Consider the following 55,426-nt stretch of genomic DNA (forward strand, 5'->3'; position numbering starts at 1 on the left):
ATCTGACGTTCCTCCTTTTCAGAACCCGACCGCGGTCGCCGTGTCGCCCTGGGGCGGCCAAAGCGGCTGCGGCACTTCGACACCGAACGGCGTGTCCCAGCCGTTACGGGATGAAACCTCTTGCACGGGATGGCGATTGGCCGCGACACCCCATGTGCCCCGCGGGTAGCCGAGGGCCAGCATGGCCGACATCGTCCAGCCCTCCTCGACGGGCACGCCCAACAACTCGTCGACCCTGTCCTCGAAGTTGCGGAGCACCATCGTCATGACGCCGCCGACACCCTCGGCGCGGGCGGCGAGCAGCACACTCCAGATCGCCGGGAAGATGTTGGCGCCGCCGAGGTCGTCGATCGCGAAGACGAAGAGCAACAAGGGAATTTCTTCGAAATGGTCGGCGAGGTAGTCCCCCGAACCTTTGATCCGGCGCATCGTTTCGGCGTGTGCGGCCGCGTCGGCGCCGGGCGCGGGCGCCACCATCGGCCCCGTCCCCGCCCCGAACTTCTCGTATTCGAGGGCGCGGGCCTGCCGGAACAGCTGAGCGAACTCGCGGATGAGCGCCGGATCGTCAACGGCCACAAAGTGCCAGCGTTGGGTGTTGGCCCCGTTGGGGGCGCGAACGGCCGCGTCGAGGATCCGGGCGTGCGTGTCCAGCGGAACCGGATCGGGCCGCAGGCGCCGCATCATCCTGGTCGTGTACAGCGCTTCGTAGATGTCCATCTGTCTACTCCCGTCCGGGCTATTCCGGCCAGCCGTTGTTGAGGATCTTGTCGACGAAATCGACGCGCTCGAACGCCGGATCGAAGTGCGCCAGGACGTCGGCGTTCATGGTGCCGGCCGTGGTGTGCGGGCGGTGCTTCATGCCGTCGTTGAACGCCGCCAGGATGCGCTGCTTGAACTGCGGGCGCGGGTGGGCGGCGATCACCGCGGCGAGCGCTTCGGGGGCCAGCTGCTCGCGCCCGACGCCGACCACGTCGACTTCCACACCGGCCTGCAGCAGCGCGACTTCGGGCGCCAGGAACTCCGGCACGCCGGGGGTGGTGTGCAGGGCGATGCCGAGCCACACCGTGTCGGCGTCGGCCTTGTCGACGCCGGCGTCCATCAGGAAGTCCCGCGCCGCGTTGGCGCCGTCGACCTCGAAGCGGACGGTCGAGTTGCGGTAGTGCTCCGTCAGGCCGAGGTCGTGGAACATGGCCGCGACGTAGAGCAACTCCAGGTTGGGTTGCACCCCGCGGCGCATGCCCTGCAGCGCGCCGAAGAAGAACACCCGCCGGGAGTGGTTGAACAGCAACTCGTCTGCGCTGTCGCGAATGAAGTCGGTGACCTCGCGCACCAGCGCGGTGTCGGGCACGTGGATGCCGGCGATGGTGTCGATCGAACTGGTGGTCATCTTGTCGTCTCCTTCTCCGGTGACCGTCGTGCTCAGTGTGCGACGGTCCGGACGATCCGACGCCGGTCGTTTCAGCCGTCAACTCCCCAGAAAGCGACACAATGGCTCACGTGGCTACAGGTGGAGCGCGTTCCCGGGTGGTGGTCATCGTCGTCTTCGACGGGGTGACGCTGCTGGACGTCGCCGGGGCGGGCGAAGTCTTCGTCGAGGCCAACCGGTTCGGCGCCGATTACCGGCTCACCGTCGCGTCGGTGGACGGCGGCGACGTGACAACGTCGATCGGGACCCGATTGGGGGTCACCCACTCGATCTCGGCCATCGATTCCGCCGACACCGTCCTGGTCGCCGGCAGCGACCACCTGCCGGGGCGACCGATCAACCCCGCGCTCGTCGAAGCCATCGGGTCCGTCTCGGAGCGAACCCGGCGGATGGCGTCCATCTGCACCGGGTCGTTCATCCTCGCGCAGGCCGGGGTGCTGCACGGTCGGCGCGCCACCACGCACTGGCACGACACCCGGCGGCTGGCCCGGGCCTTCCCCGACATTACCGTCGAGCCCGACGCGATCTTCGTCCGCGACGGCGACGTCTTCACCTCCGCCGGGATTTCCTCGGGCATCGACCTGGCGCTGGCGCTGGTCGAAATGGACTACGGCACCGAACTGGTCCGCGACGTCGCCCGGTGGCTGGTCGTCTACCTGAAACGCGCCGGCGGACAATCACAATTCTCGGTGCTGGTCGAGGCCGATCCCCCGCCGCAGTCGCCGCTGCGCGCGGTCACCGAAGCGATCGCGGCCGACCCCTCCGCCGACCACAGCGTGAAAAGGCTTGCGGCACTGGCCTCGTTGAGCACACGCCAGCTGACCCGGCTGTTTGCATCCGAGCTCGGGATGACCCCGGCGCGCTACGTCGAATTGGTTCGAATCGGCTTCGCCCGCAACGCGCTCGAAGCCGGACGATCGGTCACCGAGACCGCGGGCATGGCCGGCTTCGGCAGCATCGAAACGCTGCGACGCGCGTTCGTCAACCACCTGGGCATCAGCCCGAAGGCTTATCGGGACAGGTTCCGGACGGCCTACGCCTGAAAGCTATTTGGTGTTGTTGTACTTGGTGATCGCGTCGTCCAGGCGCTGCAACGCGGCACCATAGCCAGCGAAGTCGCCCTTCTTCTGCGCGGCTTTGGCCGCGCCGAGTGCAGCCTGAATCTCTTGCAGCGCAGCGGCTTTGGCGGGTGACAGCGCCACGGACCCGTCAGGCACCGGCGGTGCGGCCGCGGGCGGTGGCGATCCCGGTGTCGCCGCGGGGGCCGGCGCGCTCGCCGCGGGCGTCCCCGACTCGGTGGGCTGAATGCCCGTCGCCGCCGCGCCCGCGCCGGGACCGAACAGCCCGGTGAGCGCGTCACGCACGGTGGGGCCGTAGCCGATCTTGTCGTTGTACATCATCGCCACCCGGATCAGCCGCGGGTAGGACGACGCCGCGTCGCTGGCCCCCGGGGAGGCGTACACGGGTTCGACGTAGAGCAACCCGCCCTGACCCACCGGCAAGGTGAGCAGGTTGCCCCACCGGATCCGGTTCTGGTTGTCGCGCCCGATCACCCCGAGGTCCTGGGACACCGCCGGGTCGGTGGTGATCGCGTTGTTGGCCAGCTTCGGCCCGTTGACCTGACCCGGGATGGTCAGCACGGTGATCCGGCCGTACGTCGCAGGGTCGGAGCTCGCGCTGATGTAGGCGGCGAGGTAGTCGCGCTTGAACCTGTTCATCGCGCTCGTCAACTGATAGGACGACGAATTGTCGTTCTTCGCAATGTTTTTCGCGACGATGTAGTAGGGCGGCTGGTAGCTGCTGGCCGTGGGGTTCGGGTCCAGCGGCACGTCCCAGAAGTCCGACGTCGAGAAGAACGTCACCGGATCGTTGACGTGATACTTCGCCAGCAGCATCCGCTGCACCTTGAACAGGTCTTCGGGATAGCGCAGGTGCTCGGCCAACTCGGGGCTGATGTCGCTCTTGGGCTTGACGGTGCCCGGGAACACCCGCATCCACGCCTTGAGCACCGGATCCTGTTCGTCTTGCTGATACAGGCTGACGGTGCCGTCATAGGCGTCCACGGTCGCCTTCACCGAGTTGCGGATGTAGGAGACCCGCTTGTCGGGTGCGAGCCGGTTGAACGCCACCTCGTTGGAGTCCGCGGTCGCCGACTCCAGCGACGTGAGTTCGGAGTACGGGTAGTTGTCCAACGTGGTGTAGCCGTCGATGATCCACACCAGTCTCTTGTTGACGATCGCCGGGTACACGGAGCTGTCGGTGGTCAGCCACGGCGCCACCGCCTCCACGCGGCGCGCCGGGTCGCGGTTGAACAGGATCTTGCTGTTCGAGCCGATCACATTGGAAAACAGGAAATTCCGCTCGGCGAACTTGGCGGCGAACACGCTGCGCGACAGCCAGTCGCCGAGGGCGACGCCGCCGAGCCCGGTGTAGGTGTAGTTCTTGGTTTCGTTGCTGGTCTCGTAGTCGTATTCGCGATCCGCGCCGTTGCGCCCGACGATCGCGTAGTCCGCCGCGGTGTTGGAGATGACGGGCCCGTAGTAGACGCGCGGCTGGTCGAGCGGCGCGGGACCGTCGGACACCACGTTGCCGTTGGCGCCGACGACGTTGACCAGAAATTCGGGATAGCCACCGTTTTGGTTGGGGTCGTTGGCGATTCCGCGCACCGTGTTGGCCGGCGACGCGATGAACCCGTTGCCGTGGGTGTAGACCGAGTGCCGGTTGATCCAGTCACGCTGGTTGTCGATCAGCCGGTCGGGGTTGAGTTCGCGCGCCGCCACGACGTAGTCCCGCAACGACCCGTTGCGGTCGAGGTACCGGTCGATGGAGAGTTGGTCGGGGAAGTAGTAGAAGTTCTTGCCCTGCTGGAACTGGGTGAACGCCGGGCTGACGATGGTCGGGTCGAGCAGCCGGATGTTGGAGGTGGTCGCGCGGTCGTCGGCGACCTGCTGGGCGGTGGCCTGCGCGTCGCCGGTGTAGTTGCGGTAGGTGACCACGTCCGCGGTCAGACCGTAGGCCTGCCGCGTCGCGGCGATGCTGCGGCTGATGTATTCGCTTTCCTTTTGCGCGGCATTGGGTTTGACGCTGATCTGTTCGACGATCAACGGCCAGCCCGCGCCCACGATCAGCGACGACAGCAACAGCAGGACCAGGCCGATCGCGGGAATCCTCAAGTCCCGCAGGACGACCGCGGAGAACACCGCGCCCGCGCAGATCAGCGCGATCGCCATGAGGATCAGCTTCGCCGGCAGCACGGCGTTGATGTCGGTGTATCCGGCTCCGGTGAAGGGCTTGCCGCCGCGGGTGTGCGACAACAGCTCGTAGCGGTCCAGCCAATAGGCGACCGCCTTGAGCAGCACCAACAGCCCGACCAGGGTGACCAGCTGGATCCGCGCCGAACGGCTCAGCGCACCGGTGCGTCCGGACAGCCGAATGCCGCCAAAGACGTAGTGGGACAACACGTTGGCCACGAACGCCAGGAACACCGCCACGAACAGGTAGCTGAGCAGCAGCCGGTAGAACGGCAACTCGAACGCGTAGAAGCCGAGGTCCTTGCCGAACTGCGGGTCCTTGATGCCGAAGTCTCCGCCGTGCAGGAACAGTTGGATCCGCACCCAATAGCTTTGCGCGATGATGCCGGCCAGCAAGCCGATCGCCACCGGTACGCCGACACTGACCAGGCGCAGCCGGGAAAGGACCACGGCGCGGTACCGCGCCACCGGGTCGTTGTCGTTGCTCGGCACGAACACCGGGCGGGTGCGGTAGGCCACCGCGAGCCCGGCGAACACGATGCCGCCCACCAGCAGGCCGGCGATGAGAAAGACCACGAACCGGGTGACGAGCACGGTGGAAAACACCGAGCGGTAGCCGAGCTCGCCGAACCACAGCCAGTCGACGTAGGCGTCGATCAGCCGCGGACCCGCGAGCAGCAAAGCGATCACACCCAGTGCGATCAGGATCAGAATCCGGCTACGCCGAGTCAGCTTCGGCATTCTTGCGGTGGGCCGCATCCCCACTGGCTACGCTCCCTGATCGATTGCTAGACGGTGACAACTCTACGCATTGCGACAACCGGCGATCCCGCGCTTGCCTAGCAACTCGGCGGCTGCCCACCGGACGTGATCGCGTGCAGCGCATCTACTGCCTGGCCGAGCGTCTCGACCTTGACCAACCGCAGTCCGGACGGATTGTCCGAACTGGCCTCGTAACAGTTCTTCGCCGGCACCAGAAACACCGTCGCCCCGGCCGCGTGCGCGGCGACCATCTTGTGCGTGATGCCGCCGATCTGGCCGACCTTGCCGTCGGCGGTGATGGTGCCGGTACCCGCGATGAAGTTCGACCCGGCCAGGCCCCCGGTGGTCAACTTGTCGACCACCGCCAGGCTGAACATCAGCCCGGCGGACGGGCCGCCGATGTTGGCGAGGTTGAAGTCCACGACGAACGGCGCCCACGGCGCGTCGAGCACCGCGACGCCGACGTAGCCGTAGTCGCGGTCCTTGTTGGCGCCCAGCGTGATCTGCGCCACACCGGCGGGTTCGTTCTTGCGGCGGTAGTCGATCGTCACGGTCTGACCGGGTTTGGTGCTCTTCAGCAGCCCGGTGAAAGCGTCGACGGTGGCCACCGGCGTGCCGTTGACCGCGTCGATGGCGTCGCCGGCCTTCAGCTTGCCCGCCGAGGGACCGGGTTCGGGGACCTTCGCCACGGTGACCGCTGAGGGGTACTTCAAATAGCCCAGTGCCGCGTATTCGGCGCTGTCCTCGGACTGCTTGAAGTCCGCGTTGTTGGCCTTGTCCACTTCCTCCCGGGACTTGCCGGGCGGGTAGATGAGGTCGCGCGGCACCAGCTGTTCGGTGTCCGAAAGCCAAAGCGTCAGCGCCTCGCCCAGCGTCAGATCGTCGCGCTGGGACACCGTGGTCATGTTCAGGTGACCGGTGGTCGGATGCGTCAGGGTGCCCTGGATCGCCACCACCTGCTTGCCGTCGACCTCGCCGAGCGTGTCGAAGGTGGGGCCGGGACCCAGCGACACGAACGGCACCGTCACCACCGCCAGCAAGACGCCGAACACCACGATCGGCACCAGCGCGACCATCAAGGTCAGGATGCGCCTGTTCACGCCGAACACACTAGACGGGCCACGTCGCCGGTCATTCGGCTGCAAGGGTCCGGTTACGTGGTTCAGCTACAAGCTGACCCGCCGTCGCGCGCCTTCCGATCCCACGGTGAGTACCGTTGGGGTCATGGCTGACCTGCCGTTCGGCTTCTCCCACGGGGAGGACCCCGACAAACCCGGGAAAAAAGATCCCGATTCGGGCTCGAACCCTTCCGACCCGTTCGCCGCGTTCGGCATGAGCGGCGATTTCGGCATGGGTGACCTGGGGCAGATCTTCACCCAGCTGGGTCAGATGTTCAGCAGCGCGGGCACCGTCGGACCCGGCGGAACGGCCTCGGGGCCGGTCAATTACGAACTGGCGCGTCGCGTCGCGTCGAATTCGATCGGCTTCGTGGCGCCGGTGCCGGCCACGACGAACTCGGCGATCGCCGACGCGGTGCACCTGGCCGAAACCTGGCTGGACGGGGCGACGGCACTGCCCGCGGGCACCGCCAAGGCGGTGGGTTGGACGCCCGCCGACTGGGTCGACAACACGTTGGAGACGTGGAAGCGGCTGTGTGACCCGATGGCCCAACAGATCTCGACGGTGTGGGCGGCGTCGCTGCCCGAGGAAGCCAAGAGCATGGCCGGCCCGCTGCTGCAGATGATGTCGCAGATGGGTGGCATGGCGTTCGGCTCGCAGCTCGGGCAGGCGCTGGGCCGGTTGTCCCGCGAGGTGCTGACCTCGACCGACATCGGTTTGCCGTTGGGCCCCAAGGGAATTGCGGCGATCTTGCCCGACGCCGTCGAATCGTTCACCACCGGACTCGAGCGGCCGCGCAGCGAGATCCTGACCTTCCTGGCCGCGCGCGAGGCCGCCCACCACCGGCTGTTCAGCCACGTCCCCTGGCTGTCGAGCCAACTACTGGGCGCGGTCGAGGCCTACGCGATGGGCATGCAGATCGATATGTCGGGAATCGAGGAGCTCGCCCGCGACTTCAATCCGGCGTCGCTGTCGGATCCGGCGGCGATCGAAAACCTGTTGGGGCAGGGCGTTTTCGAGCCCAAGGCCACTCCCGCGCAGACGCAGGCGCTGGAGCGCCTGGAGACGCTGCTCGCCCTGATCGAAGGGTGGGTGCAGGTGGTGGTGGCCGCCGCCCTGGGCGACCGGATTCCGGGCGCGGGCGCGCTCGGTGAGACGCTGCGCCGGCGCCGCGCCAGCGGCGGCCCGGCCGAGCAGACCTTCGCGACGCTGGTCGGGTTGGAGCTGCGGCCGCGCAAGATGCGTGAAGCCGCCGCGTTCTGGGAGCGCCTGACGCAGGCCGCCGGGGTCGACACCCGCGACGGCATTTGGCAACACCCCGACCTGCTGCCCGACGCCGAGGACCTCGACGAGCCGGCCGGATTCATCGACCGGGTCATCGGCGGCGACACCAGCGGCATCGACGAGGCGATCGCCAAACTCGAGCGCGAGGGCCAGGATCCGGAGGGGCCGGGCCCCGGCACCGGTTCTGTGGATAACTGAGCGGAGCCATTGCCTCCTGCGTGACACAGTTGCGCGGTGACTCAGCAGTGCCAGGCGGTGCTGTCCACCTATGCGCTGGACCCGGCGATGCCGGTGCTGCTGCGGCCCGATGGCGCCGTCCAGGTCGGCTGGGATCCCCGCCGCGCGGTGCTGGTGCGCCCCCCGAGCGGCTTGGCCGCCGCCGAACTGGCCACGCTGTTGCGGTCCATGTCGTCCCCGACCCCCCTGCCGGAGCTGCAGCGGCGGGCGCTCGACCGTGGCCTGACCGACGCCGACGGCCTGAGAAGCCTGGTGGCCCAACTCGTCGACGCCGGGGTGGCGACCGAATGCGGGCGACCGCGCGGCCGGGCCCCGTCGGTGCGCGTGCACGGCCGCGGGCCGCTCTCGGAGCTGCTGATGGAGTCGTTGCGCTGCTCGGGCGCCCGGATCGCGCACAGCAGCCAACCGCACGCCGCGGTGTCGGCCGGCGACGTCGACCTGGTCGTGTTCTCGGACTACCTGGTCGCCGACCCGCGCATGGTGCGCGATCTGCACGATCAGGGCGTCGCGCACCTGGTGGTGCGGGTGCGCGACGGCATCGGGCTGGTGGGTCCGCTGGTGATCCCCGGCGTGACGAGCTGCCTGGCCTGCGCGGACCTGCACCGCCGGGACCGCGACGCGGCGTGGCCGGCGATTTGTGCGCAGCTGCGGGAGACCGTCGGCGTCGCCGACCGCGCCACCGTGCTGGCGACCGCGGCGCTGGCGCTGTCTCAGGTGAACCGGGTGATCGCGGCCGTGCGCGGGCAAGAGGCGACCTCCGATGCGAAGCCACCCCAGACGCTCAACGCGACGCTGGAATTCGATCTGCACGCCGGCGCGATCGTCGCGCGGCAATGGGAGAAACACCCGTTGTGCGCCTGCTGATGCGGGCGCACCCGCTGACCTGGGCCTACGGATTGTGACAACGAGCGTTGTCGTCTTCTCTCCACATCGCGCAGGTCATCATGGATGATGGTTACGTGGCAGACATCAAACGGGGCCGGGCTGCGCGTAACGCCAAGCTGGCCAGCATTCCGGTCGGATTCGCCGGTCGGGCAGCGCTCGGATTCGGTAAACGGCTGACGGGTAAGTCCAGGGACGAGGTCCAGGCCGAGCTTCTCGAGAAGGCCGCCCACCAATTGTTTACCGTCTTGGGTGAGCTCAAGGGCGGCGCGATGAAGGTGGGCCAGGCGCTGTCGGTGCTCGAGGCCGCGATCCCCGAGGAGTTCGGCGAGCCCTACCGCGAGGCGTTGACCAAGCTGCAGAAGGACGCCCCGCCGCTGCCCGCGGCCAAGGTGCACCGGGTGCTCGACGCCCAACTGGGCACCAAGTGGCGCGAGCGGTTCAGTTCGTTCGACGACACCCCGGTGGCCTCGGCCAGCATCGGCCAGGTGCACAAGGGGGTGTGGTCCGACGGCCGCGAGGTGGCGGTCAAGATCCAGTACCCCGGAGCCGACGAGGCGCTGCGGGCTGACCTCAAGACCATGCAGCGGCTGGTCGGGGTGTTCAAGCAACTCGCGCCGGGCGCCGACATCCAAGGCGTGGTCGACGAGCTGATCGAGCGCACCGAGATGGAGCTGGACTACCGGCTCGAGGCCGAGAACCAGCGCGCCTTCGCCAAGGCGTATCACGACCACCCGCACTTCGCGGTGCCGCGCATCGTCGCCAGCGCGCCGAAGGTGGTGATCCAGGAGTGGATGCAGGGCACCCCCATGGCGGAGATCATCCGGCACGGCACCGTCGAGCAGCGCGACCTGATCGGCGCCCGCCTGCTCGAGCTCACGTTCGACGCGCCGCGCCGGCTGGAGATGCTGCACGGCGACGCCCACCCGGGCAACTTCATGCTGCTCGACGACGGCCGCATGGGCGTGATCGACTTCGGCGCCGTCGCGCCGCTACCCGGCGGCTTGCCGATCGAGCTCGGCATGAGCATCCGGCTCGCCCGCGACAAGAACTACGACCTGCTGTTGCCGACGATGGAAAAGGCCGGCTTCATCCAGAAGGGCCAGCAGGTGTCGGTGCGCGACATCGACGACATGCTGCGCCAGTACGTCGAACCGGTCGAGGTCGACGTCTTCCACTACACCCGCAAGTGGCTACAGAAGATGTCGGCAATCGAGATCGACCGGTCCGTGTCGCAGATCCGCACCGCCCGGCAGATGGACCTGCCGCCCAAGCTGGTGATCCCGATGCGGGTGATCATGTCGGTGGCCGCGATCCTGTGTCAGCTGGACGCCCACGTGCCGATCAAGGCGCTCTCCGAAGAGCTGGTGCCCGGGTTCGCCGAACCGGACAGCGCGGTCGTCTAGTCCGCGCGGTCGTGAAGTTCACGAAAGTGCAACTACCGACGCCGACACTCGCTTGATTTCAAGGGATGGATGCAACACATCTTCTGAGTGAGGAGTGTTGCGATGGCCAATGGGACGTTGCGGTCGCGGGTTCCGGTGTTTTGGGAATGTGTTCGGCGGGGCCTTGATCCGGGCTCGGCGGGCGTGGCCGTCGGCGTGTCGCAAGGCACGGGTCGGCAGTGGTTCCGTGAGGCTGGCGGGGTGAAACCCCGTTTCAGGACACCGAATATCTGCGGTCCCCGGCCGCGGTTGAGCTTGCAGGAACGCATCGAGATCCAGGCCGGTGTGCATGCCCAGGAATCTTTGCGCTCGATCGGGCGCCGGTTGGGCCGGCCAGCATCGACGATTAAGCGTGAGATCGACAGCAACTGCGAGTTGCGTAACCGCCATACGGGCTGCAAATCGGGGTATCGGCGCAAAGAGGCGTTCGGGGCCCGCCAAAGCGGCAAGACCGCGAGCGTGCGCTATCTGGCCGTGTCGGCGCATGACCGTGCCGCTGATCGGGCGCGGCGCCCCAAGACCCGCAAGCTCGCGATCAATGACAGGCTGCACGCCGAAGTGCAGACTCGGTTAAAACAGTTGCATAGCCCAACTCAGATAGCCGCGCGGCTGCGCCGCGACTTCCCTGATGATCCGGAGATGCGGGTGTCCCACGAGGCCATTTACCAGGCCATTTACGTTCAGGGCCGCGGCTCGTTGCGCCGCGAGCTGCATCGGTGCCTGCGGACCAAACGCGCGGTGCGCCGATCCCAGCACCAGCCCGGGGCCCGCCGCCACGGACGTATCCCCGACATGGTCAATATCAGCCAACGCCCACCCGAGGTCGCCGACCGTGCCGTCCCCGGTCACTGGGAAGGCGACCTGATCCTGGGCAGCACCAAATCGGGGTCCGCGATTGGCACTCTGGTTGAGCGCACCACCCGTTTTGTCATGCTCTTGCACCTGCCCGATGACCACGGCGCCCTGGCGGTGCAAAACGCCATCGTGGCCAAAATGGCCGAGTTGCCCGACCATCTACGCCGCTCGTTGACCTGGGACCAGGGCAAGGAGTTGACCAACCACCTCGCCATCGCTGACGCCACTGACTTGGATATCTACTTCTGCGATCCACACTCGCCGTGGCAACGCGGTAGCAACGAGAACACCAATGGGCTTTTGCGCCAATACTTTCCGAAAGGCACCGACCTATCGGTCTATGGCGCCGGCTACCTGGACTACGTCGCCGCCGAACTCAACGGACGACCACGCCAAACCCTGGACTGGAATACACCCGCCGAAGCCCTCAACGAACTATTGTCCAAACCACCCACCGTTGCATCCACCGCGTGAAACCACCTCGGGAAACGTGTCGGCAGTTGCACTTTCGCGCCCTAGGCGGCCGCCTTGCGGGGGCGTCCCCGTGGTCGTTTGAAGCTCAGGACCGAACCACGGTCGAAGATCTCGCCGCCCCACACGCCCCAGGGTTCGGCCCGTTCCAACGCGGCCGCCAGGCATTGGCGGCGCACCGGGCAGTCGACGCACAGCGACTTGGCGCGCTCGAGATCGGCCGGGGCTTCGGCGAACCAGAGATCGGGATCGCCGGCGTGACACGGCAAGTCCGGCCTGGGGGCTGTCGGTGCCGACATGTCCTACCACCTACTTCCTGGTCTGGGTTGCTGTCCTTGGCGGTGATCCGGACCAGGTCGAAAAGTGTCTACCCGACAACTATGGCCACGGATCCTTGACTTCGGGGTCCGTGGCCATCTGGGTGAAAACCGGGGCTGGTGCTTACCTTGCCTGCGGTGGGCCCCCGACTCCTACGGACGCGTCGGTCGCGGCGGCGGCGCGATGCTTACGCGCGGCCGCCGACACGGCGGCGTGTGCGGCATGGGCGATACCCGCGGACAGGTCGGGGGCCGCCACGCCTACACCGAACGCGTCGCTGATCATCGTGGCCACCCTCCTTCCGCCGTGCCGATTCCGTAGTGCGCAGTTGCGGTATCGAGGGTAAACGGTCACCGTCGCCGTCACAACCGATTTTGTACCTGCGGGTTTACCGGTCAGCGACCGCGAACCAGCTCCAGCACGTCGGGACCGTACTGTTCGAGCTTGCGCGCGCCGATGCCGGGAATCGCGATCAGCGCCTCGTCGTCGTCGGGCCGCAGCTCGGCGATGGCGATCAAGGTGTTGTCGGTGAAGACGACGTAGGCGGGCACCTTCTGTTCCTTGGCGACGTCGAGCCGCCACGCCTTGAGCCGCAGTAACAGGCCCTCGTCGATGTCGGCCGCGCACGTCTCGCAGCGGCGCAGCATGACGGCCGCCGGAGTGGTCAGGTTGTTGTTGCAGATCCGGCAGCGGGTCACGGTGGCGCGGTTGCGCCGAGACTTGTTCGGCCCCGGCTCGGCCCGCGCCTGGGGTGCGATGCCGTTGAGGAACCGCGACGGCTTGCGGCCCTGGCGCCCGCCCGGGCTACGGGCCAGCGCCCAGCTGAGCGCCAAATGCGTTCGGGCCCTGGTGATTCCGACGTAAAGCAGGCGGCGCTCCTCCTCGACCGCCTCGCTTTCGGCGCCGTGCGCCAGGGCGTGCGAAATGGGCAGCGTGCCGTCGGCCAACCCGACCAGAAACACCGCGTCCCACTCGAGTCCCTTGGCGGCGTGCAGCGACGCCAGCGCGACGCCCTGCACCACCGGCGGGTGCCGGGCGTCGGCGCGCATCCGAAGCTCCGCCAGCAGCCCCGGGAAGTCCAGCTGCGGGCGTTGCGCCACTTCGTCGTCCACCAGTTCAGCCAGCGCGCTCAGGGCTTCCCAGCGCTCGCGGGCCCGGGTGCCGACCGGTTCCTGGGCCGTCAGCCCCAACGGTTCCAACACCGCGCGCACGACGTCCGGCAGGGGCGCGTCGGCACCATCCTCAGCGCCGCGCTCGGCGGCGCGTTGCAGCGCCAGCAGGGCCTGTTTGATCTCCTGGCGATTGAAGAATCCCTCGCCGCCGCGGATCTGGTAGGCGATGCCCGCCTCGGTCAACGCCTCCTCGTAGATCTCCGACTGCGCGTTGACCCGATACAGCACGGCGATCTCGGACGGCGGGGTGCCCGATTCGATCAGCCGCGCGATCGACGCCGCGACCGCGGCGGCCTCGGCCGGTTCGTCGGGATGCTCGTGAAACGTCGGCGCCGGGCCCGGTGCGCGCTGGCCCACCAGGTGCAGCTTGCTGCCGGCGACCCGCCCGCGCGCCGCGGCGATCACCTGGTTGGCCAGCGACACCACCTGGGGGGTGGACCGATAGTCACGCTCCAGGCGCACGACGGTGGCATCGGGGAAGCGGCGGGAGAAGTCGAGCAGGAACCGCGGCGACGCCCCGGTGAACGAGTAGATGGTCTGGTTGGCATCGCCCACCACCGTCAGGTCGTCGCGGTCGCCCAACCAGGCCGTCAGCACCCGCTGCTGCAACGGCGTGACGTCCTGGTATTCGTCGACCACGAAGCAGCGGTAGCGGTCACGGAACTCCTCGGCCACCGCCGGGTCGTTTTCGATCGCGGCCGCGGTGTGCAGCAGCAGGTCGTCGAAATCGAGCAGGGTGACGTGTTCGCCGCGGGCTTTGAGGGCCTCGTAGGCGGCGTAGACGCCGGCGATCTGGGCGGCGTCCAGGGGGATGTCCCGCCCCGCGGCGGCGACCGCGGCGGGGTATTCCTCGGGACCGATCAGCGACGCCTTGGCCCACTCGATCTCGCCCGCCAGGTCGCGCACGTCGTCGGTGCCGGCATTGAGCCGGATGCGGCCGGCCGCCCGGGCCACCACGGCGAACTTGCTGTCCAGCAGCTGCCAGCCCGTGTCACCGACCACCCGCGGCCAGAAGTACCGCAGCTGCCGGTGGGCGGCGGCGTGAAAGGTCAGGGCCGAGACCCCGCCGACCGCCGTTCCCGTGCCCGCCGCGGCGTCGATCGCCCGCAACCGGGAGCGCATCTCCCCCGCCGCCCGCTGGGTGAACGTGACCGCCAGCACCTGGCCGGCGGCGACATGACCGCCGGCGACCAGCTGGGCGATCCGGTGAGTGATGGTGCGGGTCTTGCCCGTTCCGGCGCCCGCCAGCACACAGACCGGGCCGCGCGGAGCCAGCACGGCCTCGCGCTGCTCGTCGTCCAGCCCGGCTGTCAGTGGATCGGCGACCGTCGGCATGGCGTCCATAGTGGCTTCCCATACTGACAAGTCGCCGACGAAGGCGATGCATCGCCACGCCCGAATCGGATGCCCTGGCGTGTCGCGCCGGCGAGTCGCATCCCACTCCTCCGCATCCCGCCGCGCGGAATGCATCGTCGCCGGGCTACGTTATCGGGCTATGACGACCACTGCCCCGCTCACCGTCTACACCACCTCCTGGTGCGGCTACTGCCATCGGCTCATGACGGTGCTCAAGTCCAACGGAATTCCGTACGAGGCGGTCGACATCGAGCACGACGCGGCGGCGGCTGACTTCGTCAGCTCGGTCAACGGCGGCAACCGAACGGTCCCGACGGTGAAGTTCGCCGACGGGTCGACGCTGACCAACCCGAGCGCGGCCCAGGTGAAGGCGAAGCTGGCCGAGACCGGCAACTGAACGTCGCCGTCCGGCGCCCGGGTCAGTCGATCGCGGCCCAGGATTCGATGATCACCCGAGCGATCGAAATCGACCCGGGCAGTAGGAGTTTGGACTCCGAGGAACTCGACCAATCCCCGGCCGCCAGGGCCTCGCGCACCTCATCGCGGGTGAACCACGCCGCCTCGGCGATCTCGCCGTCGTTGAACGAGAAATCCTGCGCCGGATCGCCGACGGCGTGGAAGCCGACCATCAGCGAGCGCGGGAACGGCCACGGCTGACTGCCCAGGTAGCGCACGTCGCGCACGGTCAGCCCGATCTCCTCGCGGATCTCCCGAGCCACACATCCCTCGAATGACTCACCGGCCTCGACGAATCCGGCCAGCAGCGAGAACATCCGCTCCGGCCACACCGCCTGGCGTGCCAGCACCGCGCGGTCGCCGCCGTCGTGCACCAGACAAATCACCGCCGGGTCGATGCGCGGGAACTCCTCGTGCCCGGTGACCGGGTTGACGCGTGACCAGCCCGCCCGTGCCGGGCGTGTCGGTGCGCCGTCGACCGAGCTGAACCGCGACTTCTCATGCCAATTCAGCAGCGCCACAGCCGATGACATCAGCTGGCCGCTGGTGTCGTCGAAGATCGGGCCGAGGCTGCGCAGGTTCACCACCTCGGTATGCGTGTCGGGATCCTCCGGGGCTTGCAGGGCGCCGCGGATCGCCCACACGTGGCGGCCGTCCTCGAGGCGCCCCAGAAACACCGCCTCCGACGGCGGCTTGTCGCCCAGCTCGGCGGCGGCGCCCAGCACCACGCGACCGTCGGCGACCAGCACCTGATTGCGCGAGTCCACCCGCAGCAGCGCCGCCCCGGCCCAGCCCGCGGTGGCCGCTTCGACGTCGGTGCGCAGCTGATCGGCTCGGTCGGCGCCGACGCGCGACAGCAACGGGACGCTGCGCAGCTGAAAGTCCGCGATCGCCATCAGTGCCCGACGCTTCGGATGTAGAGCAGCCGGTCGTTGGCCTCGACGGCGTCCACCTCCGGGGCATCGATGCGCCACAGGTGGCCGTCGCGCACCACGCCGAGCACGATGTCGCGCAAATGCCGCGGCGAGCCGCCGACTTCGCTCTGCTCAACCTCGCGCTCGGCGATCGCCAGGCCGGCGTCGGGGGTCAGCAGGTCCTCGATCATCTCCACGACGCTGGGCGTCGTGGTGGCCAGCCCGAGGAGGCGACCGGCGGTCGCCGACGAGACCACCACCGAGTCCGCGCCCGACTGCTGCAGCAGGTGCTGGTTTTCGGTCTCGCGGATCGAGGCGACGATCTTCGCCTTGGGCGCGATCTCGCGCGCCGTCAGCGTCGCCAGCACCGCGGTGTCGTCGCGGCTGGCGGCGACGATGATGGACGCGGCGTGCTGGGCCCCGGCCAGCCGCAGCACATCGGCCTTGGTGGCGTCGCCGTGCACGGTGACCAGGCCGGCGCTCTCGGCGTGCTCGAGCGTGCTGCGGTCGGTGTCGACGACGACGACCTCCGTCTGGATCGTTTCGTCGCCGAGGATGGCGGCGACCGCCGTTTTCCCCTTGGTGCCATAGCCGATCACGATGGTGTGGTTGCGCACTCTGCTCCTCCAACGCTGAATCTTCCACCCTTGGCGAGACCGCTCGGAGAGCACTTCGAGCGTGGTGCCGACCAGCACGGCCAGGAACGCGATCCGCAGCGTGGTGAAGATCAGGGTGTGCACCAGGCGCGCGGTTTCGGTGTACGGCGTGATGTCGCCATAGCCGGTCGTCGACAGCGAAACCGCCGAGAAATACAGGCAGTCCAAAAAAGTCAGCGGCTCGTTGCGCACATCGCGGAAACCGTCGCGGTCCAGGTAGACGATGACGGCCGCGCCGAACAGCACCACCAGGGCGATGGCCAGGCGGCGGGTGATGACGCGGATGGGACTGGCGTGCTCCTCGGGGATGCGCACCACGCTGATCAGCTGGTGACCGCGCTGGGCGGTCAGCGCTTCATCCAGACCGCTCAGCTTTCGCGACCTACCGTTGCCCACGGCGGCCCGTCATCGGCTTGATTTCCGCGCACGAGACACGCACGCGTCTTATGTAACCACGGGCACCACCTCCCCCATACTCGGGCGGCGCGGGTCACACCGGAGGCCGCCCGCATCGCTCAGCAATCCGGCCACCTCGGCGGCGCCCGGCAGTTCGTCGGGGACGACGGTGGTGCGGGCCCGCACGTAGTAGAAGGCGGTGCGCACCGACGATTCCGGGACCCCGGACAGCGCCGCCCAGGCCATCCGGTACACCGCGAGCTGGACGGCGGCCTGGCGCAGCGCCTCCGGGCCGCGCGGCGGTTCACCGGTCTTCCAGTCCACCACGGTCGCGCCGCCATCGGGGTCGGCGAACACCGCGTCGATGCGCCCGCGGACCAGGGTGTCACCGATCGGCATCTCGAACGGCACCTCGACGGCGACGGGAGTCCTTGCGGCCCACGGTGATTCGGTGAACGCTGCTTGCAGTTGCGACAATTCGGCGGGGTCGCCGACGTCGGAGTCCGCGGCCCCCGGCAGATCGCCGAGATCGAACAGGCATTCGGCGCCGTAGAACTTCTGTACCCAGGCGTGAAACGCGTTGCCCAGCAGCGCATGCGGGTCCGGCCGCGACGGCAGCCGGTGCCTCAACCGCTGCGCGGCACCCGCCGGGTCGCGCGCCAGGCCCACCAGGGAGCTGACCGACAACTGCCCGGGCAGCTCCCGGCTCGGCGGCTCGGTCAGCCGCGCACGTTCGGCCAGCAAGGCGTCGACGTCGGCGGCCCAGCCGTCGACATCGGCGCACGGCTGGGCGGCCCCGGCGGCCAGCGCCTGGCTCACCAGCGCCGCGCCGCGCTCGACCTCGTTGCGCCGCACGGCCAGCGGGTCGGCGGGCCACACCGCTTCGATAACGTTGTCGCGTAGCGGGTTTCGCTCGCCGCCGGCGGGCGGCGGCGCCCAGTGCTCCACGGTTCCGCAGGGGTCGCCGGCCGCGGCCGCGCCGTCGATGACGTCCTTGATCTCCACCAGGAAGTCCGACGGGCCACGCGGCTTGATCCCGGTGGCGCCCCACTGGTGTCCCGATAGCAGCAGCGTGTCCTCGGCCCGGGTGATGGCGACATACAGCAATCGGCGCTCCTCGTCGACTCGCCGCTGATCGAGCTGGCGGCGGTGCTCGGAGATCTTGTCCGACAGTTGTTTTCGGTTGGTGACGTCCGAGGTGTCGAGCACCGGGATGCCCAGCGCGCCCGCGGCGGCGCGGTCGCCGCGCAGCAGCGGCGGCAGCTCCGCCGCGTCTGTGAGCCAGGTGCTCTTGGACGCGGTCGACGGGAACGTCCCGCCCGACAGGTGTGCGACCGCCACAACCTGCCATTCCAGCCCCTTCGCGGAGTGCACGGTGAGCACCTGGACGCGGTCGCGCGCGGCGGCCAAGGGGGCTGGCGCCAAACCGTTCTCGACCGTCTCGGCGGCATCCAGAAACGCCAGCAGGCCGGCCACCGAGGCGGTCGCGGACGCGTCCAGTCGCGTGGCCGCGCCGTCGGCGCGCTCGGCGTAACCGGCGACGACGTCGGCGAACGCGTCAAGGTGCTCGGTGCCGGCCCAGCCCGCTGCCACCCCCGCCGCCGCCCGGACTTCGCAGTCGACGCCCAGCACGCGGCGCACCTCGGCCACCAGGTCGGCGAGGGGATGGCCGAGGTGGGCGCGCAGGGCGTTCAGCTCGGCGGCCAGCGCGGTGATGCGCTGATATCCCGCCGCCGAATACGAGCCCGCCGGACCCGGATCGGCGATCGCGTCGGCCAGGCAGACGGTGTCGGCGTCGACGTGGGAGGGGCCGGCGGCGCGCGCGATCGCCTCGGGCGAGGGCGGCGCGGCGTCCGCCGCGCTTCCGCCGAACGCGCGCGCTCGCTGCCACAGCGCGGCGATGTCGCGGGCGCCGAGGCGCCAGCGCGCGCCGGTAAGCACCCGCATCGCCGCCGCGCCGGCCGTCGGGTCGGCGACCAGCCGCAGCATGGCCACCACCTCGGCGACCTCGGGAACCGACAGCAGCCCGGCCAGCCCGACGACCTCGACGGGAATGCCGCGCGCCCGCAACGCGTCGGCTATCGGCGCGGCGTCGGCGTTGCGCCGCACCAACACCGCGGCCGTCGGCGGGCTCACGCCGTCGGCCCGGGCCCGCCGGTAGTGGGCCTCGAGGTGGTCGGCGATCCACTCGCGTTCGGCCACCACGTCGGGCAGCAAGGCGCAGCGGACGGTGCCGGGCGGGGCGTCGGGGCGCGGGCGCAGCGCGTGCACGGCCACCGATCGCCGTCGCGCTTCGGCGGATACGGCGTTGGCGACCCGCAGGGTCCGCGGCGGATTGCGCCAGCTGGTCCGCAATTCCAGCACGGGCGCGGGGCTGCCGTCGGAGCGGGGAAAGTCGGTGGTGAACCGGGGCAGGTTGGTCGCCGAGGCCCCGCGCCAGCCGTAGATGGACTGGATGGGGTCGCCGACGGCCGTCAGCGCCAACCCGTCGTCGACCCCGCCGCCGAACAGGGCCGACAGCGCGATGCGCTGGGCGTGGCCGGTGTCCTGATACTCGTCGAGCAGCACCACCCGGTAGCGGGCGCGCAGGTCCTCGCCGACCTGGGGGAAGCTCGCCGCCAGCCGCGCCGCCGACGCCATCTGCATCCCGAAATCCATCACCTTCGCGGCGTGCATGCGCTCGTTGAGCGCATCCAGCAGTGGCACCAACTCCGCGCGCTCGGTCTGGGTGCCCAACAGCCGCAGCAACCACTGGCTGGGCCCGCGCTCCCGCTGATAGGGACCAGCGGGCAGGGCATGGACGAGCCGCTCCAGCTCCACGTGGGTGTCGCGCAGCTGGCCGGTGTCGACGAGGTGTTCGGCCAGCTGCCCCCACAGCCGCAACACCATCGAAGTGAGCGCGGAAGGGGTCTTGTCGGTGTGCAGCTCGCCGCGGTACCCGTTGACGACGTCGAAAGCCAGCTGCCACAGCTCGGTTTCGCTGAGCAACCGGGTGTCGGGCTCGACGGGCAGCAGCAGCCCGTAGTCGCGCAGCAACGAGCCTGCGAACGCGTGGTAGGTGCTGATCACCGGCGCGCCCTCGGGCTCGGCGGCATTGCCGGCGGGGCCCGTCGCGCCCAGGCCGACGCCGGCCAACCGGGCCAGCCTGGACCGGACCCGGCGCAGCAGCTGGCCGGCGGCCTTGCGGGTGAACGTCAGCCCCAGCACCTGCGCGGGTTCGGCGTAGCCGTTGGCGATCAGCCACACCACCCGCGCGGCCATCGTCTCGGTCTTACCGGCGCCGGCACCGGCGATGACGACCAGCGGCCCCGGCGGCGCGGCGATGACCGCGGACTGTTCCTCGGTCGGCGGGAAAAGGCCTAGCGCACAAGCCAATTCACTCGGGCTGTAGCGGGCCTTCATCGGGCCGCCCCGTCGGTGTGCGCCGGACAGCACGGCCGGATGGGGCAGTGCGTGCACCCGTCGTTGCGCCGCGCGACGAACTGCGGGCCGGCCGTCGCGTCCGCCGCTCGCCGGATGACCTGTCGCCATTCGTCGCCGCCGGCCGCCGTGAGCGGGTCCTGTTCCCGTTCGACGGCCCCCGCCGCACCGGTCTTGCCGACGTAAACCAGCCGCGCCCCACCGGGTTCCACAGTGTCGCCGCCGGAGACCACCAGGCCTTCGGCCACCGCCAGCTGATACATCGCCAGCTGGGCGTGTTGTTGGGCGTCGTCCTTGCTGACCGGGGACTTGCCGGTCTTGACATCGACGATCACCAGCCGGCCGGCGGCGTCGCGCTCCAGCCGGTCGACGCGGCCGCGCAACCGAACCTGTTCCCCGTCACCGGTTTCCAGGGTTCCGTCGATCTCGACCTCGACGCCGACCTCGGTGAGCGCGCCGCGGCTCTGGCTTCGCCACTCGATGAACGCCTCGAGCATCGCGCGGTGACGGGCCAGCTCGTTGTGCGAATGCCATTGCGCCTCAATGGGTAGATGCTGCCAGGCGCGCTCCAGCTCGGCCACCAGTTCCGATTCGCTCCGGTGCGGTTCGGCGATCAGCGCGTGCACCACCGAGCCGATGGTGGACCGCAGATCGCGCGGGTTGGTTCCGCCGTGCCGTTCGGCCAGCCAGCGCAGCGGGCAGTCGGTCAGTGTCTGCAGGGTCGACGGGGTCAGCGTGACGACGCCGTCACCGCCCCCCAGCGGTTCACCGGTGCTCACCGGGGTCAGGCCGTGCCAGCCGACCGGATCGGCGCCGGGCACCCCGGCTTTGGCCAACCGGGCCAATTGTGTTGCCGCGCAATCGCGGGCGAGCTCGTCCACCGCCCCGTCAGGGGCGCAGACCACGCCACGCAGGCGGCCCACCAGCGCGGCCGCCGACAGCACTCGCGGCGCCGAAACAGGTTGCAGCGCAGCCCCATCCACGTCCTCGTCGGCCCACTGCGCGATGTCGTAGAAGAACGGCGACGGCAGCGCGGCCGCGTGGTCCGCCCCGCCAGTGTCGCTGTCGACGGCCGTCACCAGCAGTCGCCGGCGGGCGCGGCCCATCGCCGCCACCAGCAACCGGCGCTCCTCGGCCACCAGGGGCGCGCGCAACGAGGCGTCCGCGGTGACCCCGTCCAGCTCGTCGAGCAGCCGCTGGGTGGCCAGCACACCGCCGCGCGGAACGGTGTTGGGCCACAACCCATCCTGCAATCCGGCGATGACCACGAAATCCCATTCGTGTCCCAGCGCGGCGTGCGCGCTGAGCACCCTGACCTGCTCGGCCGTGGCCACCGGCTCGGGGCCGGCGCTCGGCAGCTGCAGCGCGGCGACGTGCTCGACCAGGCCGCGCAACGACGCGCCCGAGGTGCGCGACACGTAGTCGTCGGTGATGTCGAACAACGCGGTCACCGACTCGAGATCCCTGGCGGCCTGGGCGGCCCCGGGGCCACCGCGCTCGCTGACCGACAGCCAGCGGCGCTGCAGCCCCGACCGGTGCCAGGCGGCCCACAGGGTGTAGCGCGGGTCTTGACCGGCGTCGTGGCACCGCGCGGCCGCATCCAGCACCGCGCGGACCTTGCGCAGCGAACGGAACTGCGGACCCGGCGGCACGGCGCCCGACAGCGCGTCGACCAACAGCTCGGCGAAATCGCCCGGCGGGCCATCGGGGTTGGCGCGCTGCAGTGTTCGGCGCAGCCGGCGCAGCGACACCGGGTCGACCCGACCGATGGGGCCGGTCAGCAACGCCAGCGCGCGCGCTCCGTCCAGCCCGTCGGCGGCGGCCGACAGCACGGTCAGCAACGCGCGCACCGCCGGCTCCTCGGCCAACGGCCCGGTGGTGGCGGCCGCGGCCACCGGCACCCCGGCGGCGGCCAGCGCGCGCGGCAACCGCGTGCCGGCCCGCGGCACCGACCGCACGATGACCGCCATCTGCGACCAGGGCACACCGTCGACGAGGTGCGCCCGTCGCAGCGCGTCGGCGATCGCCGCCGCTTCGGCGTGCGCCGAGGCGGCCAGGCGCACCGTGACCGATCCCTCCCCCGCCCCGGCGCCGTCGATCCGGCGGCCGGCGGCGCCGCCGGGCAACCGGGCGGCGATGCCGCTGACGGCGCGGGCCACGGCGGGCGCGCAGCGATGCGACGTCGTCAACGTCACCGTCGGGGCGTCGCCGTTGAGCAGCCCGGCCGGTTCGCCGCCCCGGAAGCCGAACACCGCCTGGTTGGGGTCACCGGCGACCAGCGCCAGCTCCGCGCCCGCCGCCAGCACGCGAACCAGGCGCGCCGCCTGAGGGTCGAGCTGTTGGGCGTCGTCGACCAGCAGGACGCGGATCCGGCCGCGTTCGGACGCCAGCAGCTCGGGATCGACGGCGAACGCCTCGAGCGCCGCGCCCACCAATTCGGCGGCGCCCAGCGCGGGGGCCTTTGCCTCCGGCGCCGCCGTGCCGACCGCCGCGCGCAGCAACATCACCTGTTCGTACTGGCGCGCGAACTGACCGGCGGCCGTCCATTCCGGCCGGCGGCAACGACGGCCCAGCCGCTCCAGTTCCTGGGGCTCGACACCGCGTTCGGCGCAGCGGGCCAACAGGTTTCGCAGTTCGGTGGCGAACCCCGCGGTGCTCAGCGCCGGCCGCAGCTGCGCCGGCCATGCGGCGGCCGCGCGTGGCCCGTCGTCGAGGTCTCCGGCCAGCAGTTCCCGGATGATGGCGTCCTGTTCGGCGCTGGTGACCAGCCGCGGGGGGGCATCACCGGCGCGCTCGGCGGCACGCCGCAAGACCGCGTAGGCGTACCCGTGCACGGTCCGCACCAGCGGTTCGCTGACGGCGACCCGGCCCGGACCGCTCGGTCGCGAGCGCAGCAACGCCGTCGTCAACGCGCTGCGCTCGGCCATCCCGAGCCGACCGGAACCCGTAAGCAGCAGAACCGATTCCGGGGCCATCCCGGCGTCGATCTGGGCGACCGCGGCCTCGACCAGCAGGCTGCTCTTCCCGGTGCCGGGGCCGCCCAACACGCGAACGACACCACGCGCACCGGGCGCCAGCAGAGCGCTCGCGTCGGCCTGCCACGTGTATGCCATGGCTGCATGCAATCACCAGGGTGTGACAAGTGGACCCGGCCGGCGCCGACCCGGCCTCGTACCCTGGAAGCCGGAGCAGCGCGAAGAATGGTCTCGACGCACGGAAGGAGGGGTGAAAGACCATGACGGACGACGAAGACGGCTTTCCCACCGACGAGGCGCCCGAAGGCGACGCGGTGGAGCAACTGCGGCCCGCCGATTCCGACGACGAGGCCGGCCTGGACACCGATTACGTGAGCGCCCGGGACCGCGAAGCCAACGAAGCCGACGTGATCGAGCAGGCCTACGTGGTGTCCGCGGACGACGATCGGGACGACGATCGCTGAGGACCGACCCCTGAGGACCGCCCGCGACGCGGCTGGCACCATCGACGGGTGACCGCTGAGTTGTACGTCCACCGCTACGGCCCGCCAGGCCCGGCGCGGATATTGGCGCTGCACGGGTTGACGGGGCACGGGCAGCGTTGGCAGCAGCTTTCGGGCTTGCTGCCCGAGATCGGGCTGGCCGCACCGGATCTGCTCGGCCACGGCCGGTCCTCGTGGGCGGCGCCGTGGACCATCGACGCCAACATCTCCGCACTGGCCGCCCTCCTCGACGACCAGGCGGGCACGCCCGTGGTGGTGGTCGGCCACTCGTTCGGCGCAGGCCTCGCCATGCACCTGGCCGCGGCCCGCCCGAACCGGGTGGCGGGGCTGCTGCTGCTGGATCCGGCGATCGGATTGGACGGCGCGTGGATGCGCGACATCGCCGAGGCCATGTTGTCCTCGCCCGACTATCCGGACGCGGAGGAAGCGCGCATGGAAAAGGTGCACGGCTCGTGGTCGGATGTCGAGCCCGCACTGCTCGACGCCGAGCTCGACGAGCATCTGATCGCGCTGCCCAACGGCCGCTATGGCTGGCGCATCAGCCTGCCCGCGATGATGGCGTACTGGAGCGAGCTCGCCCGCGACGCCGTGCTGCCCCCGGCGCAGACGCCGACGATCCTGGTGCGCGCCAAGCGAACATCACCGCCGTACGTCACCGACGAACTCGTCGCGGGCCTTGCGCAGCGGCTGGGATCGCGTTTCCGGCTACTGGATTTCGACTGCAACCACATGGTGCCCTACGCCAAGCCCGACGAAGTCGCCGCGCTGGCCCGCGAGTTGCTGGAAGCCCGCTGACCGTGGCGCCGGTGACCGACGATCAAGTCGAGCGGGTGCGGGCGCTGGTCGCCGCCATCCCGTCCGGCAGGGTGGCCACCTACGGCGACATCGCCTCCGTCGCAGGGCTTTCCAGCCCGCGGATCGTCGGCTGGATCATGCGGACCGACTCCTCGGACCTCCCGTGGCACCGGGTGATCACCGCCTCCGGCCGCCCGGCGCGCCACCTGACCACCCGCCAGCTGGAGCTGCTGCGCGCCGAGGGCGTGCTCGCCCACGACGGCAGGATCGCGCTGGGCGAGGTTCGTTACGAATTCCCCGACGGGGTTTAGTGGCGGGACGCCACGCGGCTAGAGCACCAATCGGACCAGCGCCGCGGTGCGGGCCAGCCCGGGGAACGCCTCGGCGGTGGACCGCGGGTGCAGCGCGTGGACCGCAAGGCGAAACATCAACGCCCGCAACAACATCTGCGGCCATTCCGGCAGCGCGTTCCAGCGTTCGATGAGTCCGTCGTCGGCCTCGCCCCAGGACAACGCGTCGATGACGGCCACGCCCGCCGCCCACGACGCGGGCCGCCAGTACGGGGTGATGTCGGTGATGCCCGGCGCCGCGGTGCCCACGAAAAGCACTGTGCCGTAAAGGTCCCCGTGGACCAGCTGGTTGGGACTCTTGGTCGGCTTGCGCAACGTGGCGAGCTGGTTGAGCAGCTCCACCGAGCGCTCGGCGTCCGCGGTCGCCGGGGCCACCCGCGCGCCGGGCGGCACCGAGGCCAGCGGCCGTTCCTCCCACGCCGCGCGGTCGGCGGCGATGAAGATGTCGACGTCCCCCCAGGGCGCCGTGGGGCCCTGGGTCAGAAAGCGGGGGCGCTCCAATTTGCCCGTCGCCTCGTGCAGGCGCACCGCCGCCGAGACGACCTCGTCGTGGCGGGGCTCCGGTGTCCCGGCGACGAAGGTGTCCGCCCGCCACCCGGAAACGACGTAGCGCCCGTCGGTGGAACGGACCGGACGGGCCAGCCGGACCCCGTCGACGAACAACGTCTCGCGGACCCGCGCGGACCACGACGCCCGGGCGTTGTCGGCCACCAGCGACAAAACGACTTCGCCGCACCGCCAGCCGCCCTCCCAGCTCGCGCCCAGATAGACGGGTTTGACGCCGGCCAAGCCGAACGCCGACAGCACATGGTCCGGCGGTGGCTCGACTGTCACACCGGTACTCTAATCGAGTCCAACAGCGGCGAAGCTCAGTACAGGATCATGTCGGGCTGTATCTGCTGCGCCCAGGCCACAATTCCGCCCTGCAGATGCACCGCATCGGCGAATCCCGCCTGCTTCAGCACCGCCAGCGCCTGCGCCGAGCGCACGCCCGTTTTGCAATACAGCACCGGCATGCGGTCCCGCGGCAGCTTTGCCAGGCCCTCACCGGAGTTAATCGAGGACTGCGGGATCAGCTGCGCCCCGTCGATGTGCACGATGTCGAACTCCACGGGCTCGCGGACGTCGATCAGGGCCAGCTCCTTGCCGGAATCCAGCAGCTCACGCAGCTCCCGCGGGGTGATGGCGGAGTCGCCGTCGCCGCCGGCTGAGGGGCCGGCCACCGCGCCGCACAACTGCTCGTAGTCGACGAGCTCGGTGATCTTCGGCCGCGACGCGTCGGACGGATCCCGGCGAATCGCGATGGTGCGATAGGTCATTTGCAGCGCGTCGTAGATCATCAACCGGCCCAACAGCGATTCGCCGATGCCGGTGATGAGTTTGATCACCTCGGTGCTCATCACCGAGGCGACCGAGGCGCAGACGATGCCCAGCACGCCGCCTTCGGCGCACGACGGAACGGTGCCGGGCGGCGGGGGTTCCGGGTAGAGATCGCGGTAGTTGAGGCCGCGCCCATCCGGCGCATCCTCCCAGCACACCGAGATCTGCCCCTCGAATTGGGAGATCGACCCCCACACGTACGGCTTTTTCGCCAGCACCGCGGCGTCGTTGATCAGGTACCGGGTGGCGAAGTTGTCGGTGCCGTCCACGATCAGGTCGTAGCGGCCGAACAACTCGACGGCGTTCGTCGAGTCCAGGCGCACCTCGTGCAGACGCACGTCGACGAGCGGGTTGATCGCGGCCATCGACTCCCGCGCCGAGACGGCCTTGGGACGGCCGACGTCGGCCACGCCGTGAATGATCTGGCGGTGCAGGTTCGATTCCTCGACCACGTCGAATTCGACGATGCCGATCGTGCCCACGCCAGCCGCGGCCAGGTAGAGCAAGGTGGGCGCCCCCAGCCCGCCGGCACCGATCACCAGCACCCGGGCGTTCTTGAGCCGCTTCTGCCCGTCGACGCCCAGGCCGGGAATGATCAGGTGGCGGCTATAGCGCGCCACCTCGTCTCCGGTCAGGTGGTCTGCGGGTGCCACCAGAGGCGGCAACGACGACACGGACACCATCTCCTCGGTTCGGCTTCGCGGTTCGGCTTCTCAAACCATCACAGCAGCCCGCCGGGACGACGGCAACGAGACGCTGCGCGCATCGTAGGGGGGCTGGGCCCGGCTAGGCGATCGGGTACGGCCAGGGGTTGAAGCGGCAGGTCTTCCCGTCGGCCTTGACGGTGTCCGGGTCGAATTGCGCGGCGTCGTTGTTGGACGTGGAGAACGTCTGCTGCATCATCACCGGCGCCAGGGCGCCCTGCTGCTCACAGGCCTCGTGATGCAGGTATCCGATGGCGTGGCCCACCTCGTGGTTGATCACGTACTGCCGGTACGAACCGATGTCCCCTTCGAACGGCACGGCGCCGCGCACCCAGCGCGCCTCGTTGATGAAGACCCGGGCCTCGCGGTTGGCGCCGAAAACCGGGTTGTAGCAGGAGGTCTCCAGCCGGAATTCGTAGCCGCACCCCTCCCGCACCGTCACCGGCGACACCAGCGAGATCCGAAAGTCGGGTTTTGCCCCGGCGGCGCCGTCGACCCGGATGAAGGCGAACTGCGGGTTGTGCGTCCAGCCTTTCGGATTGGCCAGCGTCTGGTCGACCATCTGGGCGAATGCTTCGTCGCCGCCGAACATCGTCGGGTCGATGCCGTTCTCCACCTCGACCGTGTACCGGAACACCTTGGCGGTGCCCTGACCGATCTGGGGCGTCGTGCCCGGCACCACGTGCCACGTCTTGTCGCCCGCTTCGGTGAAGGGGCCGCCGTCCGGCAACGTCCCGGCCGGCAGGTTGGCGTCGAACGCGGCGAGCCCACGCGGCGGCGCGTCGATGATCGTGGTGCCCACCGCGCCGATCGCGGGCGGACTCTCGATGGGCTGACTCGCCGTCGGCTTCGACGCGCCGGCGCCGGTCACCGTCTGATACATGACCACGGCCGTCAGCACCGCCAGCACGGGCAGCGCGTACGCGCGCCAGCCGTAGGTGGAGACGAACCGCCCCAGCCACGTTTGTTTGCGCCACTGCCGCTGCCGCCCACGGTCGGCCCGCGCGCGCCCGGCTTCCGGGGCGGCCAGCGGATCACGCAGCGCCCGCAGCGGTTCGCGCCACTCGTCGCGGAGCATCGGCACGCGACCGGTGCTGCGCGGGGGCCGCTGCGACGTCATTTTCCCAGGATTACACAGCGCACCAGCCGCGCCGACCGTGGCGCGCCCGAATCCCCCGCCCGACACCGCTTCTGCCAGGGCGACAACCGCGATGGCGGCAGGTCCAACCCCGCGGGTAGTAAGGTCTTTTAACGAGCTGCGAGCGGCTGGCCCCGGTGAACCGACGGTCGGCCGCCGACAATCAGATGAGGACTCGATGAGCGAACTCGCCAAGATGCCGGCACGGCGTGCCGTCAGATCGGCCGACCGCGGCCGGCCGGCGGACGGTGCCGGGGCTACCAACCGGCGAGGAAACCGGCTACCCCGCGATGAGCGCCGCGGCCAGCTGCTCATCGTCGCCAGCGACGTCTTCGTCGACCGCGGCTACCACGCGGCCGGCATGGACGAGATCGCCGATCGGGCCGGGGTCAGCAAACCCGTTCTGTACCAACACTTTACGAGCAAGCTCGAGCTGTACCTCGCGGTGCTGGCGCGGCACGTGGAAAACCTGGTCTCCGGCGTCCAGCAGGCACTGAGCGCCACCAAGGACAACCGCCGGCGGTTGCACGCCGCGGTTCAGGCGTTTTTCGATTTCATCGAGCACGACAGCCAGGGTTACCGGCTGATCTTCGAGAACGACTACGTCACCGAACCCGAGGTGGCCGCCCAGGTGCGCGTGGCGACCGAATCCTGCATCGACGCGGTGTTCGCGTTGATCAGCGAGGATTCCGGGCTGGACCCGCACCGCGCGCGGATGATCGCCGTCGGGCTGGTCGGCATCAGCGTCGACTGCGCCAGGTACTGGCTCGACTCCGACCGCCCGATCTCCAAGGCGGACGCCGTCGAGGGCACCGTCCAGTTCGCCTGGGGCGGACTGTCACACGTGCCGCTGACCCGGTCCTAACGCCCCTTGCCGGCGTGTTTCCCGGCTTCGATTTCGGCACCGATCCCGAAGCCGACCCGTCGCGCGTCGGCGACGCCGATCTCGACGTAGGCGATCTTGGTGGTGTGGATCAGGTAGCGACGGCCCCGCTCGTCGCTCAGTCGCAGCAGACCCGATCCCTCGCTGAGCGCGGCACTGACCAGTTCTTCGACTTCGGCGGGTGTCTGGTCGCTGGCGAGGACCAACTCGCGCGGACTATCCGTGATCCCGATCTTGACCTCCACGGTCACCCCTTCCGTAGGTATATGAAGTCTTGCGCGGGCGGCGACGTCCCAGCCCTGTCAGCAGCAGGCTAGTGGACGCGGCCGACCCCCACCCCGTCGCGTCCCCACACTTCGCGGTCAGCGAAACTTCGGTCGCGCGCCGATAACGATTCGCTTGCAGGTTGTCACACACACCCGCGCGATACCCGATCCGTGCTTTCACATGGCTAACTTCGGCCCCATGGGTACCACATTGCCGCACCTCGACGACCGGATCCGGAGCTACCCGGACGACGACGCTGACGACTGCGACACCGACCCCTACCTGCACGCCGACTACAACTGGACGGGCTGGCCGAGCGACTCGCGCTGGCGGCCCGCGACGGCGATCCTCGGCGCGGTGGTGGCCGTCGGCGCCATCGCCACCGCCGTCATCATCAACAGCGGCGACAGCGCCTCCACCAAGGCCACGCTGGGAGCGCCGGCTCCCCACCCGGTGACCTCAGCGCCCGCGACCACCAAGGCGTCCGCGCCACCGAACCCCTCACGCGTGGCCCAGTTGCCGCCGGAGACCGTGACGACCGTCACCACACCGAGCGCCGCGCCGAGTACCCCGGCGGCCCAAACACCCACGGCCGCACCGCCTCTCGCGCCGCCGCCGCCGACGGCCACGCTGAACCCGCGTACCGTCGTCTACAGCGTGAGCGGGACCAAGCAGCTGCTGGACCTGGTGAACGTCGTCTACACCGACGCGCGCGGCGTCCCGCAGAGCGAGTTCAACGTGTCGCTGCCGTGGTCGAAGGTGGTGGTCCTGAATCCCGGGGTGCAGACCGAATCCGTGGTCGCGACCAGCTTCTACGGCCAGCTCAGCTGCTCGGTCTTCAACGCCGCCGGCCAGCGGGTCATGGCGTCGGCCGCCCCTTCGAACATGGCGACCTGCTCACACTGAGTGACCTGCGGGTCAGCTCAGGCCCAATTCGTGCATGCGGCGGTCGTGCGTCTGCTGCAACCGATCGAAGAACGCGTTGAGCTGGCCCAGCCCGCCGGCGCCCGACATCACCAGGTCGACGAGTTCGTCGTGGTCGGCCAGCAGGTACTGGGCCTGGGTGATCGCCTCGCCGAACAGGCGGCGTGACCACAGCGCCAGCCGGCTGCGCTGTTTGCCGCTGGACGTGACGGCCGCGCGCACCTCGGCGACGACGAACTGCGAGTGCCCGGTCTCCGCCAGCGCCCCCCGCACCACGTCGGCGACCTCGCCGGGCAGCCCGTCGGCGATCTCCAGATACAGATCGGCGGCCAGGGCGTCGCCGACATACGTCTTCACCAAAGCTTCCAGCCACGTGCTGGGCATCGTCAGGCGGTGGTAGTTCTCCAGCGCCGACACGTACTTCGACATCGCCGGCACCACGTCGACGCCGCGGCTTTCCAGCGCGTCGCGCAGCTGCTCATAGTGCTGCATCTCGGCGGCGGCCATGCTCGCCATTGAGATCCGTCCGCGCAGGTCAGGCGCCATCCGCGCCTCGTCGGTGAGCCGGTAGAACGCGGCGATCTCACCGTAGGCCAAGACCGCGAACAACTCGTTGACCCCGGGGTGATCGGCCGACAGTCGTGGGGCAGCCGGTTCGTCCACTTGGTCGGTGGAAGAGGGCTGGTAAGAGGGCCGGGTCATGGCAACACTGTAGTCGGCGGGCTTGGCGCAACATGGGGCCAGCGTTCGACCAGCTATCATGTAGCTAGATGGCGGCTGTATTTGTGCCAATGTTCTTCCCACGCCGCTATCGGCGAAATGTGCGTGCACAGCAGGCCCGCCCGGGCTGGGACCACCCAGACTGAGCCGGAGCCCGCGACTCGGCGACGTATTCGGAGTCGGAACTCGTGCGCGCGTGACCGCGACAGAGAAACACCGACTCAATCCGATACGTCCCGAGAGGCTACCTACCCACGCATGACCACACTGACCAGCACAACTGAACTGACCTTTGCTCAACTCGGCGTCCGCGACGAAGTCGTGCGGGCGCTCTCCGAAAAAGGGATCGAAAGCCCTTTTGCCATCCAGGAGCTGACCCTGCCGCTGGCGCTCGCCGGCGACGATCTGATCGGCCAGGCCCGCACCGGCATGGGCAAGACCTTCGCCTTCGGGGTGCCGCTGCTGCAGCGCATCACGTCCGGCTCCGCCGAGCGGCCCCTCAACGGCACACCGCGCGCGCTGATCGTGGTGCCCACCCGCGAGCTGTGCCTGCAGGTGACCGATGACCTGGCGCTCGCGGCCAAGCATCTGACCGCCGACGGCGGCCGACGGCTCTCGGTGGTTTCTATTTACGGCGGCCGTCCCTACGAGACGCAGATCGAGGCGCTGCGCGCCGGCGCCGACGTCGTGGTGGGCACCCCGGGCCGGCTGCTCGACCTGAGCCAGCAGGGTCACCTGCAGCTCGGTGGGCTCTCGGTGCTGGTGCTCGACGAGGCCGACGAGATGCTCGACCTCGGCTTTTTGCCCGACATCGAGCGCATCCTGCGCCAGATCCCCGTCGCCCGGCAGTCGATGCTGTTCTCGGCAACGATGCCGGACCCGATCATCACGCTGGCCCGCACCTTCATGAACCAGCCCACCCACATCCGGGCGGAGGCGCCGCACTCGGCGGCCACCCACGACACCACCGCCCAGTACGCCTATCGGGCCCACGCCCTGGACAAGGTGGAGCTGGTCAGTCGGATCCTGCAGGCCGAGGGCCGCGGCGCCACGATGATCTTCACCCGCACCAAGCGCACCGCGCAGAAGGTCGCCGACGAGTTGGCCGAGCGCGGTTTCGCGGTGGGCGCCGTCCACGGCGACCTCGGGCAGGTGGCGCGCGAGAAGGCGCTCAAGGCTTTCCGGACCGGCGACATCGACGTGCTGGTGGCCACCGACGTGGCCGCGCGCGGCATCGACATCGATGACGTCACCCACGTCATCAACTACCAGATCCCCGAGGACGAGCAGGCCTACGTGCACCGCATCGGTCGCACCGGCCGCGCCGGCAAGACCGGCGTCGCCGTCACCCTGGTGGACTGGGACGAGCTCACCCGCTGGGCGCTGATCGACAAGGCGCTGGGGCTGGACAACCCCGAACCCGCCGAGACCTACTCCAGCTCGCCGCACCTGTACGAGGAGCTGAGCATCCCCGCCGAGGCCGGGGGCACGGTGGGCGCGGCCCGCAAGGCGCAGGGCGCGCGCCGCACCGCCGAGCGCGCGGCCCAGAAGCCGGGACAGAAATCGGAGAAGACCGCGCGCCGGTCCGGGACGCGGCGGCGCACCCGCGGTGGCCAGCCGGTCAGCGGGCACCCGTCGGGCAACGGCGCCGCGAGCAGCAACGGTGAGGCGACCGCGGAAACGCCGGCCGCCTCGCCGCCGGGGAACCCCGGCTCCAGCCGTCGCCGCCGTCGGCGCCGCAAGCCGGCGGAAGCCTCCGCCGCGGCCCCCACCGCGCAAACCAACTAACGCACCGCGCCCCGCATGGTCAGACCCGAGCGCCGGACCAAGCGCGACATCCTGGCCGCCGCGGCCATCGCGGTCGTCGTCGCCGTGGCCGCGGCCCTGATCTGGTGGACCAGCGACGCGCGGGCGACCAGCAGCCGACCGGCCGCCGTCCCGGCACCCAACCCGAGCCCGGCCCGGCAGGTGCCGGCCGGCTTGAAACAGCTGTGGACCGCCGCCAGTCCGGCCACCACCGAGCCGGTCGTGGTGGGCGGCGTGGTCGTCACCGGTGCGGGCGTCCGGATCGACGGGCGCGATGCCGGCACGGGCCAGTCCCGCTGGAGCTACGCCCGCGACACCGCCCTCTGCGGAGTCTCCTGGCTGTACCGCTACGCCGTCGGGGTTTATCGGGACGATCGCGGCTGCGGGCAGGTGAGCACCCTGGACGGCTCCACCGGCCGCCGCGGCCCCGCCCGCAGCGGCTACGCCGACCCGCGGGTGCGGCTCTCCTCCGACGGCATGACGGTGTTGTCGGTAGGCGACACCCACCTGGAGCTGTGGCGCTCGGACATGGTGCGCATGGTGGCCTACGGCGAGACCGACGCCCGGGTGAAGCCGTCGGCGCGGGGCCTGCACTCCGGCTGCAAGCTGATCTCGGCCGCGGCCAGCTCGACCGCCGTCTCGGTGCTGGAGAGCTGCGCGAACCAGGCCGACCTGCGCCTGGTGCTGCTCCGGCCCGGCAAGGACGACGACGAACCCCAACAACACATCGTGGCCGAGCCGGGGATCGCGCCCGATTCGGGCGCCCGGGTGCTGGCCGTCCGGGACAACGCCACCGCGGTGTACCTGCCCGCGCCCCAGCCCCGGATGGACGTGATCGACGAAACCGGCGCCACCGTGGCGAGCACCCTGCTGCCCAAGCCGCCGTCGCGCGCGGCGGCGGTCTCCCACGCCGGCAGCCTGCTGACCTGGTGGACCGGCGATTCGCTGATGGTTTTCGACGTGAACACCCTGGCGCTGCGCTACACCATCGCCGCGGGCGACAAGGCGGCGCCGTTGGGGCCGGGAGTGATGATGGCGGGTCGGCTGCTGGTGCCCGTCACCGGCGCGATCGGCGTCTACGACCCGGTCAGCGGCGTCGGCGAGCGCTACATTCCGGTGGACCGCACGGCGAGTGCCCCGCCACCGGGAGCGGCGGTGATCCCCGCCGTGTCGGGTTCTCGGATCTTCGAGCAGCGCGGCGACACCGTGGTCGCCCTGGGCTGAACGCTCAGGTTGCCGCGGCAGTTCAGCACGCGCCCGGCTCACGCCGCCCGCGGTGGGAACTACACCTCGACGGCGAACGTCGGCAGTGGCTTACCGCTCTTCCAGTGCTTGAGCAGCGCCGCCGCCAGCTCGCCGTAGGCCGACGCGCCCTTGTTCTTGCGGCCCGCCATCACCGACGAACCCGAGGCGCTGGCCTCCGCGAAACGCACCGTGCGCGGAATCGGCGGGGCCAGCACCGGCAGGCTGTAGCGGTCGGCGACGTCGAGCAGCACGTCGCGGGTGTGGGTGGTGCGCGAGTCGTACAGCGTCGGCAAGGCGCCGAGCAGGCGCAGCTCCGGGTTGGTGATCTGCTGGACATCGGCGACGGTGCGCAGGAACTGGCCGACGCCGCGATGCGCGAGCGTCTCGCACTGCAGCGGCACGATGACCTCGTCGGCGGCGGTCAGCCCGTTGAGGGTGAGCACGCCCAGCGACGGCGGGCAGTCGATGATCACCACGTCGAAGTCGTCGCCGAGCTTGGCCAGCGCGCGCTTGAGCGCGTATTCGCGGCCCGCCCGCATCAGCAGCATCGCCTCGGCCCCCGCCAGGTCAATGTTGGCCGGTAGCAGCGCCATTCCCTCCGCCGTCTCGACCAGCGCGGCGTTGGGCTCGACCTCGCCGAGCAACACCTCGTGCACGGACACCGGGAGTTTGTCGGGGTCTTGGCCCAGCGAGAAGGTCAGGCAGCCCTGCGGGTCGAGGTCGACCAGCAGCACCCGCTTCTTCTCCTCCACCATCGCCGCCCCCAGCGAGGCAACGGTGGTCGTCTTGGCGACGCCACCCTTCTGGTTGGCCACCGCCAATACCCGGGTCCTACTCACCAGCCGCCCGCCCCTCCGCATCGCCGCGCGTTCACAGTGCCATCCTGGCATGTTCGTCCACCATGCGCTTGGGCCCAGCGGCCACCGCATGTCGTCCGGCAGAATCATTCGGTATGGGCTTGCACGATCACCGTTTGGTGCTGCTGCGCCACGGCGAGACCGAGTGGTCGAAATCCGGCCAGCACACCGGCCGCACCGAGGTCGAGCTGACCGACGCCGGCCGGGAACAGGCGCAGCTGGCCGGCAGGGCGCTGGGTGAACTGAAACTTGTTGACCCGCTGGTGATCAGCAGCCCGCGGCGACGCTCGCTGGTCACCGCGGAGCTGGCCGGGTTGTCCATCGACGAGGTGACAGAACAGCTCGCGGAGTGGGACTACGGCTCCTATGAGGGCATGACCACCGAACAGATCCGGGAGTCGGTGCCCGACTGGCTGGTGTGGACGCACGGATGCCCCGGCGGTGAGAGCGTCGCGCAGGTCAGCGAGCGGGCCGACGCCGCGGTCACGACGGCGCTGCGGCACATGGAGTCGCGCGACGTGGTCTTCGTCAGCCATGGCCACTTCTCCCGCGCGGTGATCACCCGCTGGGTCGAACTGCCGCTGGTCGAGGGCAGCCGCTTCGGCATGATCACCGCCTCGATCGCGGTCTGCGGGTTCGAGCACGGGGTGCGGCAGTTGCGGGCGCTCGGGTTGACGGGACAGTGAACCGCGAAGACGACGATACGCGCCGCGCAGCGGCGCGAGGAGGAGTCGAGCATCTGAACGCCGAAGACGACGATGCGCGCCGCGCAGCGGCGCGAGGAGGAGTCGAGCATCTGAACGCCGAACCGCCGTTCGTGCTGTGCGGGCCGACGCAAACCCTGATCGCCGACGGCGTGCTGCGGCGCTACGGCGACGTGGGCGCGGCGCAGGCGGCGCTGCGGTCGAATCAGGTGCCGATTGTGTTGGGCGCGTTGCCCTTTGATGTCAGCAGCCCGGCCGCGTTGCTGACGCCGCACGCCGTCGATGTCACAAAGGGCCCCCCGGACTGGCCTACGGGCGCCCTGCCGCCGGTGCGGGTGGCCGCGGCCCTCCCGCCGCCGGGTGACTACCGCGACCGGGTCCGCCGGGCCCGCGATCAGCTCGCCGCCGCGGACAACCCGCTGCACAAGGTGGTGTTGGCCCGCGCCTTGGAGCTGGTGGCCGATGCCCCGATGGACGCGCGGGCCGTTTTGCGTCGGCTCGTCGCGGCGGACCCTACCGCCTACGGCTACCTCGTCGATCTGAGCGCCGCCGGCGACGACTACGCGGGCGTGGCCCTGGTGGGCGCCAGCCCCGAACTTTTGGTGGCGCGCAGCGGCGACCGCGTCGAGTGCCGGCCGTTTGCCGGGTCGGCCCCGCGCGGCGCCGACCCCGACGCCGATGCCGCCAACGGCGCCGCGCTGGCCTCCTCGGCCAAGAACCGCCACGAGCATCAGCTGGTCATCGAGACCATCCGGGCGGCCCTGGAGCCGCTGTGCGACGACCTGTCGATCGCCCCCGAGCCGCAACTGAGCCGCACCGCGGCGGTCTGGCACCTGTGCACGCCGATCAGCGGACGGCTGCGCGATACCTCAACGAGCGCAATCGATTTGGCTTTGGCGCTACACCCCACCCCGGCCGTCGGGGGCGTCCCGACCAAGGCCGCGGTCCAGCTCATTGCCGAGCTGGAGGGCGACCGCGGGTTCTACGCGGGGGCGGTGGGCTGGTGCGACGCCCGCGGCGACGGCCGCTGGGTGGTGTCGCTGCGCTGCGCGCAGCTGTCGGCGGACCGGCGCAGCGCGCTGGCGCGGGCCGGTGGCGGTATCGTCGCCGAATCCGATCCCGACGACGAAGTCGCTGAGACCACAACGAAATTCGCCACGATACTCAACGCCCTGGAAGTCCAACGATGACCGCAGACATCCGCCGCGCCGCGCCGCACGACGTCGCCGCCATCACCGAATTGATCCACGCGCTGGCCGAATTCGAGCACGCCGCCGATCAGTGCACCGTCACCGAAACACAAATCTCCACAGCGCTTTTCGGTGACCGCCCGACGGTGTACGGGCACGTGGCGGAGGCGGACGGTGAGGTCGCGGCGACGGCGTTGTGGTTCGTCAACTTCTCCACCTGGGACGGCGCGGCGGGCATCTATCTGGAAGACCTGTTCGTGCGCCCGGGATTTCGCCGGCGCGGGCTGGCCCGGGCGCTGCTGGCGGCACTGGCCGGCGAATGCCTGCAGCGGGGCTATACCCGGTTGTCCTGGGCGGTGCTGAACTGGAACGCCGACGCCATCACGCTCTACGACGGGATCGGCGGGGAACCGCAGAACGAATGGACCACCTACCGGCTGTCGGGGCCGCGGTTGGCGGGACTGGCGGAGTCGCCCTGACCACCGGCGGCCCAGCGCACCGCGGCGGGGCTGAACAGCAAACCCAACACGACCAGCGCGACAACCCCCGCCGGGATCCCGAAGCCGGGCTGGTGTGATCCGACCGCGAGGTACCACGCCACCGGCAGCAAGAGCAGCTGGGTGATCACGGCCAGCCCGCGACCCCAGCGCTTGCCGAGCATCAGCGCGCGCCCCGCGGCGATCACTCCGGCGCCGACGAGGACGAACCACCCGGCGGTGGCCAGACCGTTGGCCACATGCTGGTCGGCCCCGGCGATCCCGCGCACCACCAGGACCACGGCCACGACCAGCGCGGCCACGCCCTGCGCCGCGACGATGACGCCGGCGCGGCGGACGGCGGTCGGGGCGGCTGGCGGCGTCACAGCGCCAGCGTAGTCAGGGTGGCCGCCCATCCCCCGCGGTTCCCCCACAGCGCAGCCTTAACCGGCCCGCCTAAGCTCGTGATTCATGCGGGCCGTGCTGATCGTCAACCCCACAGCCACTTCCACCACGCCGGCCGGTCGCGATCTGCTGGCCCACGCCCTCAAAAGCCGGTTGCAGCTCAGCGTCGAACACACCAACCATCGCGGGCACGGCAGCGAACTCGCGCAGAAGGCCGCCGCCGACGGCGTCGACCTGGTGGTCGTGCACGGCGGCGACGGCACGGTGAGCGGCGTGGTCAACGGTCTGCTCGGTCGCCCCGGAACGCTTCCGAGCGGGCCGGTGCCGGCGGTGGCCGTGGTGCCCGGGGGTTCCGCGAATGTGCTGGCGCGATCGCTGGGCATCTCGCCGGATCCGGTCGCGGCCACCAACCAGCTCATCCAGTTGCTCGACGACTTCCAGCGCCACGGCACGTGGCGCCGCATCGGCCTGATCGACTGCGGCGAGCGGTGGGCCGTGTTCAACACCGGCATGGGCGTCGACGCCGAGGTGGTGGCCGCGGTGGAGGCCGAACGCAGCAAGGGCGGCAAGGTCACCGCGTGGCGCTACATTCGCGCATCGGTGCCGGCCGTGTGGGCCTACACCCGCCGCGAGCCGATGCTGACGCTCGAACTTCCCGGCCGCGAGCCCATCTCCGGCGTGAGCTTCGCGTTCGTGTCGAACTCCAGCCCGTGGACGTTCGCCAACGAGCGGCCGGTGAGGACCAATCCCGGCTGCAGCTTCGAGTCGGGGCTGGGGGTGTTCGCGCCGACCAATCTGAAGTTGGTCCCCACCCTGCGGATCGTGCGGCAGATGTTCGCAAAACGGCCCACGTTCGACTTCAAGCACCTCGTCACCGAGGACGACCTGCCGTGCGTGCGAGTTACCTCGACCGGAGGCGCCGTCGCCTGCCAGTTCGACGGGGATTATCTCGGCGTGCGCGAAACCATGACGTTCAAGTCGGTCCCCGACGCGCTGGCGGTGGCCGCGCCTCCTCAGCAAAAACGTCGCTGAACTGCGGCAACGCCGGGGCTGTGGCGCACGCAACAAAAAGCTGCACCGGGAGTGGCCCGTGAGTGTAGTACAACGGAGTAAGGGCTTGACTACGAGATGATCAAAGTGAGATAGCCCACGAGCGAACTCACACTATTGACATCTGTTGAGCCTGTGAAACGATCAAAAGGTTGCATGCAGAAATTTACGTAGGGGTGCGGCCCCTTTTCTTCTGCACGCGTTTAACAGCCGAAGAAAATAGCCGTGCGCCTTGCTGCGCACTCAGTAAGGAGTAAAGACGTATGGATTGGCGCCACAAGGCGGTCTGTCGTGACGAAGACCCGGAGCTGTTCTTCCCGGTGGGGAACAGTGGTCCGGCGCTCGCGCAGATCGCTGACGCGAAACTGGTCTGTAATCGGTGTTCGGTGACCACAGAGTGCCTCGGCTGGGCCCTGAACACGGGCCAGGACTCGGGCGTCTGGGGCGGCATGAGCGAAGACGAGCGGCGTGCGCTGAAGCGTCGCAACGCCCGGACGAAAGCCCGCAGCGGGGTTTAACCCAGATAACGCAAAACGGTGCGGCCTCGATGATTGTCGGGGCCGCACTCTTGCGTCTGCCTACAACAGCATTCGGGTCCGTCGGCCGATCGGGACGCGCAACACCACGTCGGTGCCGCGGGCCGCGGACTGGCTCATCCCCAGGGTGCCGTCCAGTTCCGCCGAGACGAGCGTCCGCACGATCTGCAGCCCGAGGCTGTCGGAGGTCTCCAGGCTGAATCCGTCCGGCAGGCCGCGGCCGTCGTCGTGCACCACGACGTCGAGCCAGCGCGCGGAGCGCTCGGCGCGGATCGTCACCGAGCCTTCCTCGACGGCCGGGTCGAAGGCGTGCTCGATCGCGTTTTGCACCAGTTCGGTGATCACCATGATCAAGGCGGTGGCCCGGTCGGAGTCCAGCACACCCAGATCGCCGACCCGGTTGATGCGGATCGGACGGTCCACCGAGGCCACGTCGTTCATGATCGGCAGGATCCGGTCGATGACCTCGTCGAGGTTGACCTGCTCGTCCACCGACATCGACAGGGCGTCGTGCACCAAGGCGATCGACGACACCCGGCGCACCGACTCGATGAGCGCCTCGCGACCCTCCGCGTTGGCCGTGCGGCGGGCCTGCAGGCGCAGCAGCGCCGCGACGGTCTGCAGGTTGTTCTTCACCCGGTGGTGGATTTCGCGGATGGTGGCGTCCTTGGATATCAGGGCCCGGTCGCGGCGCTTGACCTCGGTGACGTCGCGGATCAGCACCGCGGCGCCGGCGCTGGCGCCGTCGACCACCAGCGGCAGCGTGCGCAGCAGCACGGTGGCTCCGCCGGCGTCGACCTCCATGCGCATGCTGCGCCCCCCGGCCACCAGGTCCCGCACGTGCTCGGCCACTTCCTGCGCCTCGAACGGATCCGAGATCAGCGGGCGCGTGACCTCGATGAGGTTGTGTCCCTCCAGGTCGGCGGTCAGGCCCATGCGGTGGTAGGCCGACAGCGCGTTGGGGCTGGCGTAGTCGACGACGCCCTTGACGTCGAGGCGGATGAAGCCGTCGCCGACCCGGGGGGTGGAGCGCGACATCACCACGTCGCCCGCGTCGGGAAAGGTGCCCTCGGCGAGCATGTGGACGAGGTCGCCGGCGCACTGCCGGTAGGCGATCTCCAACTGGCCGGACGCGCGGTCGGCGGCCACCGCGGTCTGATGGTGGGTGAGCACGGCCACCACCTGGCCGCCGTACCGCACCGGGGACGCCTCGACGTGGGTGCCCGGCAACCACGAATTCTCTTGGCCCGCAACGTTATCCCGCTGTGCGGTGCCCGACGCGAACGTCTCGGCGACGAGGGTCAGGCGGCCGGAGGCGATGGCGGTGCCCACCGCGTCGGTCTGGAGCACCGTGGGCGCGGTATTGGGCCGGCATTGCGCCACGCACACCAGCACGCCGTCGTCGCGCCGCACCCACATCAGGTAGTCGGCGAACGACAGATCCGCCAGCAGCTGCCACTCGCCCACCACCGCGTGCAGATGGTCGACCGCGTTGCCCGGCAGCATGGTGTGTTCGGCGAGCAGATCACCGAGAGTTGACATCGCTTACTCCCCGGGTCGTTCCCCGGCGGCTGGTCGAAGGGGCCTGACCGGCTAGCTGATCACCGCGATGAGGTCGCCCGCCTGAATGACGTCGCCCACCGACACGCTCACCTTGCTGACGGTGCCACCGACCTCGGCAAGGACGGGGATCTCCATCTTCATCGACTCCAGCAGCACCACGGTGTCGCCTTTGCCGATCTGGTCACCCTCGTTGACAACGACTTCGAGCACGCTGGCCACGATCTCGGCGCGCACATCCTCGGCCATCTTCACCCCACTCGTTTCGGCCTCTGCGCAGGCTGGCTGCTGGTCATCGCCGGTTGTTGGTCCATCGCTGGATCTTTGGTCCATCAAGGTTCTACCAGGCTCGCCTACATCGAACCACAGGGCCCGCCGGGACCGCGGCGCGCGGCCCCCGACGGCCCCGCATGCGGGCCGCACCAGGGCGAAGACAATGCGCGGCGCGTCTCGTGAGAGACTGGACGGCAAGCCAACCGGCGCCAGGCGCCTGGTTTGACAAGCAATCAACGGAGGTTCGACCCATGGCCAAACGAGGCCGTAAGAAGCGCGACCGCAAGCACAGCAAGGCCAACCACGGCAAGCGACCCAATTCCTGAGGGACGCTACTGCGTACCCCGCATGATGGTGGTGCGCCGGATCTCGAGCCGTAGCCGCTCTCGCAGGCCCTCCGGGGCCCTTTCGCCTTTGCATTTGGTGGCGATCAACGCCTTGATGCGCTCTTCGAGGCCGTAGTGCTTGAAGCAGCCGGGGCACGCCTCGAGGTGCTGGCGCAGTTGTTCGCGGGTGTCCGGGCCGCATTCACCGTCGAGCAGCAGCCAGACCTGGCGGATGACCTCCGCGCAGCCGACGCTGCCGTGGGACTCGTCGTTGGGGCAGGCCTCCGGCGAAGCACCGCCCTGGCCGGCGAACTCGCTCATGACGACACCTCCTCGTGCGCCTGCTGACCGCGGTTGAAGCCCCGCTCCTTGGCAACGTCGGCCAACAGGCCGCGCAGTTGCCGTCGGCCGCGGTGCAGCCGTGACATTACCGTTCCGATCGGCGTATCCATGATTTCGGCGATTTCCTTGTACGGAAATCCCTCGACGTCGGCGTAATAGACCGCCATCCGGAATTCTTCCGGCAAGGCCTGCAGCGCGTCTTTGATCTCGGAGTCCGGCAGCGACTCCAGGGCCTCCACCTCGGCCGAACGCAGCCCGGTCGAGGAATGCTCGGCATTGGCGGCCAGCTGCCAGTCGGTGATTTCCTCGGTCGGATACTCCGCCGGCTGGCGCTGCTTCTTGCGATAGCTGTTGATGTAGGTGTTGGTCAGGATCCGGTACAGCCATGCCTTGAGATTGGTGCCGGCCCGAAAAGAGCGGAAGCCCGCGTACGCCTTCACCATCGTCTCTTGCAGCAGGTCCTCGGCGTCGGCGGGGTTTCGCGTCATGCGCAGCGCGCCGCCATAGAGCTGGTCCAGCAGGGGAATCGCGTCGCGCTCGAAGCGCGCCGTCAGTTCGGCGTCCGTCTCTTCGGGCGCCACGGGCTCGGTAATGGACGGCGTTGCCGCGCCATCGCGGCCATCTAGAGAATCGGCCATGTCGCTTAATCCGGTCCCTTCTGCTGCGGTGTTACCGGAAAGCACCGAAAGCGCCACCGGACTCGCAAGGACGCCAGCCAACTGCTCCTCGCCTAACAGGCTCGTCGCCGTTGACACCACGCTGCTCCTCCCAATCTAAAGGCTCACCCCGACAAGCTCCGCCCGGGTGTGACCCACCGCATCGAAAAACCAATTGGATCAACCGCGCGCACGATCCGGCTATTTCCGGGGCGAATTCGGCCCGCAATATCGGTACCCGCACCCCGGCGCAGACCCCGGTCGGGCCGATTCCGGCGTGGCGTTAGTGTGACGCCATGTCCCTGAATGGCAAGACCATGTTCATCTCCGGCGCCAGCCGCGGCATCGGCCTGGCGATCGCCAAGCGCGCCGCCCAGGACGGCGCCAACATCGCCCTGATCGCCAAGACCGCCGAGCCGCACCCGAAGCTGCCGGGAACGGTGTTCACCGCGGCCAAGGAGCTCGAAGAGGCGGGCGGGCAGGCCCTGCCGATCGTCGGGGACGTCCGCGACCCCGATTCGGTCGAGGCCGCCGTGGCCAAGACTGTCGAGCAGTTCGGCGGCATCGACATCTGTGTCAACAACGCGTCGGCGATCAACCTGGGTTCGGTCACCGAGGTGCCGATGAAGCGGTTCGACCTGATGAACGGCATCCAGGTGCGGGGCACGTATGCGGTATCGCAGGCCTGCATCCCGCACCTGAAAGGGCGCGAGAACCCGCACATCCTGACGCTGTCGCCGCCGGTGCTGCTGGGCCGCGAGTGGCTGAAGCCGACGGCCTACATGATGGCCAAGTTCGGCATGACGCTGTGCGCGCTGGGCATCGCCGAAGAAATGCGGGACGAAGGCATCGCGTCGAACACGCTGTGGCCGCGCACGCTGGTGGCGACCGCCGCGGTGCAGAACCTGCTCGGCGGTGACGAGGCGATGGGCCGGGCCCGCAAGCCCGAGGTGTACTCCGACGCCGCCTACGTCGTCCTCAACAAGCCGTCCAAGGAGTACACCGGCAACATGCTGCTGTGTGAGGACGTGCTGGTGGAATCCGGCGTCACCGACCTCTCGGCGTACAACTGCGTGCCGGGTTCGAAGTTGGGCGTGGACTTCTGGGTCGACGGCGTCAACCCGCCGGGGTACTCGGGGCCATAGTCGTGATCGCAAGCGCGGCGCAGCCGGGCGCGGCGGGTCACGACCGTCGAAGTTCGTCGTGATCGCAAGCGCGGCGCAGCCGGGCGCGGCGGGTCACGACCGTCGGAGTTCGTCGTGATCGCAAGCGCGGCGCAGCCGGGCGCGGCGGGTCACGACCGTCGGAGGTAGCCGGTGCGCGGCGCGGCCACCCCGGGCATCGCCGAGTTGGTGAAAGCCGGTGTGCCGCACCAGGTTTTGCACTTCGACGCGGTCGCCGACCTGTCCGCGTCGTCCGGCGTGGCGCCCGAACAGGTTTTCAAGACGCTGATCGTCGCGCTGCCGGGTGAGCTGGCCGTCGCGATCGTGCCGGTGCCGTCGCGGTTGTCGCTGAAGGCGGTCGCCGCGGCGCTGGGTGTGGCCAAAGCCGTCATGGCCGAGCCCGCCGCCGCGCAGCGGGCCACCGGCTATGTGGTGGGCGGCATTTCGCCGTTCGGTCAACGCAAGCGGCTGCGCACGGTCCTGGACGCCTCCGCGCTGCGCTGGGATCGGATGCTGTGCAGCGCCGGCAAGCGGCATTACGATGTCGCGGTCGCACCCCGGGACCTGATCCGCCTCACCGGCGCGATCACCGCCGACATCAGCCGAGAGTGACGACGACCTTGTCCGCGGCACCCGGAGTTTGGGCGAGCTCGAGCGCCTCGCCGACGTTGTCGAACGGGATGGTGTGGCTGACGATCAGCGCGTATTTCTCCCAGTTCGCGACGAGATCCTTGGTCACCTCGAAGATTTCGTCGGGGTAGCCCATGCTCCCGAGGAGGGTGATCTCGTTGCTCATCACGTTGATCAGGTCGACGGGCACCGGCTCCTTGTGGACGCCGACGATGCCCACGGTGGCACCCTTTTGCGCGGCGGCGAGCGCGGTGTTGACGACGGCGGGCACACCGGCCGCGTCGAGATAGATGTTCGTGCCCGCCTTGCCGGGGTACATGCTCTCGCCCCGGCCGTGCAGTTCGATCAGGCGCGCCACGACGTCCTCGTCGGCGGAGTTGATGACCGCGTCGGCGCCGATCTGTAGCGCCTTGTCCAGCCGGCCGGGGAGCAGGTCCACGACGACGACGTGGCTCACGCCAAGGGATTTGAAGGCCAGCGTGGCGCCCAGGCCGATCGGTCCGGCGCCGAACACGGCGACCTTGTCCGTCGGCTTGGGTCGGCACCGGTTGGCGCCGTGACGCGCGACGGCCATCGGCTCGTTGAGCGCCGCGACCTCCCACGGGACGTGGTCGGGGATGACCTCGAGACTCGTTCCGCGGACCGCGTTTTCGATGAGCAGGTAGTCGGCGAGCGCGCCGCTGGGTCCGCCGTTGCCGATGATGCCGCCCGGGGCGGCCATCGGGTTGATGACGACGTGGTCGCCGACGGCCAGGCCGCTCACCATCTCGCCGACCTCGGCGATCTCCCCGGCGGGCTCGTGTCCGAGCGGTGTGTGTCCCTGGCGAGGGGGCAGCCCGCCGATGGTGATGTAAAACGCGTCCGAACCGCAGATGCCGCAGGCGCGCATCCGGACCAGCACGTCGTTGGGGCCCACCGTGGGACGCTCGGCGTCGAGTACTTCGGCCTTGCCCGGGCCGGTGACCATTGACATCTTCATCAGTGACTCCTCGCGCGAACGGGTCAAGCCGCCATGGATTGCAGAAACCCGGGCCAGTCGGGAAACAGTGCCCGGTCCACGATCTCGATGCGGACGCCGGACGGGTCGACGTAGTAGGCGAACATCGACAGCGTCTCGCCACTGGGTCGCGCCTCCAGGCGGTACCCGCTGTGTTCGAGTTGCGCTGCGGCACCGGCTATGTCGTCGACCCAGTAGCCGAGGTGGTGGGCGCCGCCTCCGGGTGGCGCGGTCCAGATTGTGCCCGGCACTGCCTGGATCAGCTCCAGGTGTGGCGCGTCGACCGAGTAGACAAAGCGGAACGGCACGTCGATGTCGCCCTCGGCGGTGGCCACGCTCAACGTGTACTCGACCGGTTTCGTCCACCGGTACCCCATCGCCCCGGTGAGCCGTTCGGCGGCGGCGGACATATCGTCGACCACCAGACCGGTGTGATGGCAGTCCGCCGGATTCATGGCGTGGCCTCCAGTTCGATGTCGAAGGTATCGAGGTATTCGGCGAAGATCGGTTCGAGCGCGTCGACGGTCAGGCCGTACTGGTCGAGGGTGTACGCGTTGAGCGCGAAGCGGTCCTGGGGGTGCTCGGCGAGCCAATTACGCATGCGCGCTTCGGTTTCGGAGGTCAGCGGTTCGTCGGCCCACTCGTAGATGCGCCGCATCACTGCCATCGGGTCGCGCATCATCTCGTGGTAATACATGTGGAAGAAGCGCTCGTCGCCGATGCGGTCGCGGGCCCGCAGCGGCCGCTGGACGTGGTAGCGCATCTGCGCCATGGCGTTGCGCCCCATGGCATTCAGGTCGATGGCATCGGGGTGCAGCACCATCCCTTTGGGCAGCTTCCATAGGTTGCACAGCGACCCCGTCGCCTTGTAGGGGTCGCGGTGCGCCCAGATCAGCCGGGCGTCGGGGAACACCGTGAGCAGCGCCTCGATGTGGACCGAATGCGACGGCATCTTCAGGCTCCAGTTGCCCGGGGCGGCGGATTGCAGGACCTGCAGGTAGCGCTTCTGGTATTCGTAGGTGCTGGTCATGTCGGTCTCGTGGAACAACCATTCGGCGTAGCGCGAGGTCGACAGGAACGAGTCCCAGGACAGCCCCTTGAAATCCTGATTGTGGATGAACATGTCCTCGGTGGGCCCGTCGGCGTCTTCCCAGTGCGGCAGCGGCACTTTGGCCTGCGTGACCATGTCCAGGATCTTGCGCTGTTCCTCCAGCAGGGCCAGGCAGCGCGGGTCGGTGCGCAGCGCCTCGGTGGGCGCCGGCGGGATCGGGTGCACGCACTGCCAGTGCAGTAGCGAGCGCCTGGCCGGATCCTGGTCGAGCAGGTAGCTGATGACCGTGGTTCCGGTGCGTGGCATGCCCAGGACGATCAGCGGTCGCTCGACGGGCGCGTCGAGGACTTCGGGGTGCGCCTGGATGTAGGCGTGTACCTGCATGCGCCGCCCCAGCGCGTCGGTGGCGTCGGTGAGGACGCGTTCGCGGCCGAACGGGGTGAACGCGGGCGAACTGTTGAGCTCGTCGAGCATGATGGCCAGCCCGTCGCGCCAAGAGTCGGAATCGATTTCGGCGAGGCCGGTGCGCTGTGCGGCCAGCGTGAAGACGTCGTCGGTGGTCGAGACGTTGTCGAAGTTGTTGTCGCTCATCGTTTCAGACCGTCAGGTATCCGCCGTCAACGGCGATGGTGGTGCCGGTGATGTACGAGGCGGCGTCGGTACACAGGAACAGCGTCGCGCCGGCGCAGTCCTGGGGTGTGCCGGGCCTGCCCAGGGGCGTGTGGAAGCCGATCTCGACGTCCATCACCTCGGGAATGCCCATGGCCGGGTGGGTCATTCGGGTGTCGATGAGCCCGGGCGCGATGGCGTTGACCCGGATTCCGTCGTCAGCCCACCGCCGCGAGAGGTTCATCGTCAGGGCGAGCAGGCCCATCTTCGACGAGGCGTAGCCGGGGACGAACACCGCCGAGCGGAACGCGGACATCGACACGACGCTGACGACGCTCGCCCCGCCGGGCGCCTGGCTGGACTTGAGCAGGTCATAACAGCGCATGGTCAGCCGCATCGGTCCGAACATGTTCTGCGTCACCGACGCGACGTAGCCGTCCGGGTCGTATTCGTCGCCCGCGGGATAGGGGCCGCCCGCGTTGTTGACCAAGATGTCCAGCTCACCCAGCGAGTCCGCCAGCGCGTCAACGGATTCGGGATCCTGGATCTGACACTGGCGGTAGGTGTACGCGCTCAGATCAGTCTCGGAATAGTCCGCGGCGGAACCGCGGGTGCCGGTGACCGTGACGGCGGCGCCCGCGCCGGCGAATGCGGCGGCGATGGCGTTGCCGATTCCGCTGGTGCCGCCGGTCACCAGCACGTTGGCGCCGGTGAAATCGAAGTTGACGGTGTTCATTCGGGTGACCTCAGTTCGTTGATGGATTTGGTGAGCCAGGCTTTTTCCCAGAAGTTCTCCGCGTCGACCAGGAGCGCCTCGTGGGCGTCGGCCGCGGCCGCGCGCGCCGCCGCGTGCAACGGCTGGGCGGCCAGGATCAGGTCGGTGAGGTGGATGGCCTGCACCGGCCGCCCGGCGGCCACGTGCGCGCGGGCCGCGTCCACGAGCGCGTCGGCACCGGCCGCGCTCACCACGTCGGCCGCCACCGAATCCGGTGCCACCCCATACAATTCGGTGGTGGAGCGATGCCGGAACCATCCGGTGTACATCTCCCAGATGGCGCGCACATTCCACGACGTCTTGCCGTACCCTTCGCCGATGTCGAGGTGCTCGGGCACCGTGACCTCGCGCATCGCGGTGTGGACGTCGGTGCCGAAATTCATCAGTTCGGCGGTGCGGTCGTGCACGGCCTGCATGGCGTCACGCATCGCGGTGACTTCCTCCGCGATGCGATCGGCGCCCTCGATGGGGTCGAAGTGGCCGGTGATCAGCCGCTGCGGTCCGTATTCCAGCACGGTGTTCAGCGACTCGATGTAGAGAATCGGATCGCGATAGCGATCGCCGCGGATGGTCATCAGGTTCGGCACGTGCCCAAACAGCGGCCCGAACAGGTTGCCGGTGAACAGGATCCGATCCTGCGGCAGCCACACCACCAGCGCGTCGGTGGTCTCGCCGCCCGGCGTCCACGCCAGCTCGAAGGCTCGGCCGCCGACGGTGAAGCTGTGCCGCTGGTCGAACGTCGTCGTCGGCTCGGGAAACGAGAAGTCGATGGTCGCGGGGTCGACGGTCTGGAAATGCTCGAGCACCGCGTCGGAGAACTTCTGGAAGGCGAACGACGTCTTGGGCACCCGATAGCCCATGAGCAGCGTGTTGTCGTCGCGCCAATACCGATAGTTGCGGTTCATCACGACGTTGGTGCCCTCGTCGCGCAGCGAGTTCACCCCGCCCCAATGGTCGGCGTGCCCCTGCGTGACGATGATCGCCCGCGTCGGGCCCGGCACGTCGGCAAAAGCCTTGCGATGCAACGGCCCTTCGAACACCAGCCCGCTGTTGACGATGACCCGTCCCTCGTCGGTGGCCACCGCGTAGGCGTTGGAGACGCCCGGTGACATCCAGACGCCGTCGCCCAGGGCCAGCGCCGGCGTGTCCGTCGCCGCCGACAGGTCGCCGGCTCCGGGCCGCTCCCGATGAATTCCAGCCATGACTGGCGATCCTCTACAGTTCTAGAGGTAAAGTCAATATCCATGGGATTGCAGGGTTTGATCGACAAGGTGGCGGTCGTCGTCGGCGGCGCGACCGGAATCGGCGCCGCGACCGCCGCGCGTCTCGCCGAGGAAGGCTGCCGGGTCGTCATCGGCGACGTCGCCGCCGACGCCGCGCAGCAGACGGCCGAACACATCACCGCCGCTGGGGGAACGGCGGCCCACGTGCCCTTCGACCTGGCGGACCCCACGTCGGTCGCCGGGCTGATCGACACCGCCGCAACGACTTTCGGCGGTGTGGACCTGTTGTTCAACGTGGGCGCCGACATGAGCGCCATCCGGGCCGACACCGACGTGGTGGACATCGACTTCGACGTCTGGGACCGGGTGATGGCGGTGAACCTGCGCGGGTATGTGGCCGCGATGAAATACGCCATCCCGAGAATGCTGGACCGCGGCGGCGGGGCGATCGTCAACATGTCGTCGGCTGCGGCGTTCCAGGGTGAGCCCGCGCGCCCGGCCTACGCCACCGCGAAGACCGGCATCGGCGCGCTCACCCGCCACGTCGCGTCACGGTGGGGAAAGGACAACATCCGGTGCAACGCGGTCGCGCCCGGGTTCACCGCAACCGAGACCATCCGCTCGGTGCCGCGGTGGCCGGACCTGGAGGCCGGCGCGCTCAAGCGCATTCGCGGACCGCGCGTCGGCAACCCCGGCGACATCGCCGCGCTGGTCGCCTTCCTGCTGTCCGAGGAGGGCGAATGGATCAATGGTCAGGTCGTCAACATCGACGGCGGCACCGTCCTTCGGTGACCCATGGCTGACAGTACGAGGTCCCGCAAACGCGACGGCGATGAACGCCGCCGCGACCTATGCGACGCCGCGATCCAGGTGCTGGCCGAACACGGATCGCGCGGGCTCACCCACGGGCGCGTCGACCGCTGCGCCGGCGTCCCCGAGGGCACCACGTCGTACTACTACCGCACCCGCGCGGCCTTGCTGCGCGGCGTCGGCAAGCGCGTGGCGGTGATCGACGTCGCCAACTTGCAGTCGGTGATCGACGAACCGGTCGACCCACTCTCGCCGTTCGCGCACCTGGCCCGGCTGACGATGATGCAGGCCGAGGGCTCCGGGCTGATGCTGAACCGCGCGCGCCACGAACTGTTGCTGGGCGCCGCGCGCGATCCCGATCTGGCCGACACATCGCAGGTGTTCGTCGCCCGGATCAACGCGATGGCCCGCGACGCCATCGCCCACCTGCAGCCGGACACCCGCGACCCCGAACTGCTGGACGCGCAGACCACCGCCGTCACGACGTTCATCGCCGGCATCTTCACCCGACTGGCCGCCGGTGACCGCACCGTCGGCGACGCCGAGCAACTCACCCGCCTGCTGGAGGCGGTGGCCACCGCCGTGTCGCTGACGGCGCAGCGGAGTTAGGCGGCTGGGAGGCGAAGCCCCGTGCGATCGGGCCGGCTTTGCGTGTGGTCGATCGCGCGGCGGCGGGCGCCTCGGCGGATCGCGCCTCGCGCCGCTACGTTTCGGATATCGGAAACGTATATTGAATTCCCTTGTGCCACTGTGTTTTCAGTGGTCACAATTCGGGGTTTTCTGTCGGTGGGCCTCGATAGTTTGACGGTATGAGTTCGGGCATCGTGGATCGGGACGCGATCAGCGCGGCCTTCGACGCGCTCGACGCCGCCCTCGAGGGCGTGGCAGGGCTGAGTTTTGACGCGCTGGCTCCCCGGGAGTGCCTGGCGTTGTTGGAGCGCTGCGAAAAGGTGCGCCGCCGGCTGCCCGTGCCCGAGCATGCGTTGATCAATCACCTGGCCCGCCAAGCCAGCATCCAAGAACTCGGCGCCAAACTCGATCAGGCGATCGCCGACCGGTTGCGGATCAGCCACGCCGAGGCCGGCCGGCGGGTCACAGAGGCCGCCGATCTGGGCCCGCGCCATGGTCTGACCGGTGAACCCTTGCCCCCGGTGTTGGCCGCCACCGCCGCCGCCCAGGCCCGCGGTGAACTCGGCGCCGGACACATCGCGGTGATCCGCAGGTTCTTTCACCGGCTGCCCGGCTGGATCGACCCGGTCACCCGCGAGCGCGTCGAGGCCGATCTGGCCGGCCACGCCGCGTATCACCGGCCCGACGAACTCGACGGCCTGGCCCACGTCCTGGAAGATTGCCTCAATCCCGACGGTCTTTTCACCGACGAGGACCGGGCCCGTCGCCGCGGGGTGACCCTGGGCAACCAACGACCCGACGGCATGTCGGAGTTGCGGGGGCTGATCACTCCCGAACTACGGGCCACCGTCGAAGCCGTGGAGGCCAAACTCGGCGCGCCGGGCATGTGCAACCCGCTTGATGAGATGCCGTGTGTGGAGGGGACGCCCAGCCAGGCCGCCATCGACGGTGACACCCGCTCCAAGGCTCAGCGCGGCCATGACGCCCTGCTGGCCGCGCTGCGGGCGCTGTTGGCCTCCGGGGAGTTGGGTCAGCACAACGGGTTGCCGGCCTCCATCATCGTCACCACCACCCTGGCCGAGTTGGAGGCCGCCGCCGGACGCGCCCTCACCGGTGGGGGCACCATCCTGCCGATGAGTGAGGTGATCCGCCTGGGCCGCCACGCCCACCACTACCTGGCGATCTTCGATAAAGGCAAGGCCCTGGCGTTGTATCACACCAAGCGGATCGCTTCCCCGGGGCAGCGGATTGTGTTGTACGCCAAGGACCGCGGCTGCACCGCCCCAGGCTGCGGGGTTAAGGGCTACTACTGCGAAGTCCACCACACCACGGACTACAGCAAGTGTCACAGCACCGACATCGACGACCTCACCTTCGCCTGCGGCCCGCATCACCGCATGCTCAACCCCGGCGGATGGCACACCCGCACAAACGCCCGCGGCGACACCGAATGGAAACCCCCGCCCCACCTCGAGCGCGGCCAACCGCGAACTGCTGAAGTACCCTTTAAGGATGGACGCAGCCGTATACCTCCGGATCAGCGAAGACAGGTCGGGCGAGCAGCTCGGCGTAACCCGACAACGCGAGGACTGCGTCGGGTTGTGCCAGGAAAGGGGCTGGACCCCGGTCGAGTACCTGGACAACGACACCAGCGCGACCAACGGCAAGCCTCGGCGTGCGTATGAGCGGATGCTGGCCGATATCCGCGACGGACGCATCGGCGCGGTGGTGGTGTGGGACTTGGACCGGCTGCACCGCCGCCCAATCGAGCTGGAATCGTTCATGGCCCTGGCCGACGAGAAGCACCTGGCCCTTGCCACCGTGTCCGGGGATGTGGACTTGTCCAAGCCCCAGGGCCGTCTGGTGGCGAGGCTCAAGGGCAGCGTGGCCGCCCACGAGGGTGAGCACCGCCGTGCCCGCCAGTTGCGCGCGACCCGCCAGCTCGCCGAACGCGGGGTGCCGAACTGGACGCGGGCGTTCGGGTATCTGGGCGATACTCGCCAGCCGGACCCGGTGACCGCACCGCTGGTGAAACAGGCCTACCTCGCGGTGCTGGCCGGGGCCAGCTTGGGCGACGTGTGCCGTTTGTTCAACGAGGCCGGCGCGCTGACCGAGCGGTGGGTGCGGCCGCGCGATGCCGATGGCAATCCCATCTCAGACGCCCAGCCGGTGGTCCAGCGCCGCCCGTGGACGCCCAGCGTAGTGTCCAAGTTTCTGCGCAACCCCCGGAACGCGGGCCTGCGGACCTACGGGGTGCGCTATGGCCGGGTGACCCGCGAGGACATTGTGGGCCAGGGCAATTGGCCGCCCCTGGTGGACGAGCAAGCATTCTGGGCGGCGCAGGCGGTGCTGGATGCCCCCGGTCGCGCACCGGGCCGCAAGAGTGTACGCAAACACCTGTTGACCGGCGTGCTGGGCTGCGGCAAGTGCAGCGGCTACCTGTCCGGTGCCTACGTCGGGAAGACCACCAAAGCGCTCACCTACATCTGCAAGGCCTGCCACGGAATCAACATTCGGGCCGAGTACGTGGAACCGCTGCTGTTGGACATCGTTGGGGGGCGGCTGGCGATGGCTGATGCGGTGGACCTGCTCAAGGCCGAGCAACACGACACCGAGCAAGCCGAGTCATTACGCGCACAAGCGAATTCACTGCTGGTCCGGTTGGACGAGATTGCCGACGAACGCGCCGATGGCCTGCTTACCGGCAAGCAAGCCCAACGCGCCACCGAGCGAATCAACGCGAAGCTGGCCGTCATCGAACACCAACAGCAGGACGCCGAACGTGTGCGGGTGTTCCGGGACCTGCCGCTCGGGACGCCGGAGGTGGTGGATGCGGTGCGCGCGCTGTCGGCGGACCGCTTCCGCGCGGTGGTGGACGTGCTGATGACTGTGACTGTGGCGCCCGTGGGTAAGAGTGGGCGCGTGTTCAATCCGGACCGGCTGCAGGTGTCCTGGCGCTAGTTTGGGCGCTTCACTCACAACCGCGTAGGTTCTAGCGTTTCACGTACAACCCTATTCCCAAGGCGTGGTATCCGCGTCCTGGGGTTTCACTATTTCCCTGTTTTCACGTACAACCGCAAACAGCTTCGGGCATCCACCCATCCCGGATTGCGTGTGTGACTCACAACCGCAAAATGCAGCTCTGAAATCCCTTGTGGCGCTGCCGGACAGCGCGACATGCCGACACGCGGACCAGTCCCCCTAAAAAATCTGCACAGCTCTACTTTGTGAACCAGCCCAGCGAACCCGTCTGGGTGAGAACCACGACGAGCGTATTTGTGCCCAGGGCCACCCCAGACCCTCAGACCGGACTGGTTGGGACGCAAGGAAATACGCCACTCCAAAGAGGAGGGCTGTAACTTTGCCTACCCAAGACCCCCTTGGGGCACACCCTGATTCACGTGAAACCCACGACGCATACGTTGCCCGCGTGCTCGCTGAAGCGCCGCCGCTCACCTCACAGCAGAGGGCGCAGCTGGCCGAGCTGCTGCGCCCTGTCCGGGTGGTGGAACCGTGACCGGCCACGAACACAGTGGTGCCCCCCAGGCGAACCTGAGGGGCACCACTGGAACCAACGACACCGCGCGTATTCGGCATCTTGACCGCCGGAGCGCGGGCCAACGCGATTCCGGGGCTGCTGGGGATGCTACAGCGCGCGGCCGACACGAGGCGGGACACTATTCGGCGGGTTGCGATCCGACCGCTGGTGTGGCCCAACAGCTGCGGCGTCGCCGCGTTGCGTGTCGGCGACTTCCCCCGCTGTCGTGCGGCTGCCGAGATCCATGGCCATGCCGCTGCACCGACCAGCCGATGTCGGATGTCGAGCTTGACGGGTGGCGCGACGCAGCCCTGCACCTGCTATGCGCCGGCCGCACGCCGCTGCTGCCGCTGGAAGCGCGTCGCGCCCTGTGGCGCAGAGGCGGGCCGGATCGGTTGCTCGTCGAGCGGCTGCAGGACACGAGCGCGGCGGAGGCAGTCGCGTGACCGCCAACGAGGACCGCGCCGACGAATACCGCGAAGTCTGGGCCGACCAAATCGAGCCCCCACCGCTGTGCCTGATCGAAGACAACGACAACGAACCACTGCCCGCCGTGGACGGCCGCGACGGTGAGCCATACCCAGGCCAGCCGCCACCGGACGATCCGGAACCACCGGAACCACCGGAGGAGCCAACAACACCAGTCCTGGCCGACAGGCTGCTCACGCGCTCAGGGCTCCGCAGCCTGCCCACTCCGGAGCCGCTGATTGACAACGTACTGGACCAGGGCACCACGGCGCTGCTTTACGGAAAGTGGGGAACGGCAAAGACATTCATCGCACTGGACTGGGCCGCGTCGGTGGCCACTGGCCGCCCATGGCAGGGCCGGCCCACCGAGCAGCGCCGTGTGCTCTACGTGGTGGGCGAGGGCGCTAACGGTTTCAAGGGGCGCGTGGACGCCTGGGAGCTGGGTTGGCAAACCGACATCGACGACCAGGTAATGCACGTGCTGCCGGAGCCGGTCAACCTGACCCGGCCAGCTGAGGTTGACCAGTTGCGCGCGCTGGTGGTCTGGGGCGGCTACGGCTTCGTGGTGCTGGACACGCTGGCGCGCTGCATGGTCGGCGGTGACGAGAACAGCGCAAGAGACTGCGGCATCGTCGTGGAAGCCATGACGAAGGTCCTTGCGTCTACTCCTGGCGGTCGCGGCGTGGTGTTGGGTGTCCACCACCCCGGCAAGGACGGCAAGACGCTACGCGGGTCCACCGCGTTTGAGGGCGGCGCCGACACGGTCTATTTCACGTCCCGCGACGGCGGGGTGATCACGCTGGACCGCCAGAAACGCAAGGACGGCCCCGAATCCGATTCTCACCAGCTGGAAATCGACCCCATACCAGGGACTTCCAGCGCAGCGCTCAAGCGGGCCACAAATGTTCCACCCGAGGGTGGAACAACGGCTCGCGCGGAACAGCTGTATTCCATCTTTGTCCAAATCTTCAGTGGAACTGGAGCAACCAAAACCGAGCTACGAACTGCCGCACTGGAAGCGGGAATGTCCACCGGATCGTTCTACCG

At 69.2% G+C, this 55,426-nt stretch carries 54 protein-coding genes and 1 pseudogene (2 of these 55 running past the window's edge); 27 read left to right on the top strand and 28 right to left on the bottom strand.

Annotated features, from left to right (window positions below; genetic code table 11):
- The 3 genes in view from AC0KTM_RS18900 to AC0KTM_RS18910 are tightly spaced (at most 19 nt apart) and all read right to left on the bottom strand, a layout consistent with a single transcriptional unit that may run on beyond the window.
- Positions 1-2: a 2-nt sliver of a cupin domain-containing protein gene (locus AC0KTM_RS18900; RefSeq protein WP_225326335.1), read on the bottom strand. 535 nt of this gene lie to the left of the window's left edge; only 2 of the gene's 537 nt are visible here; its start codon straddles the left edge of the window (only 2 of its three bases are visible, at positions 1-2); its stop codon lies off the left edge, out of view.
- Positions 3-18: 16 nt separating this feature from the next.
- Positions 19-717: a nitroreductase family protein gene (locus tag AC0KTM_RS18905; RefSeq protein ID WP_472416386.1), complete on the bottom strand. Its 699-nt coding sequence runs from the start codon at positions 715-717 to the stop codon at positions 19-21.
- A 19-nt stretch (positions 718-736) separates the two neighbouring features.
- Positions 737-1,387, bottom strand: a complete 651-nt coding sequence (locus tag AC0KTM_RS18910; protein WP_225326333.1) for an HD domain-containing protein — start codon at positions 1,385-1,387, stop codon at positions 737-739.
- Between the two features lie 101 nt (positions 1,388-1,488).
- On the opposite strand from AC0KTM_RS18910, the gene AC0KTM_RS18915 reads away from it, so the two are divergent.
- A complete protein-coding gene (locus tag AC0KTM_RS18915) occupies positions 1,489-2,469 on the top strand; it encodes a GlxA family transcriptional regulator (RefSeq protein ID WP_472416388.1) in 981 nt (326 codons plus the stop codon).
- Between the two features lie 3 nt (positions 2,470-2,472).
- Here AC0KTM_RS18915 and AC0KTM_RS18920 read toward each other — a convergent pair whose 3' ends face one another.
- Together AC0KTM_RS18920 and AC0KTM_RS18925 are read right to left on the bottom strand one after the other, a co-directional pair.
- A complete protein-coding gene (locus AC0KTM_RS18920; RefSeq protein ID WP_472416390.1) occupies positions 2,473-5,442 on the bottom strand; it encodes a UPF0182 family protein in 2,970 nt (989 codons plus the stop codon).
- A 74-nt stretch (positions 5,443-5,516) separates the two neighbouring features.
- Positions 5,517-6,539 (bottom strand): YlbL family protein, encoded by a 1,023-nt coding sequence (locus AC0KTM_RS18925; protein WP_225326330.1) that lies wholly within the window; start codon positions 6,537-6,539, stop codon positions 5,517-5,519.
- 106 nt (positions 6,540-6,645) lie between these two features.
- Here AC0KTM_RS18925 and AC0KTM_RS18930 point away from each other — a divergent pair, with 106 nt between their 5' ends.
- The 4 genes from AC0KTM_RS18930 to AC0KTM_RS18945 all read left to right on the top strand — a co-directional run bounded on the left by AC0KTM_RS18930 (position 6,646) and on the right by AC0KTM_RS18945 (position 11,735).
- Positions 6,646-8,040 (top strand): zinc-dependent metalloprotease, encoded by a 1,395-nt coding sequence (locus AC0KTM_RS18930; RefSeq protein ID WP_472416393.1) that lies wholly within the window; start codon positions 6,646-6,648, stop codon positions 8,038-8,040.
- 87 nt (positions 8,041-8,127) lie between these two features.
- Positions 8,128-8,943 (top strand): cyclodehydratase, encoded by an 816-nt coding sequence (locus AC0KTM_RS18935; protein WP_238957365.1) that lies wholly within the window; start codon positions 8,128-8,130, stop codon positions 8,941-8,943.
- A gap of 80 nt (positions 8,944-9,023) precedes the next feature.
- On the top strand, positions 9,024-10,367 hold the full coding sequence (locus AC0KTM_RS18940; RefSeq protein ID WP_225326328.1) for a macrolide-binding ATPase MABP-1: 1,344 nt from the start codon (positions 9,024-9,026) through the stop codon (positions 10,365-10,367).
- A gap of 102 nt (positions 10,368-10,469) precedes the next feature.
- A complete protein-coding gene (locus AC0KTM_RS18945; RefSeq protein WP_238956496.1) occupies positions 10,470-11,735 on the top strand; it encodes an IS30 family transposase in 1,266 nt (421 codons plus the stop codon).
- Positions 11,736-11,776: 41 nt separating this feature from the next.
- Here the strand turns inward: AC0KTM_RS18945 and AC0KTM_RS18950 are convergent, their stop codons facing one another.
- From AC0KTM_RS18950 to AC0KTM_RS18960, 3 genes are all read right to left on the bottom strand, one after another.
- Positions 11,777-12,031 (bottom strand): WhiB family transcriptional regulator, encoded by a 255-nt coding sequence (locus tag AC0KTM_RS18950; protein ID WP_225330604.1) that lies wholly within the window; start codon positions 12,029-12,031, stop codon positions 11,777-11,779.
- Between the two features lie 142 nt (positions 12,032-12,173).
- Positions 12,174-12,335 (bottom strand): hypothetical protein, encoded by a 162-nt coding sequence (locus AC0KTM_RS18955; protein WP_472416395.1) that lies wholly within the window; start codon positions 12,333-12,335, stop codon positions 12,174-12,176.
- Between the two features lie 110 nt (positions 12,336-12,445).
- Positions 12,446-14,557, bottom strand: a complete 2,112-nt coding sequence (locus tag AC0KTM_RS18960) for an ATP-dependent DNA helicase UvrD2 (RefSeq protein WP_472417515.1) — start codon at positions 14,555-14,557, stop codon at positions 12,446-12,448.
- A 160-nt stretch (positions 14,558-14,717) separates the two neighbouring features.
- On the opposite strand from AC0KTM_RS18960, the gene mrx1 reads away from it, so the two are divergent.
- Positions 14,718-14,975 carry a mycoredoxin Mrx1 gene (mrx1, locus tag AC0KTM_RS18965; RefSeq protein WP_225330601.1) on the top strand — a complete coding sequence of 86 codons (258 nt, stop codon included), beginning with the start codon at positions 14,718-14,720 and terminating at the stop codon, positions 14,973-14,975.
- Between the two features lie 22 nt (positions 14,976-14,997).
- Here mrx1 and nudC read toward each other — a convergent pair whose 3' ends face one another.
- The 4 genes from nudC to AC0KTM_RS18985 are packed head-to-tail and all read right to left on the bottom strand — an operon-like array spanning position 14,998 to position 23,533.
- On the bottom strand, positions 14,998-15,930 hold the full coding sequence (nudC, locus tag AC0KTM_RS18970) for an NAD(+) diphosphatase (protein WP_238956661.1): 933 nt from the start codon (positions 15,928-15,930) through the stop codon (positions 14,998-15,000).
- Positions 15,930-17,000, bottom strand: coding sequence for a potassium channel family protein (locus AC0KTM_RS18975; RefSeq protein ID WP_225330599.1), 1,071 nt, complete (start codon positions 16,998-17,000; stop codon positions 15,930-15,932). Before AC0KTM_RS18975 ends, nudC begins: the two co-directional genes overlap by 1 nt.
- A gap of 48 nt (positions 17,001-17,048) precedes the next feature.
- The gene (locus AC0KTM_RS18980) at positions 17,049-20,402 is read right to left on the bottom strand and encodes an ATP-dependent helicase (protein ID WP_472417517.1); all 3,354 of its coding nucleotides are present in this window, start codon (positions 20,400-20,402) and stop codon (positions 17,049-17,051) included.
- Complete coding sequence (locus AC0KTM_RS18985; RefSeq protein WP_472416397.1) at positions 20,399-23,533, bottom strand: ATP-dependent helicase; 3,135 nt, start codon at positions 23,531-23,533, stop codon at positions 20,399-20,401. Before AC0KTM_RS18985 ends, AC0KTM_RS18980 begins: the two co-directional genes overlap by 4 nt.
- 122 nt (positions 23,534-23,655) lie before the next feature.
- On the opposite strand from AC0KTM_RS18985, the gene AC0KTM_RS18990 reads away from it, so the two are divergent.
- From AC0KTM_RS18990 to AC0KTM_RS19000, 3 genes are read left to right on the top strand one after another with little or no spacing between them, the layout of a single operon-like run.
- Entirely contained in the window at positions 23,656-23,859 is a 204-nt protein-coding gene (locus AC0KTM_RS18990) for a hypothetical protein (RefSeq protein ID WP_472416399.1), read from the top strand.
- A gap of 48 nt (positions 23,860-23,907) precedes the next feature.
- The gene (locus AC0KTM_RS18995) at positions 23,908-24,693 is read left to right on the top strand and encodes an alpha/beta fold hydrolase (protein WP_225329921.1); all 786 of its coding nucleotides are present in this window, start codon (positions 23,908-23,910) and stop codon (positions 24,691-24,693) included.
- A gap of 2 nt (positions 24,694-24,695) precedes the next feature.
- Positions 24,696-25,004, top strand: coding sequence for an MGMT family protein (locus tag AC0KTM_RS19000; protein ID WP_225329920.1), 309 nt, complete (start codon positions 24,696-24,698; stop codon positions 25,002-25,004).
- A gap of 18 nt (positions 25,005-25,022) precedes the next feature.
- Here AC0KTM_RS19000 and AC0KTM_RS19005 read toward each other — a convergent pair whose 3' ends face one another.
- The 3 genes from AC0KTM_RS19005 to AC0KTM_RS19015 form a co-directional block, all read right to left on the bottom strand.
- Positions 25,023-25,877: a TIGR02569 family protein gene (locus AC0KTM_RS19005; RefSeq protein ID WP_225329919.1), complete on the bottom strand. Its 855-nt coding sequence runs from the start codon at positions 25,875-25,877 to the stop codon at positions 25,023-25,025.
- A 35-nt stretch (positions 25,878-25,912) separates the two neighbouring features.
- Positions 25,913-27,106, bottom strand: a complete 1,194-nt coding sequence (gene moeZ / locus AC0KTM_RS19010) for an adenylyltransferase/sulfurtransferase MoeZ (protein ID WP_472416401.1) — start codon at positions 27,104-27,106, stop codon at positions 25,913-25,915.
- 103 nt (positions 27,107-27,209) lie between these two features.
- Positions 27,210-28,247, bottom strand: coding sequence for a DUF3152 domain-containing protein (locus AC0KTM_RS19015; RefSeq protein ID WP_472416403.1), 1,038 nt, complete (start codon positions 28,245-28,247; stop codon positions 27,210-27,212).
- A gap of 196 nt (positions 28,248-28,443) precedes the next feature.
- On the opposite strand from AC0KTM_RS19015, the gene AC0KTM_RS19020 reads away from it, so the two are divergent.
- Positions 28,444-29,130 carry a TetR/AcrR family transcriptional regulator gene (locus tag AC0KTM_RS19020; RefSeq protein WP_225329916.1) on the top strand — a complete coding sequence of 229 codons (687 nt, stop codon included), beginning with the start codon at positions 28,444-28,446 and terminating at the stop codon, positions 29,128-29,130.
- Here the strand turns inward: AC0KTM_RS19020 and AC0KTM_RS19025 are convergent.
- Positions 29,127-29,393: a DUF3107 domain-containing protein gene (locus AC0KTM_RS19025; protein WP_225329915.1), complete on the bottom strand. Its 267-nt coding sequence runs from the start codon at positions 29,391-29,393 to the stop codon at positions 29,127-29,129. The two genes, AC0KTM_RS19020 and AC0KTM_RS19025, sit on opposite strands and share 4 nt — an antisense overlap.
- 220 nt (positions 29,394-29,613) lie before the next feature.
- On the opposite strand from AC0KTM_RS19025, the gene AC0KTM_RS19030 reads away from it, so the two are divergent.
- Positions 29,614-30,321 carry an MmpS family transport accessory protein gene (locus tag AC0KTM_RS19030; RefSeq protein WP_225329914.1) on the top strand — a complete coding sequence of 236 codons (708 nt, stop codon included), beginning with the start codon at positions 29,614-29,616 and terminating at the stop codon, positions 30,319-30,321.
- A 12-nt stretch (positions 30,322-30,333) separates the two neighbouring features.
- On the opposite strand, the gene AC0KTM_RS19035 is transcribed toward AC0KTM_RS19030, so the two are convergent.
- The gene (locus AC0KTM_RS19035) at positions 30,334-31,041 is read right to left on the bottom strand and encodes a ferritin-like fold-containing protein (RefSeq protein WP_472416405.1); all 708 of its coding nucleotides are present in this window, start codon (positions 31,039-31,041) and stop codon (positions 30,334-30,336) included.
- Positions 31,042-31,317: 276 nt separating this feature from the next.
- Here AC0KTM_RS19035 and AC0KTM_RS19040 point away from each other — a divergent pair, with 276 nt between their 5' ends.
- Together AC0KTM_RS19040 and AC0KTM_RS19045 are read left to right on the top strand one after the other, a co-directional pair.
- Positions 31,318-32,847, top strand: coding sequence for a DEAD/DEAH box helicase (locus tag AC0KTM_RS19040; protein ID WP_472416406.1), 1,530 nt, complete (start codon positions 31,318-31,320; stop codon positions 32,845-32,847).
- Positions 32,848-32,862: 15 nt separating this feature from the next.
- Positions 32,863-34,089 carry an Rv3212 family protein gene (locus AC0KTM_RS19045; RefSeq protein ID WP_225329911.1) on the top strand — a complete coding sequence of 409 codons (1,227 nt, stop codon included), beginning with the start codon at positions 32,863-32,865 and terminating at the stop codon, positions 34,087-34,089.
- 59 nt (positions 34,090-34,148) lie between these two features.
- Here AC0KTM_RS19045 and AC0KTM_RS19050 read toward each other — a convergent pair whose 3' ends face one another.
- Positions 34,149-34,949, bottom strand: a complete 801-nt coding sequence (locus AC0KTM_RS19050) for a ParA family protein (RefSeq protein ID WP_225329910.1) — start codon at positions 34,947-34,949, stop codon at positions 34,149-34,151.
- 113 nt (positions 34,950-35,062) lie between these two features.
- On the opposite strand from AC0KTM_RS19050, the gene AC0KTM_RS19055 reads away from it, so the two are divergent.
- The 3 genes from AC0KTM_RS19055 to AC0KTM_RS19065 all read left to right on the top strand — a co-directional run bounded on the left by AC0KTM_RS19055 (position 35,063) and on the right by AC0KTM_RS19065 (position 37,340).
- Positions 35,063-35,653, top strand: a complete 591-nt coding sequence (locus tag AC0KTM_RS19055; protein WP_225329909.1) for an acid phosphatase — start codon at positions 35,063-35,065, stop codon at positions 35,651-35,653.
- A 110-nt stretch (positions 35,654-35,763) separates the two neighbouring features.
- Positions 35,764-36,861 carry an isochorismate synthase gene (locus tag AC0KTM_RS19060; protein WP_225329926.1) on the top strand — a complete coding sequence of 366 codons (1,098 nt, stop codon included), beginning with the start codon at positions 35,764-35,766 and terminating at the stop codon, positions 36,859-36,861.
- Positions 36,858-37,340: a GNAT family N-acetyltransferase gene (locus tag AC0KTM_RS19065; protein ID WP_238956665.1), complete on the top strand. Its 483-nt coding sequence runs from the start codon at positions 36,858-36,860 to the stop codon at positions 37,338-37,340. The genes AC0KTM_RS19060 and AC0KTM_RS19065 overlap by 4 nt, the downstream gene beginning before the upstream one ends.
- On the opposite strand, the gene AC0KTM_RS19070 is transcribed toward AC0KTM_RS19065, so the two are convergent.
- Positions 37,292-37,723, bottom strand: coding sequence for a hypothetical protein (locus AC0KTM_RS19070; RefSeq protein ID WP_238956666.1), 432 nt, complete (start codon positions 37,721-37,723; stop codon positions 37,292-37,294). The two genes, AC0KTM_RS19065 and AC0KTM_RS19070, sit on opposite strands and share 49 nt — an antisense overlap.
- A gap of 85 nt (positions 37,724-37,808) precedes the next feature.
- Here AC0KTM_RS19070 and AC0KTM_RS19075 point away from each other — a divergent pair, with 85 nt between their 5' ends.
- The gene (locus tag AC0KTM_RS19075) at positions 37,809-38,774 is read left to right on the top strand and encodes a diacylglycerol/lipid kinase family protein (protein WP_472416408.1); all 966 of its coding nucleotides are present in this window, start codon (positions 37,809-37,811) and stop codon (positions 38,772-38,774) included.
- A gap of 281 nt (positions 38,775-39,055) precedes the next feature.
- Positions 39,056-39,310: a transcriptional regulator WhiB1 gene (gene whiB1, locus AC0KTM_RS19080; protein ID WP_036467351.1), complete on the top strand. Its 255-nt coding sequence runs from the start codon at positions 39,056-39,058 to the stop codon at positions 39,308-39,310.
- A gap of 60 nt (positions 39,311-39,370) precedes the next feature.
- On the opposite strand, the gene AC0KTM_RS19085 is transcribed toward whiB1, so the two are convergent.
- The gene (locus AC0KTM_RS19085) at positions 39,371-40,870 is read right to left on the bottom strand and encodes a sensor histidine kinase (protein WP_472416410.1); all 1,500 of its coding nucleotides are present in this window, start codon (positions 40,868-40,870) and stop codon (positions 39,371-39,373) included.
- Positions 40,871-40,921: 51 nt separating this feature from the next.
- Positions 40,922-41,137 (bottom strand): biotin/lipoyl-binding carrier protein, encoded by a 216-nt coding sequence (locus AC0KTM_RS19090; RefSeq protein WP_225329925.1) that lies wholly within the window; start codon positions 41,135-41,137, stop codon positions 40,922-40,924.
- Positions 41,138-41,412: 275 nt separating this feature from the next.
- On the opposite strand from AC0KTM_RS19090, the gene AC0KTM_RS19095 reads away from it, so the two are divergent.
- Positions 41,413-41,487, top strand: a complete 75-nt coding sequence (locus tag AC0KTM_RS19095) for a 50S ribosomal protein bL37 (RefSeq protein WP_085976515.1) — start codon at positions 41,413-41,415, stop codon at positions 41,485-41,487.
- 6 nt (positions 41,488-41,493) lie between these two features.
- On the opposite strand, the gene rsrA is transcribed toward AC0KTM_RS19095, so the two are convergent.
- Positions 41,494-41,808 carry a mycothiol system anti-sigma-R factor gene (gene rsrA / locus AC0KTM_RS19100; protein ID WP_225329904.1) on the bottom strand — a complete coding sequence of 105 codons (315 nt, stop codon included), beginning with the start codon at positions 41,806-41,808 and terminating at the stop codon, positions 41,494-41,496.
- Positions 41,805-42,467 carry a sigma-70 family RNA polymerase sigma factor gene (locus AC0KTM_RS19105; protein ID WP_225329924.1) on the bottom strand — a complete coding sequence of 221 codons (663 nt, stop codon included), beginning with the start codon at positions 42,465-42,467 and terminating at the stop codon, positions 41,805-41,807. The genes rsrA and AC0KTM_RS19105 overlap by 4 nt, the downstream gene beginning before the upstream one ends.
- A gap of 314 nt (positions 42,468-42,781) precedes the next feature.
- On the opposite strand from AC0KTM_RS19105, the gene AC0KTM_RS19110 reads away from it, so the two are divergent.
- Together AC0KTM_RS19110 and AC0KTM_RS19115 are read left to right on the top strand one after the other, a co-directional pair.
- On the top strand, positions 42,782-43,630 hold the full coding sequence (locus AC0KTM_RS19110; RefSeq protein WP_225329903.1) for an SDR family oxidoreductase: 849 nt from the start codon (positions 42,782-42,784) through the stop codon (positions 43,628-43,630).
- Between the two features lie 171 nt (positions 43,631-43,801).
- Positions 43,802-44,260: an aminoacyl-tRNA deacylase gene (locus AC0KTM_RS19115; RefSeq protein WP_225329902.1), complete on the top strand. Its 459-nt coding sequence runs from the start codon at positions 43,802-43,804 to the stop codon at positions 44,258-44,260.
- Here AC0KTM_RS19115 and AC0KTM_RS19120 read toward each other — a convergent pair.
- The 5 genes from AC0KTM_RS19120 to AC0KTM_RS19140 are packed head-to-tail and all read right to left on the bottom strand — an operon-like array spanning position 44,247 to position 48,912.
- Positions 44,247-45,257 carry a zinc-dependent alcohol dehydrogenase gene (locus tag AC0KTM_RS19120; RefSeq protein WP_225329901.1) on the bottom strand — a complete coding sequence of 337 codons (1,011 nt, stop codon included), beginning with the start codon at positions 45,255-45,257 and terminating at the stop codon, positions 44,247-44,249. The genes AC0KTM_RS19115 and AC0KTM_RS19120 overlap by 14 nt on opposite strands.
- A gap of 23 nt (positions 45,258-45,280) precedes the next feature.
- A complete protein-coding gene (locus AC0KTM_RS19125; RefSeq protein ID WP_225329900.1) occupies positions 45,281-45,730 on the bottom strand; it encodes a VOC family protein in 450 nt (149 codons plus the stop codon).
- Positions 45,727-46,917, bottom strand: a complete 1,191-nt coding sequence (locus AC0KTM_RS19130) for a sulfotransferase family protein (RefSeq protein WP_238956667.1) — start codon at positions 46,915-46,917, stop codon at positions 45,727-45,729. Before AC0KTM_RS19130 ends, AC0KTM_RS19125 begins: the two co-directional genes overlap by 4 nt.
- Before the next feature lie 4 nt (positions 46,918-46,921).
- Positions 46,922-47,671 (bottom strand): SDR family NAD(P)-dependent oxidoreductase, encoded by a 750-nt coding sequence (locus AC0KTM_RS19135; RefSeq protein ID WP_238956668.1) that lies wholly within the window; start codon positions 47,669-47,671, stop codon positions 46,922-46,924.
- Positions 47,668-48,912: an alkyl sulfatase dimerization domain-containing protein gene (locus tag AC0KTM_RS19140; RefSeq protein ID WP_472416412.1), complete on the bottom strand. Its 1,245-nt coding sequence runs from the start codon at positions 48,910-48,912 to the stop codon at positions 47,668-47,670. Before AC0KTM_RS19140 ends, AC0KTM_RS19135 begins: the two co-directional genes overlap by 4 nt.
- A 42-nt stretch (positions 48,913-48,954) precedes the next feature.
- Between AC0KTM_RS19140 and AC0KTM_RS19145 the strand changes: the two genes are divergently transcribed.
- From AC0KTM_RS19145 to AC0KTM_RS19170, 6 genes and pseudogenes are all read left to right on the top strand, one after another.
- Positions 48,955-49,725 carry an SDR family NAD(P)-dependent oxidoreductase gene (locus AC0KTM_RS19145; RefSeq protein WP_238956670.1) on the top strand — a complete coding sequence of 257 codons (771 nt, stop codon included), beginning with the start codon at positions 48,955-48,957 and terminating at the stop codon, positions 49,723-49,725.
- A gap of 3 nt (positions 49,726-49,728) precedes the next feature.
- Positions 49,729-50,352 carry a TetR/AcrR family transcriptional regulator gene (locus tag AC0KTM_RS19150; protein ID WP_238956671.1) on the top strand — a complete coding sequence of 208 codons (624 nt, stop codon included), beginning with the start codon at positions 49,729-49,731 and terminating at the stop codon, positions 50,350-50,352.
- 200 nt (positions 50,353-50,552) lie between these two features.
- Positions 50,553-51,866: pseudogene (locus AC0KTM_RS19155) on the top strand (HNH endonuclease signature motif containing protein); the annotation flags it as partial.
- A 19-nt stretch (positions 51,867-51,885) separates the two neighbouring features.
- Positions 51,886-53,334, top strand: a complete 1,449-nt coding sequence (locus tag AC0KTM_RS19160; protein ID WP_472416414.1) for a recombinase family protein — start codon at positions 51,886-51,888, stop codon at positions 53,332-53,334.
- Between the two features lie 849 nt (positions 53,335-54,183).
- Positions 54,184-54,357, top strand: a complete 174-nt coding sequence (locus tag AC0KTM_RS19165) for a hypothetical protein (protein WP_472416416.1) — start codon at positions 54,184-54,186, stop codon at positions 54,355-54,357.
- Positions 54,354-55,426, top strand: partial view of an AAA family ATPase gene (locus AC0KTM_RS19170; protein ID WP_472416418.1) — the 5' portion only. It continues 82 nt past the right edge of the window; only the first 1,073 of its 1,155 coding nucleotides appear in the window; the start codon lies at positions 54,354-54,356; its stop codon lies beyond the right edge, outside the window. Before AC0KTM_RS19165 ends, AC0KTM_RS19170 begins: the two co-directional genes overlap by 4 nt.

The sequence above is a fragment of the Mycobacterium sp. NTMscope_Eco_3 genome (assembly GCF_976985685.1).

Excerpts from the sequence above, each read along its gene's own strand:
- AC0KTM_RS19120 (WP_225329901.1), bottom strand. The coding sequence starts at position 45,257 with ATGAAGATGTCAATGGTCACCGGCCCGGGCAAGGCCGAAGTACTCGAC.
- AC0KTM_RS19135 (WP_238956668.1), bottom strand. The coding sequence starts at position 47,671 with ATGAACACCGTCAACTTCGATTTCACCGGCGCCAACGTGCTGGTGACC.
- AC0KTM_RS18935 (WP_238957365.1), top strand. The coding sequence starts at position 8,128 with ATGCCGGTGCTGCTGCGGCCCGATGGCGCCGTCCAGGTCGGCTGGGAT.
- AC0KTM_RS18990 (WP_472416399.1), top strand. The coding sequence starts at position 23,656 with ATGACGGACGACGAAGACGGCTTTCCCACCGACGAGGCGCCCGAAGGC.
- AC0KTM_RS19110 (WP_225329903.1), top strand. The coding sequence starts at position 42,782 with ATGTCCCTGAATGGCAAGACCATGTTCATCTCCGGCGCCAGCCGCGGC.
- AC0KTM_RS19125 (WP_225329900.1), bottom strand. The coding sequence starts at position 45,730 with ATGAATCCGGCGGACTGCCATCACACCGGTCTGGTGGTCGACGATATG.
- AC0KTM_RS19040 (WP_472416406.1), top strand. The coding sequence starts at position 31,318 with ATGACCACACTGACCAGCACAACTGAACTGACCTTTGCTCAACTCGGC.
- AC0KTM_RS18985 (WP_472416397.1), bottom strand. The coding sequence starts at position 23,533 with ATGGCATACACGTGGCAGGCCGACGCGAGCGCTCTGCTGGCGCCCGGT.
- AC0KTM_RS19030 (WP_225329914.1), top strand. The coding sequence starts at position 29,614 with ATGGGTACCACATTGCCGCACCTCGACGACCGGATCCGGAGCTACCCG.
- AC0KTM_RS19015 (WP_472416403.1), bottom strand. The coding sequence starts at position 28,247 with ATGACGTCGCAGCGGCCCCCGCGCAGCACCGGTCGCGTGCCGATGCTC.
- mrx1 (WP_225330601.1), top strand. The coding sequence starts at position 14,718 with ATGACGACCACTGCCCCGCTCACCGTCTACACCACCTCCTGGTGCGGC.
- AC0KTM_RS18905 (WP_472416386.1), bottom strand. The coding sequence starts at position 717 with ATGGACATCTACGAAGCGCTGTACACGACCAGGATGATGCGGCGCCTG.
- AC0KTM_RS19090 (WP_225329925.1), bottom strand. The coding sequence starts at position 41,137 with ATGGCCGAGGATGTGCGCGCCGAGATCGTGGCCAGCGTGCTCGAAGTC.
- AC0KTM_RS19165 (WP_472416416.1), top strand. The coding sequence starts at position 54,184 with ATGTCGGATGTCGAGCTTGACGGGTGGCGCGACGCAGCCCTGCACCTG.
- AC0KTM_RS19035 (WP_472416405.1), bottom strand. The coding sequence starts at position 31,041 with ATGACCCGGCCCTCTTACCAGCCCTCTTCCACCGACCAAGTGGACGAA.
- AC0KTM_RS19020 (WP_225329916.1), top strand. The coding sequence starts at position 28,444 with ATGAGCGAACTCGCCAAGATGCCGGCACGGCGTGCCGTCAGATCGGCC.
- whiB1 (WP_036467351.1), top strand. The coding sequence starts at position 39,056 with ATGGATTGGCGCCACAAGGCGGTCTGTCGTGACGAAGACCCGGAGCTG.
- AC0KTM_RS18955 (WP_472416395.1), bottom strand. The coding sequence starts at position 12,335 with ATGATCAGCGACGCGTTCGGTGTAGGCGTGGCGGCCCCCGACCTGTCC.
- AC0KTM_RS18980 (WP_472417517.1), bottom strand. The coding sequence starts at position 20,402 with ATGAAGGCCCGCTACAGCCCGAGTGAATTGGCTTGTGCGCTAGGCCTT.
- moeZ (WP_472416401.1), bottom strand. The coding sequence starts at position 27,106 with ATGGTGTCCGTGTCGTCGTTGCCGCCTCTGGTGGCACCCGCAGACCAC.
- AC0KTM_RS18960 (WP_472417515.1), bottom strand. The coding sequence starts at position 14,557 with ATGCCGACGGTCGCCGATCCACTGACAGCCGGGCTGGACGACGAGCAG.
- AC0KTM_RS19085 (WP_472416410.1), bottom strand. The coding sequence starts at position 40,870 with ATGTCAACTCTCGGTGATCTGCTCGCCGAACACACCATGCTGCCGGGC.
- AC0KTM_RS19160 (WP_472416414.1), top strand. The coding sequence starts at position 51,886 with ATGGACGCAGCCGTATACCTCCGGATCAGCGAAGACAGGTCGGGCGAG.
- AC0KTM_RS18950 (WP_225330604.1), bottom strand. The coding sequence starts at position 12,031 with ATGTCGGCACCGACAGCCCCCAGGCCGGACTTGCCGTGTCACGCCGGC.
- AC0KTM_RS19105 (WP_225329924.1), bottom strand. The coding sequence starts at position 42,467 with ATGGCCGATTCTCTAGATGGCCGCGATGGCGCGGCAACGCCGTCCATT.
- AC0KTM_RS19075 (WP_472416408.1), top strand. The coding sequence starts at position 37,809 with ATGCGGGCCGTGCTGATCGTCAACCCCACAGCCACTTCCACCACGCCG.
- AC0KTM_RS19150 (WP_238956671.1), top strand. The coding sequence starts at position 49,729 with ATGGCTGACAGTACGAGGTCCCGCAAACGCGACGGCGATGAACGCCGC.
- AC0KTM_RS18940 (WP_225326328.1), top strand. The coding sequence starts at position 9,024 with ATGGATGATGGTTACGTGGCAGACATCAAACGGGGCCGGGCTGCGCGT.
- nudC (WP_238956661.1), bottom strand. The coding sequence starts at position 15,930 with ATGGCGATCGCGGACTTTCAGCTGCGCAGCGTCCCGTTGCTGTCGCGC.
- AC0KTM_RS18945 (WP_238956496.1), top strand. The coding sequence starts at position 10,470 with ATGGCCAATGGGACGTTGCGGTCGCGGGTTCCGGTGTTTTGGGAATGT.
- AC0KTM_RS19055 (WP_225329909.1), top strand. The coding sequence starts at position 35,063 with ATGGGCTTGCACGATCACCGTTTGGTGCTGCTGCGCCACGGCGAGACC.
- AC0KTM_RS19065 (WP_238956665.1), top strand. The coding sequence starts at position 36,858 with ATGACCGCAGACATCCGCCGCGCCGCGCCGCACGACGTCGCCGCCATC.
- AC0KTM_RS18910 (WP_225326333.1), bottom strand. The coding sequence starts at position 1,387 with ATGACCACCAGTTCGATCGACACCATCGCCGGCATCCACGTGCCCGAC.
- AC0KTM_RS19140 (WP_472416412.1), bottom strand. The coding sequence starts at position 48,912 with ATGGCTGGAATTCATCGGGAGCGGCCCGGAGCCGGCGACCTGTCGGCG.
- AC0KTM_RS19145 (WP_238956670.1), top strand. The coding sequence starts at position 48,955 with ATGGGATTGCAGGGTTTGATCGACAAGGTGGCGGTCGTCGTCGGCGGC.
- AC0KTM_RS18915 (WP_472416388.1), top strand. The coding sequence starts at position 1,489 with ATGGCTCACGTGGCTACAGGTGGAGCGCGTTCCCGGGTGGTGGTCATC.
- AC0KTM_RS19045 (WP_225329911.1), top strand. The coding sequence starts at position 32,863 with ATGGTCAGACCCGAGCGCCGGACCAAGCGCGACATCCTGGCCGCCGCG.
- AC0KTM_RS19130 (WP_238956667.1), bottom strand. The coding sequence starts at position 46,917 with ATGAGCGACAACAACTTCGACAACGTCTCGACCACCGACGACGTCTTC.
- rsrA (WP_225329904.1), bottom strand. The coding sequence starts at position 41,808 with ATGAGCGAGTTCGCCGGCCAGGGCGGTGCTTCGCCGGAGGCCTGCCCC.